Genomic DNA, 57671 nt, shown 5'->3' on the forward strand with positions numbered 1-57671 from the left:
GCGAAATTCTAGAAACCGGCAATGATTCGTTCCGCTTCAAACAGCGCAAGAAACAGATGAAAATCGCGTAGCCAACTGGAAAGTTTTGGACGCTGTTACCTGGAAACTATTGGACGCTGATTGACAGGGAAATCCAGGTACGGCTATCAGCAAAGCGCTCACAAACCTCCAACTCCAAATCTCGGGAGGGATTTCTGACGAGCTTGTTAACGAGGGCCATTGTTTCACCCCTATAGGGATCGCTTTTTTTCTCGCAAAGTCGGATCACCTTTTTGTTGTCTGCCCTCAGTACTTTCGTAACGGCCTCCAACAGTGTGGTTTTGCCGGTTCCCTTGGGCCCATCTAGAGAAACAAACAGCGGACGATTCATTCTTCAAATACCGATTGATGATTGTCAGCTCAGCACATGGGATCGCTGCCGCATTGGATGCAAAGTGAAGGTTGAAATGAGACTGAAATGGGTACGGACAAGCACCTGTCGCTTGCCCGCACCTCGGATCGGGTTACACCAGATCAGTACCTTCACGTTTTGCCTTGCGCATGTCTCGGTACAAGCTGACGCACAAGGTGATCATCACGGCCGCCGCAATGACGGGCCAGATCAATACATACAGGGTTAACGCAAAACCGGACATGGGGAAACTCCTTTGTCTTCAGTGGCGCCATTGGCGCCGTAGTGGAAGGCCACGACACGTTCGTTGATGCAATCAAAGTCGAAATCTTCGTTGGACATCAAGCTCACCACTACACAAACCACAGTGCTGACGCCGTAGGCAGTGAGTGAGCTGAGCAATACCGTGTAATCACGCAAAAAGCCGAACGCAAACGGCGCCAGAATCAAAAAAGCGAGCCCGCCAAACGTAAACCCGACCTTGCGGCCGAAGAAGCCGAAGGCCATCAAGCCAATCACCACCCCACCACCGATTGATGCAAACAACTCGAAGAACAGTGCCACTGCACCTTGCAACTCAAGCAGTTCGAAGCGCGCGACGATAAACATCAGAAAACCTGTGACGGCCGCACTGGTAAAGGCGGCATTGGTGATTCGCCCCCAGTACAGACTGGCTATTACCGGAAATACGATAGCGCCCCATAACGCGCCCACGAAGATAAGCATGGTCAGGATGTCCAGCTTGAGGCTGGCGAATACCACGGCGAGCATCGTCGCAACGACCATGGTCAAGCGCCCGACGAACAACATGATTTTGGGGTTTGGCTTACCTTTGGCCAGGTTCTTGCCATATACATCAGTCATCACCAGCGCGGACAGCGCCGATAAATCCGAATCGGCGGTCGACGACAGCGAACCGATTACCATGATGAAAAATAGCCCGATTGCAAACGGCGGCAAGTACGTCGAGGCCATTTGCGGGATCAGGTTATTCAAGTCGCCATCCACCGGTTGCACACCGGCCAGCAAGGCCAGGAAACCCAGCATGCCCAGGCCAATCACAATCGATGCATAACCAATGGTGGCCGTGATAAAGGTCGACTTCATCAAGTCTTCACGCACCGCAAACAATCGCTGGGCAATCGTTTGGTTACCAATGGCGTAAGCCAATACCGCAACAAAATACGGTGCGCCCTGCTCCAGAATGGCGGTTCTCGAATAGAAGCTGGCTTGCTCCGCGGAAATGTTCGGCATGCCTTGGGCGAAGAGTTCCGGACCGCCAAGCTGGAAGAAAATAATGGGGATAATCACCACGGCGGCGAAGATCATAGCGATCAGCTGGCCAAAGTCCGTCAGCACTGAAGAGCGAAAGCCTGACCAGAGGGTGTAACTCAAAATCCCGAAACCGGCGATCAACACCCCCTGAATAAAGCTCAGCGGGGACAACACGGCAACCAGCGCACCAGCAGCGGTAAAGTTGACCATCAAGCTAATCATGCTGCCGACGATATTCGAGCCCGCCAAAATCATCTGGCTGGAACGCCCGTGGCGGGCGTGCATGATCTCTGCCAGGGTGTGGGCCTTGGGCGCCAGTGCGCGAAAACGCCGGCCAAAGGGGTAGATAAACAAAATCATCAACGCGCCCCAGAAGCCGTAATGCAGCGCGCCAGAGATGCCGAACTTGTAGCCGGCGGTGGCAGCCGCGTAGAACGAAGCGGCCCAGATCCAGGTAGCGGTCATGCTGGCAGCCGCCATGCCAAAACCAATTGAGTTATTGGAAACCATATAGCCATCGACGTTTTCATCCTTGCGACCCACGCGCAACGACACTAAAAAGGTCAAGCCATAGAAGCAGAACAGAAGCAGCAAGACGGTGGGGGTGGAAAGTTGGAACATTCCTTTCTCCTTTATGCGCGCCACAGTCATCACAGACGTAATGAAAGACCGAAATCGGCAGGCGCAAAACAACCCGGGGTTCCTGACAGGCAGGTGGCATCGGACAGCGGTCCGCTGGGTTGTCATCGTGAAGGCTGGCAAGAGACGGAACGCAAAGGGCGTCCCAGGTCTAAGGCAAAGCGTGCGCTAGCACGTTGAGCCGGTACTTGCAGCAATGGCCGGCGGCAATGGCCGGAAGATAAGTCCTGCATCAGAGCCGCAGGGCCCTGACACGAACAGACGCGCATTATATAGACTTTGAGCGAGCGTTGCTGAAGGGCACATCCGACGCCCTACCCAGCGGTATGAACAGCTGCCCGTTATCCTGAAAACAGGGATCACAGGCAATGATCAATTCTTAGCAAGCTTGTAAGATAAATCCCTTTCATTGACGATCAAAAGGACGTGGCATGCAGATTACCCAAGGGCAACGATTGCCCCTGTCGAGCATCATCCAAGGTGACCAACTGACGCTGTCCGTCGCGATCAAGTCCCCCAATGTCATCGACTTCGTATGCTTCGGCCTTGATGTCAGCGGCAAATTGTCTGATGACCGTTACATGATCTTTTTTAATCAGCCTGCTACGCCCTGTAATAGCGTGACCCTGCTGAGCGGTGGCGATTTCAAATTGAACCTTGGGACGCTGCCCGCAACCATTGACCGTTTGGTTTTCACGGCATCAATCGATGGCAATGGCGCGATGAAGGACATCACGGCCAGCTTCTTCGCAATTCACCAGTTTGATGGTCATCAGCGCGCTACGTGCAACTTCTCGGGTGGAGACTTCGCTGGGGAAAAGGCAATCATGGTTGCCGACATCTATCGAAAGGACGGTGTGTGGCGGCTCCAGTCCAACTTGCAAGGCTTCAATGACGGTCTGGATGCCCTGGTTCGCCACTTTGGTGGCGAGGTGGCTGAGCAAACTACTGCGCCAGCACCGGTATCAGAAGCCCCGCCACCCTCACCCTCCAAGATTTCTTTTGAGAAAAAAATTGCTGCAGGTGCGCCCCTCTTGGTGAGCCTGGCCAAGAAAGCGCAGATCAGTCTGGAAAAGGTCAAACTCACTGAGCTGAAAGCGCGCGTGGCACTGGTGCTCGATGCCAGTGGCTCGATGAACGGCCAATACTCCCGCGGAAAAGTTCAAGAAGTCATCAATCGACTACTGCCTCTGGCGGTTGCATTCGACGACGATGGCGCGCTCGACTGCTGGGCGTTCGGGGCCAAGCCCTGCAAGTTGTCTGAAGTGAGCATGGCCAACTACTCGGACTACGTGAACAGCGAGGATGGCGGCTGGAAAAAATGGGGTGTCGGCCAGCGGATCAATGACGAACCCAAGGTTATTCGCCAGGTGATCGACTTCTACGCCAAATCTAGCGACAAGACTCCCGTCTACGTCCTATTCATCAGCGATGGTGGGATCCATGAAGACCGAGCCATAACGAAGTTGATTACTGAGGCAGCCGCACTTCCCTGCTTCTGGCAGTTCGTGGGTGTCGGAGGGCGGAACTACGGGATCCTTGAGCGGTTAGACGATATGTCCGGAAGGGCCATTGATAACTGTGGTTTCTTCGCACTGGATGACCTGAACGATATCTCTGAAGAGGAACTCTACGACAAGCTGATGGAAGAGTTCCCATCCTGGATCAAGGAAGCGACTGAGAAGGGCATTATCGCGTAGATGCGTTGAAGATCCCGTGGCGCGTGCAAGCTCGCCACTGCCGCCTTTTGTCGCCCTGCCCCTCTACCCGCTCCCATTCTGGTGCAAGTAGTTTCCCAGCCTGGGAAACTACATCCATGACCAGGGAAAGAACGGGGTCGAATGCCTTGCATGGTTTTTGTCGCTTGACGATTATCCAAACCGCTGAGACGAGTTTTAAGCTCAATACCAGTCTAGTCATAACGATAAAAATGGAGATTCCATAGCTCGTTTCACACTGTCCTCTCGTGTCCTGCTGGCTGCTCTGATCACTGCCTGCCTGGCCCAATCCGAGTTCTACAGCCAACCACTGCGTCAACTCGAACAGTGCCTGCGTGAGGGCATCCAACTTGAGCCCACTGTGGCGGCGCACATCGACACCCCTGCACTTGCAGCCCCTGGGCACTCCACACCTTCGTCTCCGATCCGCTGCGCGACTATCTCCCCGAAGGCGCGACAATGATCGCTACCGGCGTGACCTCCCCATTCCTCGCACCGCTCAAACTGACCTTGATGATTGCCTTGTTTATCAGCATGCCAGCGCTGCTGCATCAGGTCTGGGGCATGATCGCGCCGGTGGTTTATCGCCAGCAACGGCGGATCGGCGCATGGCTGCTGAGCGCCAGTATCATGTTGTTTTATGGCGGCATGGCCTTCGCGTTTTTCCTGGTCTTCCCGATGATGTTCAGCTTCTTCACCAGCGTCACGCCCGACGGCGTCGCAATGATGACCGACATCGGCCTGTACCTGGACTTCATCCTTGCGCTGCTATTGGCGTTCGGCCTGGCGTTCCAGATCCCGATCGCCACTTTCCTTTTGGTCTGGGCCAAGGTGACAGACGTGCAGACCCTGAGAAAGAGCCGTCCGTACGTGATCGTCGGCTGCTTTGTCGTCGGCATGCTACTGACTCCTCCTGACGTGTTCTCGCAGACCATGCTGGCGGTGCCAATGTGGGTGCTGTTCGAACTGGGATTGCTGGCCAGCGGTTCAGTTGCTGGACGTCAGGGGCGCTCGCTGGCGCAAAGTGCTGGATAAGCGGCACTTCATTGGAGGTGCAAGACCTGCAGGGTGCAACCGCACACCTTATCGACCAAATGCCTCTACACAAAAATCCAGGAAACTGCGCAGCTTTGGTGTGATGCGCCGATCAGGGGCGTACAACATGTTGATCGGTGGTGATGGTGTTCGATAGTCGGTGAGCACTCGTATGAGCGTGCCTTGAGTCAATGCCTCCTCGACCAGTTCCGAGGGCTGAAGTATCAATCCAAATCCCGCCAGCGCAGCACGCAGTAACGGTTCACTTTGATTGACCATGAGTCGGCTGGTAATAGGCACATCGACACGCCCCTCAGGCCCGTCGAAACTCCATTCGTTACGCCCATCTGAGTACGCAAAGCCCAAGCACTCATGTTGCTGTAAATCCCACGGGGAGGAAATGGGGCCACGAGCAGCCAGGTACTGAGGTGATGCACAAAGTATCAATTCGTACGGCCCCAGGTAGCGCGCCTTGAGTCCGCTGTCGCCCAGTTCGCCGATGCGAAACACTACGTCGTAACCTTCATCAACCAGATCAGCCAGTCGGTTGGAAAGCGTGAGGTTTACCGATACGCCAGGGTACTTGGCCATGTACTCCAGCAAGCGTGGCGCCAGCGTTCGCTCTCCAAAAGCAACTGAAGCATTTATGCGCAACCTGCCACTTGGGACCGCGCGAGTCTCAGCTGCCAGACCTTCAGCCTCTTCAACTTCGGCCAAAATGACCTTGGCACGTTCGTAAAATTGCTGGCCAAAGTCAGTCAGGCTTTGTTTGCGAGTCGTGCGGGTCAGCAGCCGTACACCCAGGTGCTGCTCAAGAGCCTTGACCTGCTTGCCCACTAACTGAGGGGACAGATTCAGGTCATCCGCCGCAGCACTGAACGAGCCCAGTTCCACAGCTTTGACGAACGTTGCCATCGTGGTGAAGCGATCCATTGGAAACTTTCTGTTTGGAGTGTGGAGCCATCCTAACCATTTATTTCGACGGCCCCAATCCCTAATTTAGAGCGCTTGCATATCCTCGCCTGTCACCAAGACAAGCGCTCTCAGCTCATCAACACTTAGGGCAAAATCATGGCCGCGCTTAAACCTGAAGACTGCGATCTGCTCATCTTCCAAGCTATCAGAGACAAGGATCTCGAAGCTGCTGTTGCTCTCTATGAAGACAACGCAACCTTCATCATCGACTCCGGCGAAGCCGTGGTAGGCCAGGCTGCGATTCGTGAAACCTTGCGAGGTTGGATGGACCTGGAAGAGCCCACGTTCACCTCTGAGCTCACGACCTTTCTCAATGCTGAACAGGATCTTGCTCTGTTGCGTGGTAGCTGGTCAGCGATTGCCAGGGACCCCCAAGGCAACCCGTTGAAGGTTGAGGGCAAGAACGTAGAGGTCGTTCGCCGGCAGCCAGATGGCACCTGGAAATTCGTGATTGATAACCCGCGTGGCGCTGACTGAGTCTAAATTGTTGAAGGCCTGGACTTGTAAAACCGTCAGCCAAATGCGTGGGCATTCGGCTTTGAACCTTTCATTGGGAGAAACCACATGGCTCGTACTGTCCGTATTCACACTTATGGCGACGCCAGCGTCCTGACGCTGGAGGAAGTACCCGTACCGGCACCTGCAGCCGACGAAGTTCAGATTGATGTCAAAGCTATTGGCTTAAATCGCGCAGAAGTGATGTTCCGCAATCATGCCTACCTTCAAGAGGCCAATTTTCCAAGTCGCTTGGGTTACGAAGCCTCTGGCATCGTGCGAGCCGTGGGCAGTGATGTTAAAAACTTCAAGGCCGGCGACGTAGTCAGCCTGATTCCCCCGCTCGATATTGCACGCTGGGGTACCTATGCAGAAGTGGCAAACATTCCAGCAAGGCTCACCGTCAAGCACCCGCCATCGCTGTCCTTCGAGCAGGCTGCTGCAGTCTGGATGCAATACGTAACGGCTTATGGCGCATTGATAGAACAGGCGAAGCTCACCAAGGGCGATTTCATTATCGTGACTGCCGCTTCAAGTAGCGTCGGCTTGGCAGCCATCCAACTCGCGCGCAAGGTGGGTGCTACCAGCATTGCAGTGACACGTACCAGCGCCAAGCGCCAAGCCTTGATCGAGGCCGGTGCGGATCATGTGATTGCCAGCGAGGAACAGGACTTGGCTGACGAAGTGCTGAAACTCACCGAAGGTCTTGGTGCTCGTGTGGTGTTTGATCCCATTGGAGGCCCCTCTTTCGAAGCGCTTACACAAAGTATGGCTCGTGGCGGAATTTTGCTTGAGTACGGTGCGCTCAGCGCTGAGCCGACACCCTTCCCGTTGTTCACCGTGCTGGGCAAAAGCCTCACCCTCAAGGGGTTTCTCTATACCGAAGTTGTTACTGATGACGCGGTATTGGAACGCGCCAAAGCCTTCATCCTTGAAGGGCTGAGTTCAGGAGAACTGTCGCCTTTGATCGCCAGGACGTTTCCTCTCGATCAAATTCAAGCAGCCCACCGTTTTCTAGAATCGAACGGACAGATCGGAAAGGTTGTGGTGACTGTCTGACTCAGAACCTGGCTCAGGGTCTGAGTCGAGCAACGCGGGCCGGTCGCAGGGAGCCTTGTGGAAACGGCCCCGAGGGCGTCATGTGATCCGAAGGTCGTCGTTGCGGGACTCGACCGTCATAGGCGCCCGAAAGCGCTTGAGCCGCAACGCATTGCCGAGCACGAAGATACTGGAGAGCGCCATCGCGGCCGCGGCGAAGATCGGCGAAAGCAACGTGCCGTTCACCGGGTAGAGCGCGCCCGCCGCGACCGGGATCAGCACGGCGTTGTAGGCGAAGGCCCAGAACAGGTTCTGCTTGATGTTGCGGATCGTCGCATGGCTGAGCGCGATGGCATTCGGCACGCCACGCAGGTCGCCCGACATCAGCACCACGTCAGCCGCCTCGATCGCCACATCGGTTCCCGTGCCGATGGCGAGCCCGACGTCGGCTTCGGCGAGCGCCGGGGCGTCGTTGATGCCGTCGCCCACGAAGGCGACCTTCGCGCCATTGATCCGGAACTTCTTCAGCGCCGTGACCTTGCCGTCGGGCAACACCTCGGCCGCGACTTCATCGATGCCCAGCTGCTTGGCGATCGCCGTGGCTGTAGCCGCATTGTCGCCGGTGATCATCACGACCTTGAGTCCGAGCGCGTGCAGCGCCCTGATCGCCTCGGGCGTCGTCTCCCTGATCGGATCGGCGACTGCGATCACCGCCGCCAACCGGCCATCGATCGCGGCATAGAGCGGGCTTTTACCTTGCTCGCCGAGGCGCTGGGCCGTCGACAGAAAGCTTGCCACATCAAGACCGAGCTGCGTCATAAAGCGGTCCGCGCCGACGGCGACGGTTCGGCCGGCGACCTTGGCCGACACACCGTAGCCCGGTGTTGCATCGAAGCTCTCGATGGGTGCGAGGGTGATGTCCCGCTGCTTTGCGGCCATGACGATGGCTTCGGCGATCGGGTGCTCGGAGCGGGTCTCGACCGCCGCAACGAGCGCCAGCACGTCGTTGTATTCAAAACCTTCGGCGGGAACCAGGTCGGTCAACTCGGGACGCCCTTTGGTCAGCGTGCCGGTCTTGTCGAGCGCGATAACGCTCACATCGCGCAGCGCCTGCAGGGCTTCGCCCTTGCGAAAGAGCACGCCCAGCTCGGCCGCGCGGCCCGTACCGACCATGATCGAGGTTGGCGTAGCCAGCCCCATGGCGCACGGGCAGGCAATAATAAGAACCGCGACCGCATTAACCAGCGCGAAGGTCAGCGCCGGGGCCGGACCGAAGATCAGCCAGACCAGGAAGGTCACCGTGGCCGCCGCCATCACCGCCGGCACAAACCACATGGTCACCTTGTCGACCAGCCCCTGGATAGGCAGCTTGGAACCCTGCGCTTGCTCGACCAGGCGGATGATCTGCGCGAGCACCGTATTCGCGCCGATCTTGGTGACGCGAAAGCTGAAAGCGCCCGTCTTGTTGATCGTGCCACCGATGACTTCGGCGCCTACCCCTTTCGACACGGGCACGGGCTCGCCGCTGATCATGCTCTCGTCAACATAAGAGGCGCCCTCGACGACCTCGCCGTCGACTGCAACTTTCTCGCCCGGACGAACCTGCACGATGTCACCGGTTGTCACCTGATCAAGCGCAACCTCGACAGCCTCGCCGTTGCGCTCAACGCGCGCGGTCTTGGCCTGAAGGCCAACGAGCCGCTTGATCGCCTGCGAGGTGCGCCCCTTGGCGCGCGCCTCCAGCGTGCGGCCGAGCAGGATCAAGGTAACAATGACCGCGGCGGCTTCAAAATAGACGTTGGCGGTGCCCTGCGGTAGCACTTCGGGGATAAAGGTTGCGACGATCGAGTAGCCATAAGCCGCCGCCGTGCCGACCGAGACCAGCGAGTTCATGTCGGGAGCACCGCGCAGCAATGCCGGCACGCCCTTGCGCAAGAAACGCAGACCCGGACCAAACAGGACAAGGGTGGTGAACGCAAACTGTACATACCAGTTCGTCTGCTGCCCCATAACCGCCATCACCCAATGATGCATGGCGGGAATAAGGTGCGAGCCCATCTCAAGGATGAAGACTGGCAAGGTGAGGATGGCTGCAATCAACATGGAGCGCTGCAGCGCCCGCGCCTCGCTGTCACGACGCTCGGCGTCCTGATCGCTCGCATTTGCCGTTTCGGCGGACAAGCGGCGGGCCTTGTAACCGGCCTGTTTGACCGCCGCTTCAAGGTCGGCCGTGGAGACAACTCCGGCAAGGTGGCGCACCCGCGCACGCTCGGTCGCCAGGTTGACATTGGCTTCAAGCACGCCCGGGACTTTGGCGAGCGCCTTCTCAACCCGACCCACACATGACGCGCAGGTCATGTCTTCGATCGCAAGCTCAGTGGTCTCTTCACGCACAGAGTAGCCGGCGCTCTCAATGGCGCGGACAGCCGCCTGCGGGTCGGCCATGCCGGTGAAGGTGATGTCGGCGCGCTCGGTGGCAAGGTTGACTGCGGCCGTTTGCACACCAGGGACTGCTTTGAGCGCGCGTTCGACACGGCCGACGCACGATGCGCATGTCATTCCTTCCACCGGCAGGCTCAGACGAGTGTCCAGGGACTTGGATGGATTGGAGCCTTGTGGGTGGGAAACGGAAGCCATTGAACTACCCCTTGAATGTTGCTGTTGAAGAAAGCCTAAAGCTTCCCGAGGTGGGAAGGTCAAGCCCTTTGGGTAATGTGGAGGGTGTAATTTGTTTCGTGGGCCCAGGTCCGCAACCTTTGGCTCCACCCCAGGGTCGCGGGCCCTTCGCCCAGCCTTGCCGTCAGTCCTGCGCTCGGTTGATACTCTGCCCCCTCGCTTTCTCCCACAGAGATCCCAATGGCAAACCACGACCTCAGCTTCACCCCCGACCCTGACGCCGATTCCATTTCCAGCGACGTGATCGGTTTCAACGGCATTCTGGTCTCCACGCAGATCCCCACCCGCGCCGACGGCAGCCTGGAACTGGGTGACATCACCCTGCAAAGCGAATGCACCCTGCAAGCCCTCAAGGTTGCTCTTGAGCGCGCCGGCAGCTCCATCGACCGGGTCATGCACCTGACCATCTACCTTACTGACATGGCCGACCGCGCCGCCTTCAATGAAGTCTACAAACGCTTCTTCGCCAAACCCTGGCCGGTCCGCGCCGCAATTGGCGTTGCAGCACTGGCAGTCAAAGGAATGCGTGTGGAAGTCACCGCGATGGCGGCCAAGGCCTGATGTGAGATGTCGGTCAGGCATTTCACGGCTACAATGCGTCCCTCGACCGTGACAAGCCTGACTAAAAAATATGTCCTTACCCAAGCATCACCTGGAGCTGCTCAGCCCTGCCCGCGACGTGGCCATTGCTCGCGAAGCCATCCTGCATGGCGCCGATGCCGTGTACATCGGTGGCCCAAGTTTCGGCGCTCGCCATAACGCCAGCAACGACGTAAGCGATATCGCCCAGTTGGTGGAGTTCGCCCGTCGTTACCACGCGCGGGTATTCACCACCCTCAATACGATCCTGCACGACAACGAGCTGGAGCCGGCACGCAAGCTGATCCACCAGTTGTACGATGCCGGCGTTGACGCGTTGATCGTCCAGGATCTGGGCGTGATGGAGCTCGACATCCCTCCCATCGAGCTGCACGCCAGCACCCAGACCGACATCCGCACCCTGGCGCGGGCGAAGTTTCTCGACCAGGCGGGGTTCTCCCAACTGGTACTGGCTCGCGAGCTGAATCTTCAAGAGATCCGCGCCATCGCCAGCGAGACTGATGCGGCGGTCGAATTTTTCATCCACGGCGCGCTGTGTGTGGCGTTCTCCGGTCAGTGCAATATCTCCCACGCGCAGAACGGGCGCAGTGCCAACCGTGGCGATTGCTCCCAGGCGTGCCGTCTGCCTTACACCCTCAAGGATGACCAGGGTCGTGTGGTTGCCTTTGAAAAACACCTGCTGTCGATGAAAGACAACAACCAGAGCGCCAACCTGCGCGACCTGGTAGATGCCGGCGTGCGCTCGTTCAAGATCGAGGGTCGCTACAAGGACATGGGTTATGTGAAGAACATCACCGCCTATTACCGCCAGCGCCTGGACGAAATCCTTGAAGACCGCCCGGACCTGGCCCGCGCGTCCAGTGGCCGTACCGCGCACTTCTTCGTGCCCGATCCGGAAAAGACCTTCCACCGTGGCAGCACCGACTACTTCGTCAGCGATCGCAAGATCGACATCGGCGCCTTCGACACCCCAACCTTCACGGGGCTGCCGGTGGGTGTGGTGGAAAAAGTCGGCAAGCGTGACCTGCAGGTAATTACCCACGAGCCACTGTCCAATGGCGATGGCCTCAATGTGCTGGTCAAGCGTGAAGTCGTCGGCTTTCGCGCCAACATCGCCGAGGCCAAGGGTGAGTTTGAAGAAGACGGCGCCAAGCGCTACCGCTATCGCGTCGAACCCAACGAGATGCCGGGCGGGCTGTACAACCTCAAACCCAACCACCCGTTGAACCGCAACCTGGACCATAACTGGCAGCAGGCCCTGCTCAAGACGTCTGCTGAGCGCCGGATCGGGCTTTGCTGGGTCGCTCGCTTGCGTGAAGACCGCCTGGAACTGATAGCCACCAGCGAAGAAGGCATCAGCGCCAGCGTCACCCTACCCGGCCCATTTGGTATTGCCAACAAACCGGAACAGGCGCTGGAGCAACTGCACGACCTGCTTGGCCAACTGGGTACCACCCAGTACCACGCCACCGCCATCGAGCTGGATGCACCGCAGGCCTGGTTCATTCCCAACTCGCAGCTCAAGGCCTTGCGCCGTGAAGTCATCGAAGCGCTGACGGCTGCCCGTATCAACGCTCACCCTCGGGGCGGGCGCAAAGCCGAGGCCACGCCACCACCGGTGTACCCGGAGGCGCACCTGTCGTTTCTCGCCAACGTCTACAACCAGAAGGCCCGCGATTTCTATCACCGTCACGGCGTCAAACTGATCGACGCAGCCTACGAGGCCCACGAGGAAACCGGTGAGGTGCCGGTGATGATCACCAAGCATTGCCTGCGCTTCTCGTTCAACCTCTGCCCCAAGCAGGCCAAAGGCGTTACCGGCGTGCGCACCAAAGTCGCGCCAATGCAGTTGGTGCATGGTGATGAGGTGCTGACACTGAAGTTCGACTGCAAGCCGTGCGAGATGCACGTGATGGGCAAGATCAAGGGGCATATCCTTGGCCTGCCGCTACCGGGCAGCAGCGTGCAACAGGTCGTCGGCCATATCAGCCCTGCCGACCTGCTCAAGACCATCCCTCGCGCTCCACACTGAGCAAGAAGGCGAGCACACCGCTACGGTGCCGTGCTCGCCCATTTTCACAGTTGCAGCGCAACGTTGGACCGCCACCACCAGCCCCGCTGCAACCCCGCCGCGGCCAACAGAATCGCGGCCACGCCAAGCCATTGCGTCCATCCCAAACGATGGCCAAAGGCGATCCAGTCGACAAAAATCGCGGCGATGGGGTAGATGAAGGACAGCGCACCGGTGAGTGCGGTGGGCAACTTCTGGATCGCGCCATAGAGCAACACGTACATCAAACCGGTATGCACCACGCCCAGTGTCAGCAATGCCGCCCAGGAGTCCAGTGAAGCGGACACGCTCTGCCACTGCATCAATGGCGCCAACAGCAAAGCCCCAGTGGTCACTTGAATCAAGGCCATCAGATGCGGCGGAACATCCTTCAGGCGTTTGATAATCAGCGCCGCAACTGCATACAGAAACGCAGCGCCTATCGCCAACGCCACGCCGACCAGGTAGTCCTCGCCATTGTTCTGCTGGTCCCCATGAGCGGTGACAATCGCCAACATCCCCAGGAATGCCACGCCCAGCCAGGCCAGCTTCGGCACGGTGATTTTTTCACCCAGGAACACCGCCGCAAGCATCACCAGCATAAAGGGCTGGACGTTATAGACCGCCGTACTGATGGCAATTGAAGCCTTGGCGTAGGAGGCAAACAGCAGCAACCAATTGCCGACGATGGCCACTCCGCTGAGCATGGCCAACGCGAGTGTCGAGTAGCTCAGCAGGTCAAGACGCAGATAACCCAGCAGCCCGCAGACCGCCACCAGGGTCAAGGCGCCGATCACACAGCGCCAGAACACCACCTCGATCACCGGCACGCCTGCCGCCAGTACGAACCAGCCGATAGTGCCGGAAATCAGCATAGCACCAACCATTTCCCACGACCCGCGACGTATGGATTTGTCCATGACTCTGCTCCTCAAGTGAGGCTCAATTATGGCAAGCTGAACGTCACCTGCTCCAGAACCTAAAAAAGGCGAAAAACCATTTCTACCTATTCTTATTAGGCAAACTCGACAAACCACTTCAGGAGAAAACCGTGATAGACCACATCGACCAACAACTGATCGCCGCCTTGATGGAAGACTCTCGGCGCTCCCTCAAGGCTCTGGCCGGGATCACTGGGCTGTCCTCCCCCAGCGTCGGCGAACGGCTGCGACGGCTGGAAGAACGCGGCGTACTCAAAGGCTACACGGTGGACATCGACCCCAAACACTTCGGCTATCTGCTACAAGCCATCGTGCGCATTCGCCCCTTGCCCGGACGTTTGCAGGAAGTGGAACGGCAAATCCAGGCAATCGCGCAGTTCACCGAGTGCGACAAGGTGACCGGTGAAGACTGCTTTATCGCCCGGCTGCATGTACGCACCATGGATCAACTGGACACACTCCTTGACCGGCTCAATGTCTATGCCGAGACAAACACCGCCATCGTCAAGAAAACCCCGGTGAAACGGCGGTTGCCGCCGTTGGGACAAGTAGATAGCTATACCTAGGGGTCCAACACCCCGCCACTCCAGCTCTCTGAAACCCTGCTGCCGGTAAACTTGGCCACCACCGAGCCCTGGGCCACCAACCGCTCCCGGTGCCGGGTCACCATGCGCCCGGTTTGTGCGGCTCGCAGCACCACTTCGGAATCGGGTTGCCCCGGTCGCCCGATAATCCTGGCAAAACGCTGGCCTTCCTCGACCTCATCGCCCAGGCCCTTTTCAAATACCAATACTCCGGGACACGGCGCTAGGATCGTTTCCATACAGCCCATATCCACCGCCTGGCCCTGCCAATCGCCGATTACCGCAGGCTCGTCGATCACGCCGCTTGCACAGAGCCAGGCCCAAATCCCGTCGCCATCCTGTTGGGCCAGTTGATCACTGACATCGCCCTGCCCTCGCAGCTCGATGGTCGCTGCCAGTCGTGGGCCTGCATGGGCAATAATGGTTTCTTCAAATGAACCATCGCCGCCGTCATCCCAGAGAATGGCCAGATCCACTTTCAGCGCAGCCGCCAATGCCTGGCCTTGAGGCCAGAAACTGCGGTGGATGTAGAGGTACGGCACGGCTTCATCATCGGTGTGCAGGTCTAGCACCAACTCAGCCTCGGCGGCCAGTTGCACCAGGCTTTTTTGCCATTGGGCCAGGTTGCTGGCGGGTCGATCCAGGGCCAGGGAGTGATCAAACCCACGGTTGAAATTCTGCCCGGTGGCCTCATGAAACCGCCCCAGCTGCCGCCCCTGGCGAAACTGGCCGATGCCGAACGGATTGGCCTGGGGCACCACGGTAACGCTGCCCTTGAGCCGGCCCTGATCCGCACACGCCTGCAACCTGGGCAGCAGTTGATGCAGCACCAGCATCCCGGCGATTTCATCGGCATGCACGCCGGCTTGCAGGTGCACCCTGGGGCCGCTGCCGTCGCCTTCAATGCGCCAGGCGCCGATGTGCAGCGTGTTTCCTGAGTCGCCGGGGACATGCCATGAAAGGTCTGTTGTCATCTCTGGGTTTCCTCGCCAACGGGTTGCACATCGGTCTCTGCCGGGTACAGGGGCTGGGTCACGGAGCATTCGGCGCCGACCACATCCTGTGACACCGGAGGCCGGGCGCTGAGCATGGCCAGCGTGCCGCTGACGGCGATCAGTGCGGCGCCGATGATCAGCGACACGTCCATCAACGTGCCCCAGATCAGGCTGGACAACAGGAACGCCCAGATCAGCCCGGTGTACTCGAACGGCGCCAGCAACGTCGCCGTAGCCCGGCGAAAGCTGGCAAACAGCAGGAACTGGCCGATGCCGCCCACCAGGCCCGACGCCAACATGCCCAGCCACGCTGGCGTCGGTGAGGGCGTATGGGTCCAGGGCAAAGTCACCGCCATGCACATCACAAACACCACGTTGGTGATCAGCATCTGCTCCAACACCGAGGTACTGTCGTCTACCTGCCGCAACTGGATGTAGGTAAAGGCCCAACACAACGCCGCCGCCAACGTCAGGGCAATCGGCACCGGGTCGACCATGCTACTGGGCCGACAGGCGATTACCACGCCGACAAACCCAATGATCAGTGCGATCCACTGGCCGCGACTGGCACGCTCCTTGAGGATCAACGCCGCCAGCAACGTAACCATGATTGGCGCAGAAAAATACAGCGTGGTCATTTCTGCCAGGGTCAGGTCACGGGCGGCGGTGTAGTACAGCAACCAGGCCAACAACGACAGCAACCCACGAATGATCAGCAGCTTGCGGCTGACCGAGTGCCAGGCCCGGCGCAACAGGCCCAGACGACCGGCGATCACGCACGCGGCGACCACCACCAGGCTGCGCCAGAACAGAATGGTGAACACCGAATAGTCGGCCACCAGCCATTTGATCACCGCGTCCTGCAAGGCCAGAAAAGCGTAAGCCAACGAGCACAGGGCGATGCCTTGCAGGGAGCGATCGTTTTTCATCCGACGGACCTGCGCAACGGCGTGCCACGCCGCTCGGCAATGGCATACACCCCTTCGATCAAAAAGGTCAGGCACAGGTAGACACCAGCCACCAACAGCAGCGGCTGGTAGATTTGCAAGGTCTGCGCACGCACCACGTTGGCCGCACCCAGCAGGTCGACCACGGCAATGGTCGAGGCCAGGGCGGTGGACTTGAGCAGCATCACCGTCTCCCCCGCCAGGGTCGGCAACAGCAGGCGCATCGCCCGTGGCAAACGCACCCGCAGCAGCGCTTGGCGTGGGGTCATGCCAAACGCCGAGGCCGCTTCCATTTCACCCTTGGGCACCGCCAGCAGGCCGCCGCGAATCACTTCGCCGACATAGGCACCCACCGACAGCACCAGGGCAAAGACGATGTACCAGTAACCATCGCGCAGGAACGGCCACAGAAAGCTGCCGCGCACCATCGGAAACTGGGCGAACAGGCTGCCCAGGCCATAGTAGAAAATGTAGATCTGAATCAGCAGCGGCGTGCCCCGCAGCACACTGGTGTAGGCCATGGCGCAACGGGCCAGCCACTTGCGCCGCGACAACCGCGCCAACGCCACCAGCACCGCCAGGGTAAAACCCAGCACGGCCGAGATCGCCAACAGCGACAGGGTCGTTTGCAAGCCTTTGCCGATCAGTCCTGCGTAATAAAATATCCACTCAGGCATAAGCTGTTCACTCGACCACAGGCATCCAGCGACGAATACGTCGCTCCAGGCGCCCGGACAGGTAGTTGGAGGCCAGAGTCACCAGGTAATACAAGGCAGCGGCCGTGAGGTAGAACAACAGGTAGTGCCGGGTCGAACCCGCCGCCTGCTTGGCGGTGTACAGCAACTCGTTGGTGCCGACCACGCTGATCAGCGCGCTGTCCTTGATCAGGTTGATCCACAGGTTAGACATGCCCGCCAAGGCGTAAGGCGCCATGATCGGCAACGTCACCCGGCGGAACAGGCCAAAGCCGCTCAAGCCAAAGGCTCGCGCCGCTTCAATCTGGCCGTGGGGAATGGCCAGGATCGCCGCCCGGAAGATCTCCGAGGCATACGCGCCCTGCACCAGCCCCAGCACCAGAATCGCCACCAGCGGCCCGCTGATATTGACCTGCTCAAATCCCATCCATAGCATCAGCGCGTTGAGGCCCATGGAGCCTGCGTAATACAGCAGCAGGATCAGCAGCAACTCAGGCACCGCGCGAAATACGGTGGTATAGCCGCGCATTACCAGGGCAATCGGCCGGGGCGCACTGAGCTTGGCGCAGGCCACCACCAGGCCGATCAGCAGCCCGACCACAAAGGACCCGGCCGAGATCTGCAGGGTCATCCATAACCCTTTCAGCAGCGCATGGCCCCAACCCTGTTCGCTGAAGCCGAGTAGATCGAACATCGCCGGCATTTCAGGCCTCCTTACTTGGCGTAGGGGCTGTCGCAGACTTTGCTCTCGAACGCCTCGGTGTCGGCCCTTTTGCACGGGCTGACGGACAAGCCGAAATACTGTTGAGACAGGTCGGCGTAGTCCTTGCTCACCAGCAATTCGCCTATGGCCTTGTCCAGCCTGGCTTTGAGTTCGGTGTCCTCCTTGCGCAGGCCGGCACCGACGCCACGGCCGATAATCGGGTCATAGGGCACGCTGGCAATATGGGCCAGGTCCTTGGCTTCAGGGGTTTTAACCATCATGGCGATGGCAGTGTCGTCGGCCATCATGTAGTCAATGCGCCCAGCAATCAGGTCGGCGTTGGCGGATTCCTGAGTGTCGTAGTACTTAAGCTCGGCGATGTTTTCGTAGTACTTCTTCAGGTAGTTGGCGCTGACCGTGGATATCTGCACACCGATCAGCTTGCCCTTGAGGCCCGCCGGGGAGATTTCCACTTCGCTGCCCTTGGGCCCGGCGACGCCCAGCAACGAGTCGTAATAGGCGCGACTGAAAGCGATCTGTTTTTCACGCTCATCGGTGATGGACATCGAGGAGAAAATCACGTCGATCTTCTTGGCCAGCAGCGACGGAATAATGCCGTCCCAGGCCACTTCTTTGATCTGGCATTGCGCGTTCATGCCTGTGCAGAGTTTATGGATCAGGTCCACCTCAAAGCCTGACCATTGCCCGTTGCCGCCCTTGACGGTGAACGGTGGATAGGGTTCCGCCGCCACTGCAAACACGATGGGTTTTTCCGCCGCCAGCAGCGTACCTGCCGCCAGCATCAACACCGCACTGCTCAACCACTTTGCCAGTCGATTGGATTGCATGATCTTGCCCCGTCTTATTATGGAGTTAGCGAGTTTGATGCGCATTGACGAACTGCCGGCAACGCTCACTGCGTGGGTCGATAAACACCGAGTCCGGCGTGCCGGTTTCCTCGATCAAGCCTTGGTGCAGAAAAGCAACTTTGCTGGAAACATCCCGGGCGAAGGCCATTTCATGGGTGACCAGGATCATGGTGCGGCCCTCCTCTGCGAGCGATCGAATCACCCGCAGCACTTCACCCACCAGTTCCGGGTCGAGGGCCGAGGTGGGTTCGTCGAACAGCATGACTTTGGGGCGCATGGCCAGGGCGCGGGCAATAGCTACCCGCTGTTGCTGGCCACCGGAGAGAAAGGCCGGGTACTCGTTGCGCTTGGCCGCCAGGCCCACGCGGTCGAGCAAGGCTTCGGCGCGTTCGATAGTCTCGGCGCGGCTTTCGCGCAGGACCTGGGTCGGTGCTTCGATGAGATTTTCCAGCACCGTGCGATGGGGCCACAGGTTGAAGTTCTGGAACACCATGCCCAGGGTCGAGCGAATCCGCACCAGTTGTTTGGCGTCGGCCACCAGCGGCGCGCCGGGACGCCCGTAATTGAGTTTGATGCTTTCGCCATCGACGTGGATGCTGCCCTGGTCCGGCACTTCAAGCATGTTGATGCAGCGCAGCAAGGTGCTTTTACCCGAACCGCTGGCGCCGATCAGCGAGATCACCTCGCCTTCGTGGGCGGTCAGGGAAATGCCCTTGAGCACCTCGATATTGCCGAAGCGTTTGTGCAGGTTGAGCACCTCGATCATCTTTTTGGCTTCGGCGGGCTGCACGGTAATGATCCTGGCAACCGGGACCACGCGCGGCTCTTGCGCCAACTTGGCAACAAAGCCAGAGATGCGCACGCAGGCCTCGGCCAAGCGCACTTCACCCAGGGTGAACGACAGCCGCACAAAGCCCTGGGCCGGTTCGCCGAACGCGGCGGCATCCAGCACCGATACCCCCGCTTCACGGAACAGCCGCCAGGCAAAATCCAGGGAGCTGAGGCCGGTGTCGCGCACATCTACCAGCACAAACATCCCGGCCTGTGGTGTCTGCACCTTGATGCCTGGGCAACCGCTGAGCCCGGCCACCACTAGGTCACGACGACGAAGGTAGATTTCGCGCATGCCACCGGTCACTTCGTCGTGGGCCAACACCGCCGCAGTGGCCGCTTCCATGACAAAGCCCGGCAAGCCGTAGAACATGCTCAGCACCAGGGTTTCGGCGTGGGCGACCATGGTCGGTTCGGCGATTATCCAGCCGATGCGCCAGCCGGTCATGGCGTGGGACTTGGACAGGCTGCCAATCACAATGCAACGCTCGGCCATGCCCTTTACGGCGGCGAGGCTGTGGTACTCGCCCTCGAACACCAGGCTTTCGTAAACCTCGTCCACCACCACCCACAGGTCATGTTTGATCGCCAGATCAGCAATGGATTGCAGTTCGTCGCGGTTGAGGACTACACCGGTGGGGTTATTGGGGTTGGAGAAAAAGATCGCCCGAGTACGCGGGGTTATTGCGGCGGCCAGCAATTGGGCATCGAGGCGAAAGCCTGTCTCGGCCGAGCATGGCACCCGCACCAGTGTCGCGCCGCTGGCCTTGAGGGTGGCCTCGTAGGTGACGTACATCGGGTCAAGGACGACCACTTCATCACCAGGCTGCAACAGGCACAGGGAGGTGACAAACAAGGCGTTTTGCGCCCCGGCGACGGTGATGACGTTTTCAGCGCTCACAGGCCGTGCGAGGGATTGGCTGTAGCGGGCGGCGATGGCGTCCCGCAGTGCCGGGCGGCCGGGAATTTCGGTGTAGTGGGTATCACCCTGGCGCAGGGCGTTAATGGCGGTGTCTGTGATAAAGGCCGGCGTGGAAAAATCCGGGTCGCCGACGCTGAGGATAATGATGTCTTCGCCTTTGCTGCTTGCCTGGAAGGCTGCATGGTGGATATCCCAGGCTGCCACGCCCTGCCCTGCAATTCGCTCAACAAAGGGTGAAAACCGCATGCCAGTGCCTCTCGTTCAATCAGAAAAAGCGCAAGCCCGGCTGTCGCCAGCCGGGGGGTGCAGCCAACATAATTGAAACTGAACACTCGTTCAACGGTAAATTTCACAGGTGTCGTTTACAGCTAAAACAGGTCGTTGTGGTGAGGCGACTCCATCGTCAGTCTTGACGCTCGGCATTACCTGCATCCGCCGCGTCAGCCGGGTCAATGAGGGGTACTTGAGCATCATCCATCAGGGAGCCTGGATCTTCGTTGCCAGGGTCGTTGATGGGTTCTTCGGTTTCACATGACATGGTTTTTTCCTCTAGCCGCCCGGGGTGTCAATATCAGCGTCGGTCTCGGGCTTGGGCTCCTGCTCGGACTTGAAGTCCGGGCTGAACTCATTGTCCTTGGCCACAGGATCACTGGCGGGTTGCGGGTCCTTGGGCGCTTTGGTCGTCGATTCAGAAGCCGGCGCTTCGTTCAAGCCACCGTCAATGGCAGGATCGTTTCTGCCACTCACTTGCGGGTCTTCACCGTAGAGCGGGGTTTCGGACTGATCGTTCATAGCTACCTCTTACAGATCACTTACAAACACATGTGCTTAACGTTAAGGGTCTGCCAGGGGCAATGAAGTTCATTCAAGTTGACCACGACTGATCAGTGGTCAGGAGCCGGGATTGTCCACCTGGATGTAGAACGCAAAAGCCCCCAGCAGCATCCAGAACACCATGAACAGCCAGGGCGTGCGCACCGAAAACAGCAAGGCCTTGCGATAGCCCTTGTGGGACGACTCCGTCTCGCAAAACAGCGGCGATTCGTCATAGGACAGCCCCATCACCGGTTCGCTGCGCAGCAGTTCGCTTTGCTTGAAGTGCCAGTGGTCAATGATGTCGTAGGCCGCACGAATGCCGGGCCAGGCATTCAATGAGCTGAGTACCCCCAGCAACGCCAGGAACGCCGGCACCACCAGAGTGAACAGCTTGCCCCACTCCGGGTTGAGGTTGCTCATGCAAGACACAAAGGCGATCACCAGGAACGACTGCGCCGTTAGATAAGCGTCAGTGCGGTTGGCGAGAATGGTGGTTTCGTACTGGATCTCTCGTCGGTAAAAATCCAGGCGGTCCTTGGGCGAGCCAAATATCTTGGCCGCCTGCTCGGTGAGGACTGATTCCGGGGTTTGCGGAAAAATTATTCTGGGCACAAGCAGCAGTCTCGTGGGGTTTAATCCATTTAGAAGAAGCGCTGTTGTACAAAGTTCAAGTGAGTTCAATGCACCGTCTTGGCGCATCGGCGATACAAAACCCGCACCTGCCTTGGGCAAGCCTGGCCCGATGCAGCCGGAATCGGGACAGCAAGTGGTTTTATTCAGCCAATATGGTCACACGCAGCGCTGTTTATTCAAGGCATATAACTGTCAATTTGGATCATTGATCCCGCCTCGGTGCTGCTCTTAAGGTTGGTCGGGTGCAACGCCCTTCCAATCATAAGAACAGGTGCAGAACATGTCCGACGATTTGAAATTGTCCGCCGAGGCCGCCCACACGCTGCAACGCTGGCACGCCATGCTGGCTGCCGCCGACTTGAAGGCCCTGCCCGAACTGCTGGCTCCGGACGCCGTGTTCCGCTCACCCATGGCCCACACGCCCTACCCCGGCGCGCCGGTGGTGTCGATGATTCTCAATACTGTGTTCAAGGTCTTTGAAGATTTTGTTTACCACCGCGAGCTGGCGACAGCGGATGGCAACAGCGTAGTCCTAGAGTTCAGCGCCCGGGTCGGTGACAAACAACTCAAGGGCATCGACCTGATTCGCTTCAACGAACAAGGGCAGATCATCGAGTTTGAAGTAATGATTCGCCCGCTGAGTGGCTTGCAGGCCTTGGGTGACGAGATGGGACGGCGCCTGGCGCCGTATCTGGCCAAGGCCAAGGGCTGATCAGCCGAGGGAGTTTGTTTGCCTTAGAAAGTCGAGCAGCAGTTCGTTGACCCTTTGTCCCTGCTCGTTCTGAATCCAGTGCCCGCAATTGGGCAGTACATGCTGCTGCAGGTTCGGTACCACATCGGGCATGCGCTTGAGGGTATGGGCTTCAAATACGCCCACCGGGTCGCGGTCGCCAATCAGGAATAACGTCGGTTGCCGCACCTGTTTGCCGGCGAGAAACTCGCTGCGTTGCCAATTGCGCTCAAAGTTGCGGTACCAGTTCAACGGGCCGCGAAAGCCGTCGACGAAGGTTTGCACGTAAATATCCAGGTCGTGCTGGCTGCACCAGTCCGGTAACGCGCCAGGCAGCGCGACACCTTCCAGCAATTTGGCTGTGGCCGGTTTTTTCTGCAAAAACACATCCTGGTCCTGCATGAACAGCCGCAAGGTGCGCTCGATATCGGCATCCAGCTCGCGCTCTGCCACGCCGGGTTCCTGGAAGTACAGGATGTAGTTAAAACGGTCGGCGTACAGCTCGCGCATGATCTCGATCACCGGCCGCCTCGCGCGCCCGGCGAACGGTACAGACATCGTCACCAGGGAGGTAACGCGCGCAGGCTCCAGCAACGCCAGGTGCCAGGCCACCACCGCCCCCCAGTCGTGGCCGACCATGCAGACCTGCTGGTGACCAAACAGGTCCATGGCGCCCTGTATGTCGGCGCACAACGTCAGCACGTCATAGTCAGCGATATCAGAGGGTGCACTGCTCTTTCCATACCCGCGCATCTGGGGCACAAACACTCGAAACCCCGCCGCCGCCAGCACCGGAATTTGCAGGCGCCAGGAGTGCCAGCACTCGGGAAAACCATGGAGCAACCACACTGGCGGACCGCTCTTGGGGCCTGCGATGTGCAGGCTCAAGTCAATGCCGTTGACCTTGACGGTCTGCTGCTCGATGGCGCTCATCACTGGGTTCCTTGTATGGACAGGGCTCAAGGAAGACTGCTGCAACGACCGGGTTTGCACCAGCATCATTGACGTCATCAATGCCCAGGGTGGTGGTCTTGCAACGCCGAGCCGGTCATATTGGCTGACAGTCATTGCCATTGAGCGAGCCTGAACCATGCAACTACGCGCCAAAAGTCTGGTCGCCCTGACCGCCTCCCTGTGTGCCGCCTTCGCCTGCGCCGACAGCCCGGACCCGGTGTTGACACAGCGAATGGACGCAGTAATCGACAGCGCCATCACCGATAAACGCCTGGTAGGCACGGTGGTGCTGGTGCTGCGCGACGGGCAGTTGGTGTACCACCGGGCAGCGGGGTTGGCAGATCGAGAAGCCGGTCGGCCAATGACCGAAGAGACCATTTTCCGCCTGGCCTCTGTCACCAAACCGCTGGTATCGGCCGCCGCGCTGCGCCTGGTAGAGCAAGGCAAGTTGCGTCTGGACGACCCGGTCACCCGCTGGCTTCCCACCTTTAGCCCAAGGCTTGCAGATGGCACCGTCCCGGTGATCACCGTCAACCAACTACTCAATCACACGGCTGGCCTTAGTTACGGTTTTCTGGAAAACCCTCGCGGCCCGTATCGCACCGCTGGCGTTTCAGATGGGCTGGATGAGCCGCAGATAAGCCTGGTGGAGAACCTTACGCGCATCGCCAGCGTGCCCTTAAGCTATACGCCAGGCACCGGCTGGCAGTATTCGATGGCCACTGACGTGCTGGGCGCCGTGCTGGAAAAAGCTTCCGGCAGCAGCCTGCAGGTACTGCTCAAGGAGTCGGTCACCGATCCGTTGGGCTTGCGTGATACCGGATTTGCCGTCACTGATCTGTCACGTCTGTCCGCCGCCTATCAGGACGGCTCGCCGCAGCCGCTGCGCATGGTTGATCAAGCCACCATCACCAGTGGCAACAGCACCGCGCTGTTTGATGTGCGGCGTATCCTCGATCCCCGCGCCTACCCGTCCGGTGGTGCCGGCATGGCCGGGACAGCGGGAGATATTGCGCGTTTTCTGGAAGTTATCCGCCAGGGCGGCGCGCCCATTCTGACAAGCCGCAGCGTGCAGTTGATGATGGCCGACTCGGTCGGCCCACACGCACAAACCCAAGGCCCTGGCTGGGGTTTTGGTTATGGCTGGGCGGTACTGGATGACTGCGCCTTGGCCGATACGCCCCAGTCCAAAGGCACGTTGCAATGGGGCGGCGCCTACGGCCACAGCTGGTTTGTCGACCCGCAGCAAAAACTCACTGTCGTAGCACTGACCAACACCGCCTATGAAGGCATGTCCGGCCTGTTTACCCGACAGTTGCGCGATGCGGTTTACCCGCCGCAGTGATGCTCAGGCCACCGACCACCAACGGGGCAACAACTGCCTGATACGCGATTCGGCAAAGCGATCATCTATCAACATCACCACGCCCTGGTCCTGCTGGCTGCGGATCACCCTGCCCGCCGCCTGCACTACCTTCTGGATACCGGGATACAGGTAGGTGTAGTCATAGCCGGAGCCAAAAATGGCCCCCATGCGCAGCTTCATTTGCTCGTTGACTGGGTTCAATTGCGCCAGGCCAAGGGTGGCGATAAAGGCCCCGATCAGGCGAGTGCCCGGCAGGTCGATACCTTCACCAAAGGCACCCCCCAATACGGCAAACCCTATGCCCTGGCTGTGCTGGGTGAACTGGTCGAGAAAAACCTGGCGCTCGGCCTCCGCCATGCCCCGCGATTGATGCCACAACGGGATATGCGGGTGCCGCTCGGCCAGCAATTGCGCCACCTGTTGCAGGTAATCAAAGCTGCTGAAAAACGCCAGGTAGTTGCCAGGCTGCAGCGCGAACTGTTCGGCGATCAACGCCACGATCGGCTCCAGCGACGCCTGGCGATGGACAAAGCGGGTGGAGATCCGATCAACAATGCGCACCTGCAACTGCTCGGCCTTGAACGGTGATTCGACGTCGATCCACGCCGTATCGGCCGGCAACCCGAGCAAGTCGGTGTAGTAATGCCGAGGGTTCAGGGTCGCGGAAAACAGCACGCTGCTACGGGCGGCGGTCAGCCGTGGGCGGATAAACTCGGCAGGCACCACGTTGCGCAGGCACAGTCTTGATGAACTGCGCTTGCCAGCCAGTTCGCGCTTGCTGATGTCGAAGATAAAATGCTCGTTGAATAGCTCCGCCACCCTGGAAAATTGCAGGGCGTCGAAGTAGAAGGTTTGCAGTTCACCACTGAGCGCTTGCGGGTGGTCGTTGAAATACTGCCCCATGGCGCTGGTGCACAGGGATAAGGCTTGCAGGAGTTTGTCCGGCTTTTGCCCATAGGCCTGGTACGGGGCGATCTGTTCCTTGTGCAGGGCGTTCCACTCGCGGTTCAGGCGCTGCAAGGGTTTCTTCAGCGGTTCGGGGGCCGTATGGCGCAGGGTCTTGAGGGCGTACTGATCAAGGTCAGCGCTGTACATCGAGCGGCCCCGCTCCACCAGGTTATGGGCTTCGTCCACCAGCACGGCAACACGCCACTGGTTGAGCTGGGCCAGGCCGAACAGCATCGCGCCAAAGTCAAAATAGTAGTTGTAGTCGGCGACCACGACATCGGTCCAGCGGGCCATTTCCTGGCTCAAGTAGTAGGGGCATACCTCATGGGCCAGGGCCACATCCCGCAGGTTGCGCTGGTCCAGCAAACGGACCTTGGCGGCGGCTTCGCGGGCGCCAGGCAGGCGATCATAAAAACCCTTGGCCAGTGGGCAGGAATCGCCGTGGCAGGCCTTGTCCGGGTGTTCACAGGCCTTGTCCCTGGCCACCAGCTCCAGCACTCGCAGCGCCAGGTTCGGGTTTGCGTCATACAGCACCTGCGCTGCATCCAGGGCCAGTTTGCGGCCGGGAGTTTTCGCCGTGAGGAAAAACACCTTGTCCAACTGCTGGGGCGCCAGGGCCTTGAGCATCGGGAAGATCGTGCCAACGGTCTTGCCGATGCCGGTCGGTGCCTGGGCCATCAGGCAGCGGCCGGTGCTGACAGCCTTGTATACCGATTCGGCCAGGGAGCGCTGGCCGGGACGAAAGTCGGCATGGGGAAAGGCCAGGGACTGGGCGGCAGTGTTACGGGCTTCGCGCTGGTGCATCTCCTGCTCGGCCCAGCCAAGAAACAGCGCGCACTGCTGATTGAAGAACTGTTCCAGGTCCGCCGCCTGGAAACTGTGGCTCAATACCGTTTCCTGTTCACCGACAATATCGAAATACACCAGGGCCAGGATAATCTCCGCAAGCCCCAGCTTCTGGCACAGAAGCCAGCCGTAAATCTTGACCTGCGCCCAGTGCAATTGCCGGTGGTTGGCCGGCTGGGCGTCGAGGTCGCCACGGTAGGTCTTCACTTCCTCCAAACGATTGTGGTCCGGGTCGTAGCCGTCCGCCCTGCCGCTGACTTTCAACTGTTGGTACTCACCCTCCAGCGTCACCTCGCTCTGGTAGTGGGCGCTGCGCCGCGAAGCGACGGTGCGGTGGCCGACGATACCTTCCTGGGCACTTGGGGACGGGGTAAAGCGCAGGTCGAGGTCACCGACCTTGGCGGTGAACTCGCACAGCGCCCGCACGGCAACCGTGTAGCTCAAGCGCCCTGCTCCGCCCAGCGCACGTAGCAAACCGTCACCGGCATCTGGTGCTCGCCGCAGAACTCCAACCAGCGCAATTGGTTGTCCTGCAAGCGGTCGCCGGGGCCTTTGACTTCGATCATGCGGTAGGTTTTCTGTGCGGGCCAAAACTGGATCAGGTCCGGCATGCCGGCGCGGTTGGCGCGGATGTCCAGCAGCAGGCGCTCGAACCAGTGACGCAGATGCTCGGCGGGTAGGCAGTCGAGGGCCTGTTCAAGCAACTCTTCGCTGAGCACGCTCCAGAACACGAATGGTGACTGTATGCCCCACTTTTCGGCGTAGCGTTGGCGCAGGGTGGTTTTGTAGCGCCCGTCGCTCAGCTCATCCAGGCACCCGGCAAACAACTCGACACGGCGCTGGTGGAAGTCCTCGCTGTGCAAATCCACCGGCCCACGCTGGAACGGGTGGAAAAACGACCCTGGCAGCGGCGCGAAAATCGCCGGCCAGCACAGCAGGCCAAACAGGGAATTGATCAGGCTGTTCTCGACGTAATGCACCGGTGCGGCGACATCGCTCAAATGCGCCTGAACGCAGTGCTCTACCGACATCATCGGGTCCGCAGGCAGTTCAAGGTCCAGGCGCAGGACTTCCCGTGGCCTTGGCTTGGGCAAGGCTGGCTCACCGAGCTTGCGCCGCAGCCGTGGCAACACTCGCAGCAGGTGCTGCTGTTCGGCGGCGCTTTCCGGTAACTGCTGTGCGAGCTGAGCCAGGCTCATGGCCTGGGCAAAATCTTCCTGGCGCTCCAGCACCCGGATCAACCGTGCCCGCGCACCGGGATAGGCACAACTGCGGTAGATCGTTTCGGCCAGCGCCAGTTCGGCGACTCGCTCACAGTGCTGGCCCACTTGAAACAACAGCTTGGCCCGACGTTTTTCCAGCCAGGGGTTGTCGGTGCTCAAGGTGACGATCTGTTCCAGCACAGTCCCCAAGGCCTCTCCTGCTTCAAAGGCCTGCTGGCATTGGTGCAGAAATAGAAACCCGTGAACATCGTCCCGGCTGCGCAGCCCACGGGATTCGGCGCAGAACGGGACTTTTTCGTAGGTGTAGATTCCCAGGTCCGCCAGCACAAACTCCGACCAGTCCTGGTACAGGTTGCCGAAGAACATCAGCCGCAGCCGGTCGCACAGGTCCATGACGGTGAGTCTGTAGAGCCGGTCGTCCACTTCCGGGCACCAGTGCTGGAAGCGGCGGGTTTCGGCAAACTGCGCCGACAACACCGGTAGCCAGTCAGATTTTTTTCCCTTGGGTTGATCGATCCAGGGTTTGAAGGCCCCCAGAATCTCGCCTTTTTGCAACAGCGCGAACACCTGTTCAAACGGCAGCAGGCTTTGCTCATCTACCCAACCCCGCTCTATCAGGGGCAAGACTGCTGCGTGCACCGGGCCGATCTCGGCATAGTTGAGCTTGCTCGCCCGAAAGTGCACACCTTTACGCATGATCATGCGCACCAGCAGCGCCTGGGAGGCTTGCGGCAAGCTGTCGAATTGCGCAATGAAATGCTGTTCGTCGTGGTCCAGCAAATCGGCATAACGCTGCCCAAGCCAGTCGAGGACTTGGCGCAAGTTATGCAGATAGTAGAACGGGTCTTCCAGGGGGTTGGACATTACGGGCACTTGAGAAAACACTGGTTATGCATACAGAGTGCCGTCCCCCGCCAGCCGTTGCAATCAGTAATAGATCAGTGGCGCACGCAACTTTTTGCACAAAAGTGATCAGATGGGGGTGGTTGCGCGTAACATTTGTTGCCCGCAGCCCCTTGGCACGGGACTTTTAAAGGATGAAGGTAAGGGTTATGAACATGAAAAACTTGGGTCTGCCGCTGGTTGTACTCACTTTTCTGGTATTGGCCGGTTGCTCGACGCAGACCGTCGTGACCTTGCAGAACGGCACCCAGTACTTGACCAAGGACATCCCAAAAACCAAGACCGCCGATGGCTTCTACGAGTTCGTCGACATTGCCGGCAAACATGTGCGGGTCAAGGCTGATGATGTAGCGACGGTGCGCAAGGAAGACTGATTCAGCTGTGGCGTGCCTACCCCCTTTCGTAGCAGCTGTCGAATAGAACGAGGCCGCTACAGGGGGCTGGTTCCTGCCTTTACTCAGGTGATGACGATTCCGTCCGCCGACAAGCTATTGAGCCCCACTCCCACCAACGTCACCGAATCCGCCCCAAAGCTGAGCACCGTATCGCTGCCCACTGCCTTGGCATGCTCACGATAATCTGACGCCCCCTCCACCCCGCTGAACACCAACGTGTCAGTCGCCTGATAACCGATAATTCGATCCTGGCCAAAGTGCCCGCTGAACGCAAAAGTGTTGTGGCCGCTGCTGTCGCGCAGGGTATCGTTGCCCGCGCCACCTTCCAGGAAATCTCTGCCGGCTGCGCCCCGAATCAGATCGTCGCCGTCGCTGCCGATGATAAAGGTATCGCCCTTATGGGGGTTGGCATTGCGGTTGAGGTCTTGCACCCAGGTATTGGCACGGGCCGGGTCCGACAGGTTGGCGACAATAATCGTCGAGTCGCGGGTCATCAGGTCATAGAACGTCGAGTCGAGGATACGGCTCATGCCATCGCCGTAGCCAGTTGGCAAATGAGAAACCCAGGTTGGCAGGTTGACGATGGAAAACGGCAAGACATTCCACAGCGTCGAGGCGTAATGATCGTTGAAGCTGACGATGTTGTCGGTGGTCGAGTCATGGGGTTTGTCGTGCACGCCCAGGGATGACAGGTTGGTCGATGAACCGTCGAGGGCACGGAACACCGGGTCGTTTTCATAGCCGATGTTCAGTACTTTATCGCCGCCACCCTGGGTCGGTGAAGCAAACGCCAGGTAGTTGGCCTCCTTGTAGAAACCCGCCCATTTATTAGTGCTCAAGTCGGCCATGCTGTTGACCGCCAGGCCGCCCAGGCTATGGCCGCTGACCAGCACGTCCTTGCCCGTCAGGCCTTGGGTGCTGGCGTAACTGGCGACGTCCTTGAGCAAAGTGCCGAACGCTTCGCCGACGTAGTTTTTTGCGTAGTCCTTCGGGCCCAGGGCCGCCAGCAAATCGCTGATCAGGTCGCCGAGAGAATCGCTGACCAGGCTTTCCCGCGGCCCCGACGTGCCGCGAAAAGCAATGCCGACTTCCAGCAATTTGCCGGTGTCATCGTACTTGCCCAGCACTTCCACTTGGGCAGTGGTGTAGCCGGCTTTTTCGCCAAAGAACGTGCCTCGGGCGTCGACCTTGCCACCATAGCCCAGGGTACTGGCGCTGATGGGCGTCCAGCCGGCTTTTTGTACGGCGTCCAGGGCGGCTTTTTCCGAATCAGGGTTCCAGGGAATGCCGGGGATTACACCTTGGGAATTGGTGCTGCCGAGCAAAGCGCCCACCAGGGTCGCCGGCAATCCCAGACCCAAGCCATTGTGCTGGTAGCCCACGGCAAAGCCGTTATCCAGGTTGTGGTAGGAATACAGCGTGATCGCCATGGCATCGGCGAACAGCGCCTTGGAGTCCACGGCTTCGAGGTTTTTATAGTCAAAGACACCCATGGTATTGCCTCTCTTTTGTTGGAATTGTCGAGCAAGCTGAAACACACGCAGATGATCGTTCCCACGCAGGGCATGAGAACGATCGGTCAACGATTCAGAACGCCCAATCCAGGCTCAACCCCACCCCGTGGACTTTCTCCTTGCTGGCCAGCAGGCCGTTGTAGTCAAGATTGACCCGCGCATCCTTGCTCAACGCCAGGCTGACCCGCGCGCCCACCAACGCCGCATCCCGCACCATCGGCGAGCTCTCCACCGAGAACGGTGTGCTGCCTGAAGCAAACACCAGGTGTTGCTCGGACTCGGTGCCGCTGAGGTTGTGCTGCCAGCCCAGGGTGCCGGACACGTCCAGTTGCTGGTGATCGGTCACGTTGAATGTCTTCAACGCCCGCACACCCAGGGTGCTCAGCACCAGGTCGCGATTGTCATCACCACTTTTCAGCGCCGCAGCGTCACCCTTCTCGGTAAAACCGTCGGTATCCAGATGCACGTAAGCCAGGTTCGCGAACGGCTCCAGAGCCAGTGGTTGCAGGTTCAAGCGGTAGGCTGATTCGGTAAATAGCTGGGTGCTGCGGGCATCGACCTTGGCTTTCTGTTTGCCGGCCACTTCACCGTATTGCAGCTCACGCTTCACATCGGCGCGATGCCAGCTGTAGGTCGCCCCGCCACTCAGGCGCCAGGCGCCGATTTCCTTACCGGCATAGGCACCGAGGTGGTAGCTGTCCACCGACGCCCGAGAGTGGGTGTCACTGCCCATGTTCAGCGACGTGTCGCTGTAACCGGCTACCAGGCCCAGGCGTGTATCCTCATCCAGCGCACCGTCGACACCTGCGAGCATGCCGCCGATGGAGGTGGTGTAGCCCGCCGTGTCGCTGCGGCTATCGGTCTTGCCCCAAGCACCGAGGGCCTTGACCCAGACGTTGCCACGGCTGTCGACGGTCTGGCTGGCAGCGCCCATTCCCCCTTGTTGCAAACGCTCGCCAACCGCTTCGCGCAGGTAACGGTTGTCATTGATCAGCGCGGTTTGCAGCGCCGGGTAGATTTCCCCGGACAACTGCTGGAACGCCCCTTGGGCCGACGCGGCATTGGGCGCCAACAGCAGGCTTTCATAGACACCATTACCGGCGCCCAATTGCTCGGCGGCAACGGCTACTGAGCGCTGGTTGTCGGTGGTGGCAACACTGGCAAAGCTGTTGGCGTTGCGCGCGACATCCAGTTGCACGCCATTGGCGGCGTAGTTCAAGCTACCGCCGACAAACAGGTAGTTCGGCAACACGGCGCCGAAGCTGCCGGTGATACCACCCGCTGCCTGGAGGATGTTGTACTGGCGACCGATCAGGCTTTGGGCCTCGGTCTGGCTGAGCAAGGTCGGACTGTTTTCCAGGGCCAGGGTCACCGTACCGCCGTTGAGGGTGGCCTTGCCGCCGGCCACGATCTGGTCGCTGCTGGTGTTCGACAGTTCCACCGCGTAGGTGGAACCGGCGTCGAAGCTGACATCACCCGCCACGTTTAAAGTGCCGATGGAGTTGCCCGGTGCCACAGTGCCGCCGCTTTTCGCCGTCAGTGAACCGACGCGCCCGGAACCACCCAGCACGCCGCTGTTGCTGACGGTGACATCGGAGGTGACTGAGCCATTGATCGCCAGCAGGCCTTGATTGACCAGGGTCGGACCGCTGTAGGTATTGCTGCCGGTGAGCAGCAGCGCGCCGATGCCTTGTTTGGTCAACCCGCCGTGACCCGAGATGTTGTTGCTCCATACATCCAGCCCGCAATGCACATCCGTGCACAGCCGTTGGGTCGGCTTGCCGGCGTCCACCACGGCGCCAATCCCTGGCAAGTCCGCGACAAACTGGCCGCTGCCATAAGCACCATCGATACGAAACTCAGCCGGGATATCCTCGGCGGTGATAAACATCCCTGGCCCGTTCACCGCCTTGCCCAGGTTGATCATGCCCCAGCCGTACAGCGAGTCGATGCCGGGGGCGCCAAGGTCGGTGGCGGTGGTTTTCAGCAGCGTGGAGATCTGATCGCCGCTCATGTATGGGAAACGCTCCATCAACACCGCCGCACTGCCCGCCACATGGGGCGCGGCCATGGACGTGCCGTTGAAGTTGGCGTAGTCGGTGGTCAGGTTTTCCAGGGTGGTGCCGTTGATCACCGAGCTGTAGATCTTGGTGCCGGGCGCCGAGACACAGAAGCTGGCGGCGTAACCGCACCGTGAGGAAAAGGTACTGATCACGTACGGATCAGGGCTGGCAGTGTTGGGGTTCTGCTGCAAGGCCGCCACCGACAGCCAATTGGGGGCGATCTCTGGCACGAAGTACGCCAGGCCCGAGATGGCATCCGGGTTATTGCGGTTGTAGTCGTTGCCGGCGGCGAAGATGGTCAGCACGCCGCTGCGGGCAGCGTCGATGGCGCCTTGATAGGCGCCGCCAGCGACAGTTCCGAGGATCGGCCGGATGTTATCGAACTGCGCCTGGGCCTCGTTGACGGTGAAATTGGGAAACGCTGGATCGCGACCGCCCTTGGCATACTGATCACCGATACCGATGCCCCAGCTGTTGTTGATAATCCGCGCGCCACCGGCCACCAGGGCGTCCCAGCCGGCCTTGTACACCGCGCCGTCGTTGCCGAGGATAATGCCGTCTTCGGGGCCGGGGTCGCCGTTTTCGGCGGTAATGATTTGCGCGTCAAACGCCACGCCGTGCATTGGCCCGCCATCACGGTTACCTGCTGCAATGCCGCCGACGTGGGTGCCGTGATTGCCCAGCTTACCGTTGGAGCCCAGGGACGGCGTGCCGTCGTAGCGAAAGGTATCGCCGGCCTTCACCGGAATATACGGGTCGGTGTATTGGCGAATGCCCTCGGTGACAATCGTCACCACCTTACCGGGGCTGGCGAACTCTGGATGCAGGGCGTAGACCGGCTGATCGAAGATCCCCAGCTTCACGCCCTTGCCGGTGTAGCCAGCGGCGTAGGCCGCATCGGCATGCACGGCGCCCAGGCCCCAGTCGGCCTTGAACTCATTGCTGCGCCAACTGGCAGCATCCCCCAGCTTGCCGGTTTCCACGTAGGGTGCGGCCTGGGCGGTACCCAGGCTGGCCAGGCAACACAGCAGCGCGCCGTATGGCACGCAGCTCAGGGCCTTGAGCGGGTAGCCCGGGCCTGTTGGGATGGCGGTGTGTAACCCACGGTTTTTTAGTTTCACGGTGACTTTCCTTAGTTTTTATTGCACGTGTTGAATCACTTCTGTTTCGATCCCCCAGTAGCGAGGCTGCGTACTCAAGTTCAGAACTGCCAGTTCAGGCTTAAACCAACGCCCTGACTTTTCTCCCGGCCACCCAATTGGCCGTTGTAGTCCAGGTTGACCCGCGTGGTTTTGCTCAACGCCAGGCTGGCCTGTACGCCCACCAGTGCGGCATCGCGCAGCAGCGGCGAACTCTGCACCGCAAACGACGGCCCACCGGCGACAAACGCCAGGTGCTCTTCGGATTCAATGGCGCTCAGGCTGTGCTGCCAGCCCAACGAGCCGGAAAGGTCCAGTTGCTGCTGGTCATTAAGGTTGATGGTTTTCAAGGCCCGCAGACCCAAGGTGCTCAGCACTGCATCACGACGATCACTGCCACGCTCCAGCGCGGCGGCATCGCCTTTTTCGTGGAAGCGGTCACTGTCCAGATGCACATAGGCCAGATTGGCGAAAGGCTCCAGGGCCAGGGCTTGCAGGTTCAAGCGGTAAGCGGCCTCGGTGAAGACCTGAACGCTGCGGGCATCGACCTTGGCTTTCTGCTTGCCGCTGACTTCGCCGTATTGCAAGTCACGCTTGACGTCGCCGCGATGCCAGCTGTAGGCCGCGCCGGCACTCAGGCGCCAGTCACCCAGTTCATGCCCGGCATAGGCACCAAAGTGGTAACTGTCGATGGATGCCGAAGAGTGAGTGCCGCTGCCCATGCTCAGCGAGCTGTCGCTGTAGCCGGCCACCAGCCCCAGGCGGGTTTCCTCATCCAGCGCACCGTCCACACCCGCCAACATCCCGCCGATGGAACGGGTGTAGCCGGCGGTTTCGCGGCGGCTGTCAGCCTTGCCCCACGCGCCGAGGGCCTTGACCCAGACGTTGCTTTCGCCGGTGACCGGCACCTGGCGCAGGCGCTCGCCGACAGCATCGCGCAGGTGACGGCTGTCATTGATCAGCGTCGCGCCAATCGCCGGGTAGATTTCCCCTGACAACTGCTGGAACGCCTGTTGCGCCGAGGCCAGGGAGTCCGAACGCAGTACGCTTTCATACACGCGATTGCCCGCGCCCAGTTGTTCGGCAGCGGCCGCGACAGAGCGCTGGTTACGGGTGGCGCCGACGCTGGCAAAGCTGGCGTCGCTGCGGGCGATATTCAGTTGCACGGCATTGGCGGCGTAGTCGAGGGTGCCGCCAAGGAACAGGTAATTGGGCAAGACCGCACCAAACTGCCCCTCAATCCCGCCAACAGCCTGGAGGATGTTGTATTGCCGGCCAATCAGGCTTTGGACCTCACTCTGGCTAAGCAGCGTCGGGCTGTTTTCCAGGGCCAGGGTGACGGTGCCGCCGCCCAACACGGCTTTGCCGCCCGCAACAATCTGGTCGCTGCGGGTGGGCGTCAGTTCCACCGCATAGGTGGAGCCGGCTTGCAGCGCAACATCACCCGCCACCTGCAAGGTGCCCACCGAATTGCCCGGTGCGACGGTACCGCCGTTTTTCACCAGTAACGCAGCAATACGGCCGGAACCTCCGAAGGTGCCTCGGTCATTGACCGTGACGGCGGACGTCAGCGAACCGTTGACCGCCAGCAAGCCGCCGTTGACGGTGGTCGCACCGCGATAGGTGTTATCCCCCGTCAAGACCAGGCTGTCAGCGCCGGACTTGACCAGGCTGCCTTCATACACGCGTTGGGCCGCCGCAGCATCACGGGCCGTGCCGACGGCGTAGTCGGTCTGGTCCTGCTGGCTGGCCGTGGCGCTTAGGCCGTTTTCCCAGCCCTTGTCCTGCAAGGTTTGCTGCCAGGCCGCGTGCTCGACGCTGTCTTCGGTTTGGCGCTGGATCAGCGCCTTGTCGGAGATGGCATTGCTCCACACATCGCCCTGCCCGGCGGCCAGGCTCACGCCCATCGGCCCGAGCAATTGCCCCGGCCCGTGCATCGCCCTGCCCAGGTCCGGCACGCCCCAGCCACCCTTGCTGGTGGGTGCATCGGTGATCGAGCCATCCAGTTGCGTGGCGGTGGTCAGCAGCACCTGCAAGGACTGCTCGTTGTTCATGTACGGGTAACGCTCCATCACCAACGCCAGAGCGCCGGTGGCATGGGGCGCCGACATCGACGTGCCGGACTTCACCCCGTAGCCGCCGTCGGGAATGGTGCTGTTGATCAGCGCGCCCGGCGTGGCAATACACCAGTATTTGGCGATGCCGCACTGGTTGTATTTCTGGTTATTGGCCTTGTCCAGGCCCGACACCGACAGCCAGTGACCTTCCAGTTCCGGCTGAAAGTACGGCAAGGCCGAACGCACGCTGGCGTTGGCATAGCCGCTGTTGCCGGCGCTGAACACGTTGATCACTCCAGCCCTGGCCACATCGGCGGCGGCATCCAGCCAGGTGTTCTGGTTGTAGTGCTGGGCGTAGGCCGCATGCAGGTCGCCAAGGCTCTTGTAACTGACGTCCTTGGGCTGGCTGCCCCAGCTGTTGTTGATCGCCCGCACGCCGGCATCCACCATCGCGCTGTAGACCGCCTTGAAGTATTTCGGGTCTGGGGTCGGGCCAAACAGGAAACTGTCGTTGGCGTTGGTATTGCCAACGTATATTTGCGCGTTGTATGCCACGCCGTGCATGCCCACGCCATCACGGGCAGCGCCCATGGTGCCGGTGACGTGGGTGCCATGGGAGTCGTTGTTGGGGTTGAGCGCGCCAGTGACGCCACTGGCAGTGACCGGGTGAAAGCGATCCTTCGACGCTTCGGGGTGGTTGGGATCAAAGCCCGAGTCCAGCGCGCCGATTTTTACGCCGCTGCCGCTGATGCCGGCGGCGTAGGCCTCATTGGCTTTCATGCGGTCCAGGCCCCAGTCGCTCTGGTATTCGCCAGAGCGCCAGCTGGCGGGGTCGTCACGTTGGCCGGTTTCGCTGTACAGCGCGTGGGCCGTGGCCGGCAGTGCCGCGGTCAACAGCAGCAAGGAGCCGGTGGTGAATCGTGGATTAGTGCTCATGCAAAACTTCCTTTTATTGTTATCCGCCCCTACAAAAAAACTAACGGCCAAATGCCTCATCCACCTTGGCCAGGTCGGTATCGCGCAGGTTGCCGGCGTAGTAATGCAATTTGGTCCAGGCCATCAGGTAGTCGTAACGGGCCTGGGCCAGGTCGCGGCGGGTGCTGTAGAGCTGTTGCTCGGCATTGAGGGCATCGAGATTGACCCGCTCGCCGCCGAGGATGCTTTGCTTGGTCGAGACCACCAAAGCCTCGGCCGATACCAGCGCCTTCTGGTAGGCGCGCAGCTTGCTCACCCCCGACAGGCAGGCGCTGAACTGGCGGCGCAGTTCGATCAGGGTTTCCCGGGTCTTGCCTTCCAGTTCGTACTCGGCCTGCTCCATGGCACGGCTGGCCTGGCGGGTGGACGCTGAAACACCGCCACCGGCATACAGCGCCATGCTGATTTCGACGCCAATGGTGTTGGTGTCATAGCGCTGGTTGTAGGTGTTGCCGCTGTCGGATTCCTGCTGCCGGGAACTGGCATAGGCGGTGACGCGAGGTAAGTGCCCGGCGCGGTTGCGCTCCACTTCATAACGGGCCACTTCCAGGGATTGGCGCTGGGAGGCCAGGGTCGGGTTGTTGGTGATCGCCAGCTCATGCCAGGTGTCGTAATTGGCCGGGGCCAGGGTAAACGCGGCAAAGCCTTCGCTCAGCGGTGCAAGGTCGGTGATGTTGACGCTCTGCACGCCGATCAGCGCGCCAAGCTCGCGCAGCGAAGCGTCTTGCTCATCGAGGGCCTCGATCTCTTCGGCGGTGGCCAGCTCGTAGCGCGATTCGGCCTCCAGAATGTCGGTGCGAGTGCCCTCGCCCTGCTTGAACAGGTGCTGGTTTTGCTCGAACTGTTGCTCAAACGCTTTCTTCTTCGCCCGGGCGATGTCGATCTGGTCCTGGGCAAACAGTGCCTGGGTGTAATAGCTGAGCACCCGCACCAGCAACGCCTGGCTCTTGTCGCGAAAGCTCTCATCGGCAAACAGCGCCTGGGCCACGCCCTTGCGGTAGTTGGCATAGGCTTCGTAGTCGAACAACGGTTGTTGCAGGGTGAAGGTGGAGCCGAAGCTGTTGTAGTTGCGGTCGTCGTGATAATTGCCGCCACGCCCATCGGGCAAGGTGGCCTGGGAATTATTGCGGCCCTTGTTGTAGTTATAGGACAGCTTGGGCAACAGCCCAGCGCGGCCGATGGTGCGGTTTTCCAGGCCAGCGTCGCGCTCCTTGAGGGCGCCGAGGAATATTGGATCGTTGCGCAGCGCCTGTTCGTAAATATCAAACGGCCCCATCGCCGCCTGGGCGCTGCTGCACGCGAGTAAAAGGGCGAGGCACACCGGCTTCATGCTCATTGCTCGGTCAACGCTGAGCCGGCGCGATCCAGCAGCGGCTTGAACAGGTAGTTGAGCAACGAGCGCTCACCAGTACGCACAAACATCTCGGCCGGCATGCCCGGCTTGATCACCAGGCCGTGGAGTTTTTCCAGGGCATCGTCGCTGACCGTGGTGCGCAGCACGTAATACGGCGCGCCGGTTTTTTCATCGAGCATTTGATCGGCGGAAATCAGGCTCACCTCCCCCGGCACTCGGGGCGTGCGACTCTGGTTGAAGGCGGTGAAGAGAATGTCCACCGGCAGGTGCGTGCCGACCTTGTCCACCAGATTGACCGGCAGGTGCCCTTCCACTTCCAGACGCGTGCCCTGGGGCACGATTTCCAGCAGGGTTTCACCGGCGCGCACCACCGCGCCTTCGGTGTGCACGCCAAGGTTGACCGCGATGCCATCGGCCGGGGCGTTGATTTCGCTGTGCTGCAAGTCGAAACCGGCGGAGGTCAGCTGTTGCTCCAGGGTCAGGCTGCGCAGCTGTGCGTCGGCCAGTTGGCTGCGGACTTCCTTTTGGTATTCCTCGCTGTGCTGCTGCAATTTCAGGCGCGATTCAAGAATGCCTTGTTCAACGCGACCGCTTTCCCCGGTGTTCTGCGCCAGGTCCTGTTGCACCTGGGACAGTTGGCGCTGGTACTCCATCAGCCGGTTGCGCGGGATGTAGCCGTTGTCGGCCAAGGGTTGCAGGTTGCTCAGTTGGTCGCGCAGGGATTGCGCCTGGGCGCTCAGGTCGCTGCGCGCACGGCGCATGCCATTCAATTGCGCAGTGGCGCCTTCGATGTTGGCGCGAATGCCGGCCTGCTCACGGGCTAAGGCTTCGCGGCGGCTGCTGAACAGTTGGCGCTGACCTTCAAGCACCAGGGCCAGGGCCGGATCGGGACTGGCGCTCAGCTCGGCCGGGAAGGTGATGCCAGGCAGGCTGTCGCGCTCGCTCTGCCAACGGGCGACGCTGGCCCAGGCCATGCGGTACTGGGCTTGCAAGGAATGGACGTCGGCCTGGTTTTGCGTCTGGTCGAGGCGAAACAGCGGTTGGCCTTGTTTCACCACTTCGCCCTCGCGCACCAGTATCCGGCTGACCACACCGGGGCTGAGGGTTTGTACGGCCTTGCGTTTACCCGAGACCACCACCGTGCCCTGCACCGGAATGCCCTGATCCAGGGGCGCAAGGCTGGCCCAGAGAAAAAATCCGCCGGCGCCGACCACTGTCAACACCCAACCCATGCGGGAGAAGAACCCTGCGCCGCGTTCGGGGTGGGTCTGTTCGTAGTCGTGGTTGATTTGGGTGCTGTTGTCGATGCTCATGCGCCTGGATTCCCTGGCTTGATAAAAAACTACTGTAGGAGCGAACCTGCTCGCGAAAAACCTGTGGGCGCCGCGTTGAACCAGACTCCTCGCGTCATCGTTAACGACTATCGCGAGCAAGCTCGCTCCTACAGGTGACTTCGGCCTTTTCACGGGGTGGCTGGCCTGACAATGCCCTGAGCACTTCCTGGCTGGGGCCGAACGCTTGCAAACGACCTTCGTTAAGCACCAGCAGCTTGTCGGCCTGGGCCAGGGCCGAGGAGCGATGGGTCACCAGGATCACGCTGCTGCCCTGGGCTTTCATTTGCATGATGGCGCTGGCCAGCGCCGCTTCACCGACGGTGTCGAGGTTGGAGTTGGGCTCGTCGAGAACGATCAATCGCGGCCCGCCGTACAGCGCGCGAGCCAGGGCCACCCGTTGTTTCTGGCCACCGGACAGGCCGCTACCGTCGTCGCCCAATACGGTGTCGTAGCCTTGGGGTAAACGCAGGATCAGTTCGTGTACGCCGGCTTGTTGAGCGGCCCGCACCACCAGATCGGGGTCGGCTTCACGAAAGCGCGCGATGTTGTCGGCGATGCTGCCGCTGAACAGCTCGATGTCCTGGGGCAGATAACCGATGTGCGGGCCGAGGTCGTCGCGGTCCCAGCGATGGATATCGGCACCGTCCAGGCGCACGGTACCGGCCAGGGTTGGCCACACCCCGACCAGCACTCGCGCCAGAGTGGATTTGCCGGAGCCGGAGGCGCCCAGCACGCCGAGCACTTCGCCGGCCGCCAGGCTGAAGTTGACTTGCTGCAAGGTCGCCACCCGCCGCCCCGGCGGCCCAGCGCTGACCTGTTCGAAACTCACCTGGCCCTTGGGCGCCGGCAGCGCCATGTGTTCAGCCTGCGGGGGGAACTCTCGCAGCAGGCCGTCCAGGCGCTGATAGGCCAGCTTGGCCGAGCTCCACTGCTTCCACACCGCAATCAACTGGTCGATGGGGCTCAGCACCCGGCCCATCAGGATGGTGCCGGCAATCATCATCCCCGGCGTCATATCGCCCTTGATCACCAGCAGCGCGCCCAAACCCAGCACCAACGATTGCAGGCACAGGCGCAAGGACTTGCTCAGGGAACTGATCACCGAACCGGTGTCGCTGGCCTTGTTCTGCAAGCCAAGAAACCGCGAATGCACCTGGAACCAACGCTTGCGCAGCGCGCTGAGCATGCCCATGGCCTGGATGGTTTCGGCGTTGTGCAGGTGACTGGTGGCCAGTTGGGTGGACTGCTGGGAGTAGCCGCTGGCCTCCCTCAGTGGTTTTTTGGTCAGGTATTCGTTAAGGCACGCCAGGGCGATCAGTAACACCGCGCCGGCACTGGCCAGCACGCCGAGCCAGACGTTGAACAGGAAGATCACCAGCAGGTAGATCGGAAACCACGGCGCATCAAAAAAAGCGAACAGCGCCGGCCCCGTAATGAACTGGCGAATGTGGGTCAAATCCCCCAGGGATTGCCCGGCATGACCCTCGCCCCGCTGCAGGTTGCGCTCGAAGGCGGCCTTGTACACCTGCAAGTTGAAGCGCCGCTCCAACTGGCTGCCGATGCGGATCACGATAAAGCTGCGCACCACTTCCAGCACACCGATAAAGGCGAAGAAGCCCACCACCATCAGCGTCAACATCACCAGAGTGGTTTCGTTCTGCGACGACAGGACACGGTCGTAGACTTGCAGCATGTAGATGGACGGCACCAACATCAGCACATTGATCAGTGCAGTGAAGCAGCCGACGCTGATCAGGATGCTTTTATAATCGCCAAGCGCTTTGAACAGTGGTGCAACGGGAGTGGTCTTCGCCATGTTGCTTGATCTTCCCTGAGCTGAAATACGCACAATAGTTTGCCGGGCGCCCAACTAACGGACGGGCAAAACTTCAAAAATATGGACATCGTTAAAAGTGACAGGCGAGCGAATGCACTTGCGTTAAATCACAACGCCTTATCAACCCAGGCTATGGACTGATAGTTATAAGGATATAACCGACAACTTGCGCTATTAAGGTGCCCGCTTCAATACGAGTACGGTTCCTGACTTGGAACGGCCTTGATATTCGCCCTCTTTCTGGCGATTCAAATGGGTAATACCTGTGCCCTCGGCATTCATCAGCCAAATGCCATCGGGTGTCGGCGACCAACTCCGCAGGTTATCCCCCAGCCATTGTTCGGCGCAGGCTACGTCGCCGCCCAGGGCGCTGGCGTTTTCAATCAAGTCCAGCGCGCAAACCTGCTCCTGCTGGTGTAACTCCCAGTGGCCAGCCAACTGCGCGGTGGTGGGTAAAACAAGACTGCTTGCCATTGCGTTGGCTCCTGCCGACACGAGCACCGCCTGTATGAACCAGGCGACTGCATTGCGATATATGTTCATCACCATTACCCGTTTGCGGGGCTGTTGCAAGGAAAGAGCAGCGCCTGAGCGCCACTCCCCTTTACACATGCATCCTTACGCCTGAATCAGGCCACGACGTCGCTGAACGCTGCCTGGCCTACGGTGGTGACGATGAAATCCGCTACACCGTGCCCGGAAAAGTCCACAGCCAGCGTGCCCAGGTTGGTACCCGAGGTATAGCTGAGCACCGCGTCGCCGGCTGCACCAGTGAACGCGTTAACAAAGTGCAGGCCCGCGCCGTTGGTGATGCCGGTCAAGTCGATCTTGTCCGACCCCGAGGTGAAGTCGAGGATCTGATCGGCTGCGCCCGGCCTGGAATCAGAGCTGGCACCGAACACAAAGGTGTCCGAACCTGCGCCGCCCCACAGCTTGTCGGCACCTGCGCCGCCGTAGATCAGGTCGTTGCCGGCCCCACCCTTGAGGGTGTTGGCTGCTGCGTTGCCGATCAGCAGGTCATTGCCGGAACCGCCCAGGGCGTTTTCCACGGTCACGCCCTTGGCAATGGACACGTTACCCACCAGGCCGCCAACGTCGGAGAACGAGGTCTCATTGAGGTTGATTTTCTGGTTCTGGGTAAAGCCGGAGAAGTCCAACGTGTCGTTGCCGCCACCGTCCCACACCGAGAACAGCAGCTTGTCGGCATTCGAGGAAGCGCTGAGAAAATCACGCCCAGTGTTGGAGTTGAAGCCGTAGGTGGTGTCGCTGGCGCGGGTATTGAAGTTGGCGCCGTAGAGCTTCTGGATCGCAGCGATGTCGTCGATCAGCGGGCCGGACGCGTAGGCTTCCACACCGCCTTTGCTGAAGTTCTGATTGGTGTTGCTCTCGCTCCAGTAACTCATGAGGCTGTAGCCGCGAGTGTCCTGGCCGTAGGTGGCATCGTTGTAGGTTGGGTTGCCACTCCCCGCGTTGTAGTCGCCAGGGTGGGCCAGGCCCAGAGTGTGGCCGATCTCGTGGGTCAGCGTCTGGCGGCCATAGTTGCTCAGGCCCGGAGTCTTGTTTGGCGTGTAGCTGTTGTTGATCAGGTACCACGACGTACCGTCATAACCGGTGCCGGTACCTGGCAGATAGGCAAAGGCTGCCGCGCCGTCCTGGCCGCCGCTGTAATTGCCGAAGGTCATATGCCCGTCGCCGCCGCTGGCCTTCTCGGTGAAATTGACGTTGGCCACGTCCGCCCAGGACTGCATGGCCCATACTGCCTGACCTTTTTGCAGGGTGCTGAACTGGCTGAACCCGGAGATACCATGCTTGTTCATGGTGCTCGAAGAGGCCGAGGTGAGGAAGGTGTAGGTCAGGTCAATCTTGCTGTTACCGTCAAAATCCCGGTACGCAGCGCCATCTCGAAGCAGCTGGGTGGCTGCCTGGTCGACGGTGTAGGACGGTTTGCCATTGACCGTGAGATTGCCGCCGCGGTCATACAAATGGCTGAAGCTATCGATTTGCGTATAAGCAGTACTTGCTTGGGCCGCCGATACAATAGCCTTGTCTTTAACTTTCGACATAAACGTACTTCCTTGTTTGCAACTGGAACAGTTTTTGTCCGACAGGACCCTCTCTGGCGAGATTGTCCTATCACTCGCCTCTTATGAAGGCGAAAGAAAACTGACACAATTGGAAATCAGTCGTCCAGCACTTTTTTTGTGATAAAAGTGCAATGGGCGAATAACGCCTGCAAACAATGGGCAATATGTCTTAATATTTATTTTGATTGGCCTTGAGAGGCCAAGCCCGATATTTAAATATTAAATACTACTAAATCGTTATTTGTTGAGCAGCTCACACTTTTGAGTATTTCGACCGGATCAAATATATTGCCATGGGTGCACTAAGAAAGTGTCACCGTGTCATTGGCAACATTAAAGAGCCACTACCTTTAATAATATTGACAGTGCGTCCCCAATGACAGGGACGGCACAGAACCCTTTTTACCGAGCATGCCAGCCGGTAGTGCGCAACGCCTCAAGCAGCGTTTGCGCATCCAGCCCCGGCACCCGCACGCCATCCTCGGTGGTCATGTCTTCCCCGGCCAGCAGCGCATTGATGATCGCCTCTTCTACTGCCTCTGCCGCCGCGCTGAACAAGGGCGAAATATGATCGTTATTGACCATGGCCAACGGCGTACTCAACGGCAAATCCTTGCGCCCATAATCCGCCGACGGTAAATCCTGGTTGCCGGTAGCAAAGGCCAGGAACAGATCGCCACTGGAATCCTCGGTGCCACCCCCGGTGCGGGCGATGCCGATAGACGCTCGCTGTGCCAGGCGCTGGCACTGGTGCGGCAGCAACGGCGCATCGGTGGCCAGGATGACCACGATCGACCCCATTCCCGGTGTTCCACGGTCGGCAAACGGCGACGGGATCTCCAGCAAATACCGGCCAACCGGGTAGCCGTCGACGCGTAACTCCTGGCGTTTGCCATGGTTGGCCTGCACCAGCGCGCCAACAGTCCAGCCGCCCTGCTCCGTCGACAACTTGCGCGATGCCGTGCCGATCCCGCCCTTGAACTCATGACAAATCATCCCGGTGCCGCCACCTACCGCGCCCTCTTGCACCGGGCCCGGCTCGGCGTCGGCCAGGGCCTCGCGCACGTGCTGCGGGCCGATGTACTGGCCCCAGATATCGTTGAGCAGGCCGTCGTAGGTTTCCATCACCACCGGCATACACCAGTACACCGCAGGGTCCGCAAGTGTCTCTCGCTCCAGGGCAATCAGCGTGTCCCGCACAATGCCAATGCTATGGGTATTGGTGATCGCCAACGGCGTGGTCAGCAATCCTGACTCGCCAATCCACTCCAGCCCGGTGGCGTCACCATTGCCGTTGAGCACGTGGTAGCCGGCAAAGCATGGCTGTTGCCGGGCCGCCCCGGCTCGGGGCTGGATCACCGTGACGCCAGTGCGGACCTGTTTGCCGTTGACCTGGGTCTTGACAGTGCTGTGGCCAACCCGGACACCGGGAACGTCGGTAATGGCATTCAACTCGCCGGGCGTGCCCAACCCCAGCTTGATGCCCAATTGACGTGCGCGCATAACCACTCCTTACAGTTTCTGAAAAGCCGGACTCGACCGGCCACTGACACAATACAAAATCACCGACACCGCCAGCAGGCCGATGATGACCATGATGTCCCGACCCGATGCCTCAAGGATCAGGTTGAACAATAGATAACCGGCACCCAATAGCACCAGGATCGCCGGCACCGGCCACAGCGGCATGCGCTAAGGATGCTCGCGGATGACGAACACCGAACTGGCCGGGGTTACTGCGCAGACGGTAATGGCCACGACATCGAACACACTCAAGGTTGGTTTCAGTACGCCATCGGGCGCAGGGGAAGCACTCATATCGTTATCCTCGTGTTTATTCTTGTTATTGGAGAGCTGGTTTGAGGCAGAAACGAAAACGGGATGCCGACGCGGGATATATTTCCCACTGACTGCCTGGGAATGTAAAGGCTGTGCAGCAGACGGCCAATTCCCCTATTGGAGTACTCCCCCTTGACGGGGCCTGGCAAAAAGCCGAACCCTTGCGCGGTATTTCTATATAGAGCAGCGCACATGAGCCTATTCAGGGAAGTCGGCATGCACGCCGGCCTGGGCCGCACCCTTTCACGGATCGGCAGCGACAATTTCTGGAAACAGTTGGTGTTGTTGCTGCACCAGTGCGTGCCGTTCGATAACGCCCTGGCGATCTTCTACCCGCTGGAGGGCCCGCCCGAGGCGCTGGAGGAATACGACGCACAGCCCAGCAGCAAACCGGCGTCGATGCTGGTTTACCTCAATGGCCTGTACTTGCTCGACCCGTTTTTCCAGGCCTGCCGTGAGGGCTATGCCAGCGGTGTGTACCGTCTTGAGAAAGTAGCGCCCGATCATTTTCGCCAGAGCGAATACTTCCTCAATTACTTCCACGACAACGTGCTGGAGGATGAGGTGCAGTTCATTCTGCAGCTGCCGGGTACGGGAACATTGTCCCTGTCATTGGGGATGCAGCGGCTGTTTACTGGCGAAGAAACGGGCCTGATGACCACTCTGGCAGCCTGGGTTTTGCCGTTGATGCAGCAGCATTGGCAACAAAGCACCCAGCGGGCGCCAGCCTCCACAGCCATGGCCAGCCAGATTCGCGATGCGTTGAGCCATTTTGGCAGCGGCGTGCTCTCGGAGCGCGAACTGGAAATCGCCCGCCTGGTATTGCGCGGGTTCTCCTCCAAGGCCATGGCCGAACGCCTGAGCATCTCACCGGACACGGTCAAGGTTCATCGCCGGCACTTGTATGCCAAGCTCGATATCTCATCGCAGCCGGAGTTGTTTTCGTTGTTTATCCAGTCGTTGGGGCATGACCTGGAGAATCCGTAGGCGGCGCCCTGATCGTTCCCACTGCGTGGGAACGATCAACTGCCAATCAACTCCCGGTACGAATCTTGTTCCAGGTGCGCGTGCGTATCCGGTCGATGTTCAGCGGCATCGCTTGCAGCGCAAACAATTTGCCCGTCATCTCCTCGCTCGGATACACCTTGGTGTCACTCTTGATCGCCGGGTCCACCAGGCTGTCGGACGCCGCGTTGCCGTTGGCGTAATGCACGAAGTTGGTGATGTCGGCCATCACTTGCGAGCGCAGCAGGTAGTTCATGAACGCGTAGCCGGCCTTCTCGTCCGGGGCGTCGGCAGGCATGGCGACCATGTCGAACCAGATGGCGGCGCCTTCCTTGGGAATGTTGTAGCCAATGTTCACGCCGTTCTTGGCTTCCTTGGCACGGCTTTCGGCCTGCAGGACGTCGCCGGAGAAGCCGACCGCCACGCAGATGTCACCGTTGGCCAGGTCGCCTGGTGTATTTCGAGGAGTGGAAGTAGGCGATGTAGGGCCGCACTTTCATCAGCAGCGCTTCGGCTTTCTTATAGTCCTCGGGGTTCTTGCTGTGATGGGGCAAGCCCAGGTAGTTGAGGGCAATGGGCAGCAGTTCCGGACCGTTGTCCAGGATTGCCACCCCGCACTTGCTGAGTTTTTCCATGTACTCAGGCTTGAAAATCAGATCCCAGGAATTCACTGGTGCGTCGCCCCCCAGGATCGCCTTGACCTTGTCGATGCTGTAGCCAATGCCGGTGCTGCCCCACAGGTACGGGAAGCCGTACTCGTTGCCCGGATCGTTGGTTTGCAGGGCCTTGAGCAGCACCGGGTTGAGGTTCTTCCAGTTGGGCAACTGGCTCTTGTCGAGCTTCTTCAACGCCTTGCCCTGAATCTGACGGGCCATGAAGTGGTTGGACGGGAACACCACGTCGTAGCCGGAGTTACCGGTCATCAACTTGCCATCGAGGGTCTCTGGGTCTCATGGTTCGATTTCCTGGCAGTTATAGGGATGTTTTTATGGCAGGCGATCAAAGATCAAAGGGTTACAGAATCAGCACGTAGGTTTTGCTCATGGTCATACCTGTGGTGATTAAAACGGCTTAGTGCATAAACCCTTCCATGAACCCGGCGACGCTGCTGGCCAGCTTGCGCCGCCAGGGCGCGGTATTGGGGTTGGCCAAGGTCTGGTCTTCGTGGACAAAGCTGCGAATGATCGCGTTATAGCCCAGCCAGCGGCAGGGTTCGGGCACCCAGGCCTTGAGAGCATTGAGGCCGCCTTGTTTGAGAACCCAGGGCTGATGGACCAGCGGCGTGTCGTGGCCCAGGATCAGGTCCGCCAGGGTGCGGCCGCCGAGATTGCTGGCCCCTACCCCTTCACCGCCGTAACCGCCGGACAAGGCGATGCCGGTCTGCTGATCGCAGAGCATGTGCGGCTTGAAACGCCGCGACATGCCCAGGTTGCCGCCCCAGGCGTGGCTGATGCGCACCTTCTTGAGTTGGGGAAAGAGTTCGCCGAACAAGTAGCGGCGCAGTTCCACTTCATTGTCGGTAAGGTCGAAGTTGTGCCGCAACTTGCCGGCAAACTGATAACCGCCGCGGGCGCCGAATACCAGGCGGTTGTCGGCGGTGCGCTGGCCGTAGGTCACCTGGCGGCTGCTTTCGCCAAAGGCCTGGCCACGGTTCAGGCCAATTTCATCCCAGGTGCTGGCCGGTAGCGGTTCGGTCGCGACGATCAGGCTTTGCACGGGCAGTTGATAGCGGCCCAATGGCGCCAGCGTGGTGGCATAACCCTCAACCGCCGGCACTATCCAGGAGCCGCGAACCTGAGCCTTGTCGGTACGTAAGCTACCGGACTGCCAATGGGTCACCGGGCTGTTTTCGTAGATCTGGACTCCCATGTGCTCGACGACCCGCGCCAACCCCCGCACCAGTTTGGCCGGTTGAATGGTCGCGACATGGGGTGCATAGATGCCGCCGTAGGGCTTGGCGATGCGAATCTGCTCGGCCAGTTGCTCAGGGCTCAGCCAGCGATAGTCGTCGTCGGTGAGGCCTTGCGCATGGAGCTTGAGGTAATAGGCGGTCCACAGTCCGGTATAACCAGCGCCGATGATGGCCACGTCGACGTCCAGATCCTGTTCCAGGAACGGGCGTGCCACCAGCGGTTCTGCCAACTGGTCCATCCATAAACTGATATTGCGCCATGCCGGCATGCCGAACTCCACCACCAAACGTCGATGGCGTGATCCTAGTGCCTGATATCAGGGAGCGTCTTGCGCGCGTGCACGCAAAGAAATTTGCTTGACGTAGGCCTTGGGCGACAAGCCGGTGTGTTGGCGGAAACAGCTGTAGAAAGCCGACAGGGAATTGAAGCCGGCGGCAAAGGCCAACTCGTCGATACGAATCGGCGGTGTGGCTTTATCCAGGGTTGCCAGCAAATGCTGCAAACGCGTCTGGTTGACGTAGCGGTAAAAGCTCTGGCCCAGCACCTGGTTCAACAGATAGGAAATCTGGTTGCGGCTGTAGCCGCACTCCTTGGCCACCCGCTGCAGGTCCAGCTCGGGGTCGAGATAAGGTTGCTGGTGCTGGAAGTACTGCTGCAAATCGTTGGCCAGGTAGCTCAACTGTTGGGGCGATAAACCCAGCCGGCTGACTGTCGGGCGCATGGCCTGGTCGCGGGGCATGCTCGCGCGCAAGTACTCACGCAGCTCAGCAAACCCAACCACGCGGTTCTGGAAGAAGTCGTTGTATTGGATATCCGGGTGATAGTGCGCCATCACGCCATCCAGGTCCCGCCGTTTCCAGCACAGGTGATGACGCAGGACGATCTCGCCGGTGGCTTGCGTCTGTTGGTGGGTATCGTCCGGGACGGTGTCGGGCATACAACGCTCTAATGCAGGTAAAGCCTGGAGCTTGCCCAACGTTACAGGCGCCTTCAATGGCAAACGGGTGGTTCCGACTAATGGCCTTTTGCCTAAATTTTTGTGAAACATGACCTACGTCAAAATAATGGAAAACAACTGCCGAACGGGCACAAAAAACTGCCTCGGTGTTGCGAGTGAGTGCTATTTTTAACTCTCAATGGTCAGGACCATAGAAGGACCTGGCGCCCCTGTCGCGAGCTAAAGGAAGCGCTCAATGAACAAGGTGGGCAACATGAATAAAGTGACGTTCCCCAACGCCTGCCAGCTGATGCGCTGGCATTTTCACCCACTGGGCTTTGAAGGGAGTATGGACGCCCCGGCAAGCATGATCGCCCGTCTGTTCAACCGGGAAAGCGGCGAAACCCTGATCGCCATCGCCGGCCTGCCCTGCGCCACGGTAATGAATGCGGCGGATGTCGAGCGCATCATCGAAGCGATCGAGGACGAGTTGGAGTCGTTTGTGCCGTCGGCGTCTCTGCGGGCCTGAACTCCACCGATATTTCAGGGGCGAGCAAGCTCGCTCCTATGCTTTTTATCCGCGCTGATCATCAAAAAACGGCTTGTCTCCAGCAACCCGATCCGATGCCTTGGGCACATTCGCCCCTTGGCTGTCCTGCCCCTCGATGTACCAATAGCAATGGCTCACCGCCCGGGTAATCCCGACATAGGCAAGGCGCAGCACCTCATCCTTTTGCGCGGTGTCATAGGCCTCCATATCGCCATCCTTGCCCAAACCCGCCATGCGATAGACCTGGTTCTTGTAAGGCGAACGGGTCAAATGCTGGCAATCCCCCAACAGGAAAACCGCATCTGCCTGCAATCCCTTGGCGCTGTGATAGGTCAGTTGCTTAAGCCGCCGCGCCGCTGGCGGCAAGCTAGAATCAAGATTAACTACAGACTGAATGTGCTCTTGAATCAATAACTTATCGCTACTTTTTCGATACAGCATTAATACAGAATCGCCCTTCTGATAGTGCGCCGATAGCTGCCTTGCCAGGCTGGCATCATCCCGCTCACGCACCGTTACTGGCACCAGTGGCTTGGGCGTGCCGCTGGCCTTGGCCTTCTTGCCACTGATGGCTGGCGCAGCTTTAACGATGTACTCGGCGGCATCGATGATGTGCTGATGGCTGCGGTAGTTTTCCCCCAGCATCACCCGCGTCGTACTGGGCGACGGAAATTCCTTGCTGAACTCCATGAAATACTTGGGCGAACTGCCGCGCCAGCCATAGATCGACTGCCAGTCGTCCCCCACACACAGCAACGAGGAGTGCTGGGCACCGCGGCCGACATGCATCGCAGGGCCGCGACTGCGAATTTCTCGCAGGCTGGCACGGACCCACGAGACGATCTGCGGCGAGACGTCCTGGAACTCGTCGATCATCAGGTGCGACATCGGCCGCAGCAGCCCGTCGCTGAGCAACTTGAGGTTTTCCGGGGTGTTTTCGCCAAACAGCGAGAACATCCGGTTATAGGTCATGACCGGCGGCGACTGGTCCAGCAGGTGGTCTTCCAGGGCTTTCCAGAAAACACTCAGGGCTTCGAAGAAGAAGCGATCCGGGTCGTCCTTGGCAAAACTCATCTGGCCTACGGCGGTGGGCACATCCAGGCCCAGGTTCTCGATAAACCCGGCGGCGGTGACAAAACTGTCCAGCAGCGGTGCCGATGCCAGTTCGCCCTTGACCTTGTAATCGAAGCCCGGGCCGGCAGTAGCATCCCCGGCAAGGCTGCTTAAAAGACGCTTTGATGATTCATAACTTTCAAGCCATATCAATGGCTTACGACAGAAAGCTTGAAACAGAGTGCGCTTCACCGCCCACTCCGCTCGTACCGACAACTTGGCGCCTGGACGGCTGACCTGGGCATTCTCCCGAGGATCGAAGCCCAGCACCACCCAGGCGTCCAACTCGGCAACGTAGCCATGGCAATGGAACTGCGCGCCGTTGATTTCAACCACTTGGCGATTCGGTTCAATACCCTTGATCGGCCAGGCGCCAGCCCGGAACCACAGGTCTTCAATCACATCGCACAGTTCTTCGTCGCGCTTGGCCGCCAGTTCCGTCACCGCCACGCGCTTTTGCACGTCGGGGTGGTCTCGCTCCAGTTCCTTGAGTTGCAGGGCATGGCGAGCCAGTGGTGCGATCAGCTCGCGAAAGCGCTCGTGTCTCCCGTAAAGCCCGTGATAGCAGGCGTTCAGCTGTTGACGCTGGGTGTCGTTGATGCGCAGTTCAAAGGGGTTGCTGTCTACCTCATCAAAACCCGCCTCTATGCGCGCATTGAGATTTTCAAACGCTTGCAGTCGCTCAAAGCCCGGCAGACTGCGAACCATCGGCAGGATGCGCGAGTGAAAGGTGCGCACCACCGCTTGGGCCTCTTTGATTCCAATGGCTTGGCCCCAAAGGCTGAGAACGTCCATGAGTTTGCTGATGAAGTCCTTGCGTGACTCACGGGTGAAGGTCACCACCGTCATTGAACTGAGCTCAAAGCCCAGGTAATGGGTCAACAGCAAGATACGCAACACCAGCGAGGTTGATTTACCCGCGCCCGCTCCGGCAATCACCGACGTGGACGGCGTATCGCTGAAAATCATCTTCCACTGGGCGAGGCTCGGCTGGGCGTGAGGCGGCAGTAATCGTGCAACGTCAGCCTTGATGCGTTTTTTCAGTTCCGCCGTCAGAGGCAGCCGCCAATCGTCGAACAGGCTGTCGTCGACGCCTGGAGCACGATGCTCGTCGGGGCGAAAGTCACGTATCAGCAAGACCTGCCGGCCTTCCTCGATGCCGTCGAGCTTGCCTTCCTGATAGCCGTACTCCACGCCCGCCGTGTGACCGCTGCGAAAGCCGTCTGCCTGACCGTGCAACCAGGAGAAGCGGTGCTGGGCGCGCAGGCGTGTCAGGCCGTGACCGAACAAGCGTGCGGCAAGGCGTTTCAACAGGGGCATTTCGGCCAGGGGCCGCAGTTCGGGAGGAAGATCGGGGGTGTGTTGCGGCACGCGGACTCCTGCGACGGCTTGATACGGACGGGAAGCCTATGGTCGCCGGAATCCGCTATCAGTTCTAGTCAATTGCTTTGTGCTCATGCAGTTAGGCGATGAAGTGAAGCTTCAGCCATAAGTCATAACCCGGTACAAACATCGAAATAATCGATCGAATTCAGGCACTTTTTACGCTTTTTATCGATTGTGAGTAGGTGGATGATTGCCGGTATCAACAGGAGACGATCATGCTTGAACTTCGACCTTTCAGCTCCCTGGGCGGCGCCAACCACGGTTGGCTCGATGCCCATCACCACTTTTCGTTCGCTGAGTACCATGACCCCGAGCGTATGCACTGGGGCAATCTGCGGGTGTGGAACGACGACATCATTGCCCCTGGCACCGGCTTCCCGAAACACCCTCACCGGGACATGGAAATCATCACCTATGTGCGTGAAGGCGCCATCAGCCACGAAGACAACCTGGGTAACCGCGGCCGCACCGAAGCCGGCGACGTGCAGGTAATGAGTGCAGGCACCGGCATCGCCCACAGCGAATACAACCAGGAAGCCACGCCCACCAAGATATTCCAGATATGGATCATCCCCAATGAGGCTGGCTCCCCGCCTTCCTGGGGTGCCAAGCCGTTTCCAAAGGGAAATCGCGAAGGATTTGTGACCTTGGCCAGCGGCAAGGCCGGCGACAGTGAAAGCCTGCGTATTCGTGCCGACGCTCGTCTGGTGGCGGCCAACCTGAAAGCCGGGGAAAGTGCCGAGTACCGGCTGGACAGCGGGCGCCGGGCGTATTTGGTGCCGGCTACCGGGATAATTGAAGTCAATGGCTTGCGTGCACACGCTCGGGACGGTGTCGCGGTTGAGGACGAGCAGGTGCTGCGGGTTACGGCGCTGGAGGACAGCGAGATTGTGTTGGTGGATCTGGCCTGATCGCCCCCTAGAGCGTTATCAGCAACCTTAAGAACTGTGTAGATACCCATGCATATCACGGGCAAGCCTGGAACAGTCGCCGCAGGAATAGGTTATAGGTAAGATATCGGCCTTTCGCGCAGCCCTTTTCTGCGCCTTGCCGAAAATAAGTCGCCTCCATGCCTTTCGAACTCAGCGTTGACCTCACCACCCTGGCCATTTTGGTCGTTGTTGCTTTTGTCGCCGGTTTTATCGATGCCATTGCCGGGGGTGGCGGTCTGTTAACCACCCCCGCACTGCTCACTGCAGGCATGCCACCTCATATGGTGCTGGGCACCAACAAGTTGAGTTCGACCTTCGGCTCGGCCACCGCCAGCTTCACCTTCTACCGCCGCAAGCTGTTTCATCCACGCCAGTGGGTACACGCCATCGTCGGCACCTTGATCGGCGCCTTGGTTGGGGCCGTCGTTGCCCACTACCTGCCGGCCGAATGGCTGAACAAGATGTTGCCGGTGATTGTCTTCGGCTGCGGCGTGTACCTGTTGTTCGGCGGCACACCCAAGGCGCCGCTGGACGCTGATGCGCCGATCAAGAAGAAATGGCAGTCGACCCAGGGCTTCGGCCTGGGGTTCTACGATGGTGTGGCCGGGCCGGGTACGGGCGCGTTCTGGACCGTCAGCACCCTGCTGATGTATCCCGTTGACCTGGTGAAGGCCAGCGGCGTGGCCCGCAGCATGAACTTCGTCAGTAACGCGGCGGCCTTGTCGGTGTTTATCTTCAACGGCTCGGTGGACTGGGTTGTCGGCCTGAGCATGGGCTTCTCGGTGATGGTGGGCGCGTTCTTTGGCGCCCGCAGTGCCATCAGCGGCGGCGCCAAATTCATTCGCCCGGTGTTTATCACCGTGGTCCTGGGCCTTACCGTGCGCCTAGCCTGGCAGCACTGGTTCAGCGTGGCCTAAACGCTGGGCCAGGTAGAGGTCAATCAGGTAGCGGGCAATCGAGCGGGATGCTGGCAACGGCGGCAGCTCGCGGATGTTGAACCACTGCGCGTCCTCGATCTCATCGGCCTGGGGCACGATATCGCCACCCGCGTATTCGGCGTGAAACCCCAGCATCATCGAGTGCGGGAACGGCCAGCACTGACTGCCCACGTACTGGATATTCTTTACCTCTACCTGCACTTCTTCGCGCACTTCGCGGATCAGGCAGTCTTCGGCCGATTCCCCAGGCTCGGCGAACCCGGCCAGGGTGCTGTAGACGCCCGTGACGAAGCGCGGCGAACGGGCCAGCAGGATCTCGTCACCACGGGTCACCAATACGATCATGCTCGGCGAAATACGCGGGTAACTGCGCAGGTCGCAAGCCTGGCAATACATCGCCCGCTCATGTGGAACCTGGGCCATAGCCTGGCCGCAACTGCCGCAGAAGCGGTGTTCACGGGCCCATGTGCCGATTTGCGCGGCATAACCCAGGACTTTGTACAGGGTGTGGTCGCCTTGCAGCATAAAGGCGCGCAAGCCCTGCCAACTGCAGCCTTGCACGTCGCTGGGGCTGTTGAGTTCCAGCAGGTACACAGGCTCGCCATTCAGATGACCGATGCCGTGTTCGGCAAACACTGACAAATCCTGGCGCGTGAGCCATTCCCTGGGGAACAGCGGCCCGTTGTCATCGCGCAGGAAACCCTCGCGACTACGGGCTACGGCCCAGCCGCCAGGCGTGTCATTGTCCAGCAACGTTGTGGTAATCCAGCCTGGGGTCATGTTCAGTCAATCCACGAATTCGGGTTTCTGCTTGCTCATATGGGCCGCGATGGCCACGCGCAGGTCGTTCGATTGCAGCATAGCTGCGTTCCAGGTGGCAACGTATTCCAGGCCGTCATTGATGGTGTGATCACGCATATAGCTGATCATCGCCTTGGTGCCGGTCACGGCAATCGGCGATTTGGCGGCGATTTCCCGAGCAATGTCCATCACCCCGGCCAGCAGGCTCTGTTGATCGTTGTAGGTGCGATTGACCAGGCCAATACTGCGCGCTTCCTCGGCGCCGAAGGTGCGGCCGGTGTAGGCCAGTTCACGAAGCATGCCGTCGCCGATGATCCGTGGCAGACGTTGCAGGGTGCCGACGTCGGCAGCCATGCCGATGTCGATTTCCTTGATGGAAAATTGCACATCGTCGGCGGCGTAGCGCATATCGCAGGCGCTGATCAGATCGATGGCACCGCCAATGCAGTAGCCCTGAATCGCTGCCAGTACCGGCTTGCGGCAGTTGTCGACGGCGTTGAACGAGGCTTGCAGTTGCAGGATCTTGCGCCGCAGCAGGCGCGCGTTGCGGCCGACGTCCTTGCCAAACTCATTGGCCACCGAGGCCAGCATCATCAGGTCGATGCCGGAGGAAAAATGCTTGCCGGCACCGCTGAGCACCACCACGCGCACGGCGTCGGTGTCTTCGACCCATTGAAAAATGTCAATGATTTCGGTCCAGAACGCCGCGTTCATGGCGTTGATCTTCTCCGGACGGTTGATCTGCACATGGGCAATGTTGTCGTTGAGTTCGACAACAAAGGCTTGGTATTCGGACATGGCAGTGATCCTTGACTGGCGGCTGAGATAAGGGCCGAACTATAACAAGGCTGTGTGATGGGGGGTAAGGCTGTGCATCGGCCAAAAGCGGGACTACACAGTGGGTAACCACAACCTGAACCGCGCTCCGCCCAACGGCGATGCCTGGGCCCGCAACGTCCCACCCTGCGCTTCCAGCGCCCGCCTGCTGATTGCCAGCCCCAGCCCAAAACCACCGGTTGCACGGTCACGGCTGCGATCCAACCGGTAAAATGGCTCGAAGATTCGTTCGCGTTGATCTTCGGGAATACCTATGCCGTCGTCATCCACCCAGATTTCACAGCCCTTGGGACACACCTTGACCCCCACCTGAATTCGCTGCTCGCAATAGCGCATGGCATTACGCAGCAGGTTTTGCAGGGCGCGGGCGGTGAGGCGCGGGTCGAGGGTGAAGCGTTCTACGGCGCAATCGAGCGCCACATCAATGACGATCTCGGGGTTTTCCAGTTCATCGTCGACGCTGCCCAGGATGCTGTCGATAAACTCGTCGAGCACCACCTCCACCTGCTCCGGCAGGTGTGCCGGGTTTTGCAGTCGGCTGTAGGAAAGCAATTCCAGCACCAGTTCATCCAGTTCACGGATGTGTGCCACCAGGCCCTGCAAGCGCTCGCGGTTGGGGGCCGGCAAGTCATCGGAGAGCGCCAGCGCCAGGCCGAAGTCCAGGCGGGTGAGCGGTGTGCGCAGTTCGTGGGAGACCGCGTTGAGCAAGTCACGCTGCTGGTTGAGCAGGTGTTCGATGTCGCTGGCCATGGTGTCGAACACGGCGGCCAGGCTGCCGATGTTGGAACTGGGGGGGATCTGCGTGCGTTCACCGAGGTTGCCCTTGCCCAGTTGCGCCGCCGTCGTTTTCAGCCGCTCCAGGTCTCGCCAGTGCGGGCGCAGCCAGAACAGCAGGCAGGCCAGCAATGCTGCACCGATCAATACGTTCATGGTCCAGTACAACAGGTTCATGTCCAGCGGGTCTGGCGGGATGGTCAGTTTGACTGCCAACTGCTGGTTGAGCGGCGAGCTGATCTGCTCCATCCAGCCCCACTCCCCCAGGCGGATGACCGGTTTACCTTGCTCCAGCAACTGTTCTTCGGCCGGGGTATAGCTGGCGTCCTGGCGGTGCAGCAACTGCACTTTCAACGGCGCGAAGTCGCGCCCCAGCTGTTCGGTGACATGGGACCAGTGTTCTACCGGCACGGCGTGGTACTGCCTGACGATGAGGCTTTGCAAGCCCCGGGACTGCTCGATGTTGTAGCTCATGTAGCGGGTGTGGAAGACCTCGATGATGCCTTTTGGAATCAAGTAGATCGCCGCGCTATAGGTGACGATGGTCAGCAGGTAGAGGCGGATCAGAACCCGGAGCATGGTGTCAGCATTCCCACTCGGAGCGACTGAACAGATAGCCCTTGCCCCATACGGTCTTGATCTTGCGCGCTTCGCCGGCATGGTCGTCGAACTTGCGCCGCAGCTTGGAGATCGCCACGTCCACCGAGCGGTCGGTACCGTTGAACTCGATACCCCGCAGGCGTTGCAGGATCTGGTCGCGACTGAGCACTTCACCGGCGTGACGGGCCAGGACTACCAGCAGGTTGTATTCGCCGCTAGACAACTCCACGGCCTGATCGCGCCAGGTGACCGAACGCTCGGACAGGTCGATGCACAGGTTGCCCATCAGGATCTGGTCATTGGCAACTTGGGGCTCGGTGAGGCTGCTGCGGCGCAGCAGGGTGCGCACGCGGGCCAGCAACACCCGTGGCTCGCAGGGTTTGGTCACGTAGTCGTCGGCGCCCATTTCCAGGCCCAGGACCTGGTCGTGGCTGTCGTCGCGGGCGGTGAGCATCAGAATCGGCAAGCTCGCCGAGTCGGCCCGCAACAGGCGGCA

47 protein-coding genes and 4 pseudogenes (1 of these 51 running past the window's edge) are annotated in these 57671 nt (G+C 59.9%); 14 read left to right on the top strand and 37 right to left on the bottom strand.

The annotated features are described in order from the left end of the window. Positions 1 to 127: 127 nt before the first annotated feature. The 3 genes and pseudogenes from FQ182_RS24535 to FQ182_RS24540 form a co-directional block, all read right to left on the bottom strand. Positions 128 to 370: pseudogene (locus tag FQ182_RS24535) on the bottom strand (AAA family ATPase); the annotation flags it as partial. Positions 371 to 503: 133 nt separating this feature from the next. Continuing rightward, the gene (locus tag FQ182_RS30055; RefSeq protein ID WP_218575104.1) at positions 504 to 635 is read right to left on the bottom strand and encodes a putative transporter small subunit; all 132 of its coding nucleotides are present in this window, start codon (positions 633 to 635) and stop codon (positions 504 to 506) included. After that, the gene (locus FQ182_RS24540) at positions 617 to 2287 is read right to left on the bottom strand and encodes a sodium:solute symporter family protein (protein WP_149414175.1); all 1671 of its coding nucleotides are present in this window, start codon (positions 2285 to 2287) and stop codon (positions 617 to 619) included. Before FQ182_RS24540 ends, FQ182_RS30055 begins: the two co-directional genes overlap by 19 nt. 449 nt (positions 2288 to 2736) lie before the next feature. Between FQ182_RS24540 and FQ182_RS24545 the strand changes: the two genes are divergently transcribed. After that, on the top strand, positions 2737 to 4005 hold the full coding sequence (locus tag FQ182_RS24545; RefSeq protein ID WP_149414176.1) for a VWA domain-containing protein: 1269 nt from the start codon (positions 2737 to 2739) through the stop codon (positions 4003 to 4005). A gap of 423 nt (positions 4006 to 4428) precedes the next feature. Further along, a pseudogene (gene tatC, locus FQ182_RS24550) lies at positions 4429 to 5058 on the top strand (twin-arginine translocase subunit TatC); the annotation flags it as partial. A 48-nt stretch (positions 5059 to 5106) separates the two neighbouring features. On the opposite strand, the gene FQ182_RS24555 reads toward tatC, so the two are convergent. Then, on the bottom strand, positions 5107 to 5991 hold the full coding sequence (locus FQ182_RS24555; protein ID WP_149414178.1) for a LysR family transcriptional regulator: 885 nt from the start codon (positions 5989 to 5991) through the stop codon (positions 5107 to 5109). Positions 5992 to 6129: 138 nt separating this feature from the next. Here FQ182_RS24555 and FQ182_RS24560 point away from each other — a divergent pair, with 138 nt between their 5' ends. Together FQ182_RS24560 and FQ182_RS24565 are read left to right on the top strand one after the other, a co-directional pair. Next, complete coding sequence (locus FQ182_RS24560) at positions 6130 to 6510, top strand: DUF4440 domain-containing protein (RefSeq protein WP_149414179.1); 381 nt, start codon at positions 6130 to 6132, stop codon at positions 6508 to 6510. An 87-nt stretch (positions 6511 to 6597) separates the two neighbouring features. Next, positions 6598 to 7587, top strand: a complete 990-nt coding sequence (locus tag FQ182_RS24565; RefSeq protein WP_149414180.1) for a zinc-dependent alcohol dehydrogenase family protein — start codon at positions 6598 to 6600, stop codon at positions 7585 to 7587. Between the two features lie 78 nt (positions 7588 to 7665). On the opposite strand, the gene FQ182_RS24570 is transcribed toward FQ182_RS24565, so the two are convergent. Further along, on the bottom strand, positions 7666 to 10203 hold the full coding sequence (locus FQ182_RS24570; protein ID WP_149414181.1) for a heavy metal translocating P-type ATPase: 2538 nt from the start codon (positions 10201 to 10203) through the stop codon (positions 7666 to 7668). A 219-nt stretch (positions 10204 to 10422) separates the two neighbouring features. On the opposite strand from FQ182_RS24570, the gene FQ182_RS24575 reads away from it, so the two are divergent. Both FQ182_RS24575 and FQ182_RS24580 read left to right on the top strand, forming a co-directional pair. Beyond that, a complete protein-coding gene (locus tag FQ182_RS24575; protein WP_149414182.1) occupies positions 10423 to 10803 on the top strand; it encodes a RidA family protein in 381 nt (126 codons plus the stop codon). Between the two features lie 70 nt (positions 10804 to 10873). Beyond that, positions 10874 to 12874 (top strand): U32 family peptidase, encoded by a 2001-nt coding sequence (locus FQ182_RS24580; protein WP_149414183.1) that lies wholly within the window; start codon positions 10874 to 10876, stop codon positions 12872 to 12874. A gap of 44 nt (positions 12875 to 12918) precedes the next feature. Here FQ182_RS24580 and FQ182_RS24585 read toward each other — a convergent pair whose 3' ends face one another. Continuing rightward, positions 12919 to 13812, bottom strand: coding sequence for a DMT family transporter (locus FQ182_RS24585; protein WP_149414184.1), 894 nt, complete (start codon positions 13810 to 13812; stop codon positions 12919 to 12921). A 131-nt stretch (positions 13813 to 13943) separates the two neighbouring features. Between FQ182_RS24585 and FQ182_RS24590 the strand changes: the two genes are divergently transcribed. Next, entirely contained in the window at positions 13944 to 14399 is a 456-nt protein-coding gene (locus FQ182_RS24590) for an Lrp/AsnC family transcriptional regulator (protein ID WP_149414185.1), read from the top strand. Here FQ182_RS24590 and FQ182_RS24595 read toward each other — a convergent pair. The 9 genes from FQ182_RS24595 to FQ182_RS24630 all read right to left on the bottom strand — a co-directional run bounded on the left by FQ182_RS24595 (position 14396) and on the right by FQ182_RS24630 (position 21807). Continuing rightward, positions 14396 to 15391 carry a succinylglutamate desuccinylase/aspartoacylase family protein gene (locus tag FQ182_RS24595; protein ID WP_149414186.1) on the bottom strand — a complete coding sequence of 332 codons (996 nt, stop codon included), beginning with the start codon at positions 15389 to 15391 and terminating at the stop codon, positions 14396 to 14398. The two genes, FQ182_RS24590 and FQ182_RS24595, sit on opposite strands and share 4 nt — an antisense overlap. After that, positions 15388 to 16341 (bottom strand): DMT family transporter, encoded by a 954-nt coding sequence (locus FQ182_RS24600; RefSeq protein WP_149414187.1) that lies wholly within the window; start codon positions 16339 to 16341, stop codon positions 15388 to 15390. Before FQ182_RS24600 ends, FQ182_RS24595 begins: the two co-directional genes overlap by 4 nt. Continuing rightward, entirely contained in the window at positions 16338 to 17036 is a 699-nt protein-coding gene (locus FQ182_RS24605) for an ABC transporter permease (RefSeq protein ID WP_149414188.1), read from the bottom strand. Before FQ182_RS24605 ends, FQ182_RS24600 begins: the two co-directional genes overlap by 4 nt. Positions 17037 to 17043: 7 nt before the next feature. Then, positions 17044 to 17757, bottom strand: coding sequence for an ABC transporter permease (locus tag FQ182_RS24610; RefSeq protein ID WP_149414189.1), 714 nt, complete (start codon positions 17755 to 17757; stop codon positions 17044 to 17046). Between the two features lie 11 nt (positions 17758 to 17768). Beyond that, the gene (locus FQ182_RS24615; protein ID WP_149414190.1) at positions 17769 to 18605 is read right to left on the bottom strand and encodes a transporter substrate-binding domain-containing protein; all 837 of its coding nucleotides are present in this window, start codon (positions 18603 to 18605) and stop codon (positions 17769 to 17771) included. Between the two features lie 25 nt (positions 18606 to 18630). Then, complete coding sequence (locus tag FQ182_RS30760) at positions 18631 to 20625, bottom strand: aminotransferase class I/II-fold pyridoxal phosphate-dependent enzyme (RefSeq protein WP_149414191.1); 1995 nt, start codon at positions 20623 to 20625, stop codon at positions 18631 to 18633. 157 nt (positions 20626 to 20782) lie between these two features. Further along, positions 20783 to 20917, bottom strand: coding sequence for a hypothetical protein (locus tag FQ182_RS30530; protein ID WP_256666332.1), 135 nt, complete (start codon positions 20915 to 20917; stop codon positions 20783 to 20785). Positions 20918 to 20928: 11 nt separating this feature from the next. Continuing rightward, positions 20929 to 21171, bottom strand: coding sequence for a hypothetical protein (locus FQ182_RS24625; RefSeq protein ID WP_149414192.1), 243 nt, complete (start codon positions 21169 to 21171; stop codon positions 20929 to 20931). A gap of 99 nt (positions 21172 to 21270) precedes the next feature. After that, positions 21271 to 21807: a hypothetical protein gene (locus FQ182_RS24630; protein WP_149414193.1), complete on the bottom strand. Its 537-nt coding sequence runs from the start codon at positions 21805 to 21807 to the stop codon at positions 21271 to 21273. Positions 21808 to 22108: 301 nt separating this feature from the next. Between FQ182_RS24630 and FQ182_RS24635 the strand changes: the two genes are divergently transcribed. Then, on the top strand, positions 22109 to 22540 hold the full coding sequence (locus FQ182_RS24635; RefSeq protein WP_149414194.1) for a nuclear transport factor 2 family protein: 432 nt from the start codon (positions 22109 to 22111) through the stop codon (positions 22538 to 22540). Here FQ182_RS24635 and FQ182_RS24640 read toward each other — a convergent pair whose 3' ends face one another. Further along, positions 22541 to 23491, bottom strand: a complete 951-nt coding sequence (locus FQ182_RS24640) for an alpha/beta fold hydrolase (protein ID WP_149414195.1) — start codon at positions 23489 to 23491, stop codon at positions 22541 to 22543. Positions 23492 to 23648: 157 nt separating this feature from the next. On the opposite strand from FQ182_RS24640, the gene FQ182_RS24645 reads away from it, so the two are divergent. Further along, the gene (locus FQ182_RS24645) at positions 23649 to 24857 is read left to right on the top strand and encodes a serine hydrolase (protein ID WP_149414196.1); all 1209 of its coding nucleotides are present in this window, start codon (positions 23649 to 23651) and stop codon (positions 24855 to 24857) included. A 3-nt stretch (positions 24858 to 24860) separates the two neighbouring features. On the opposite strand, the gene FQ182_RS24650 is transcribed toward FQ182_RS24645, so the two are convergent. Both FQ182_RS24650 and FQ182_RS24655 read right to left on the bottom strand, forming a co-directional pair. After that, positions 24861 to 27116 (bottom strand): ATP-dependent DNA helicase, encoded by a 2256-nt coding sequence (locus FQ182_RS24650; RefSeq protein WP_149414197.1) that lies wholly within the window; start codon positions 27114 to 27116, stop codon positions 24861 to 24863. After that, entirely contained in the window at positions 27113 to 28759 is a 1647-nt protein-coding gene (locus FQ182_RS24655) for a VRR-NUC domain-containing protein (protein ID WP_149414198.1), read from the bottom strand. The genes FQ182_RS24650 and FQ182_RS24655 overlap by 4 nt, the downstream gene beginning before the upstream one ends. Positions 28760 to 28947: 188 nt before the next feature. On the opposite strand from FQ182_RS24655, the gene FQ182_RS24660 reads away from it, so the two are divergent. Beyond that, a complete protein-coding gene (locus FQ182_RS24660) occupies positions 28948 to 29172 on the top strand; it encodes a YgdI/YgdR family lipoprotein (RefSeq protein WP_149414199.1) in 225 nt (74 codons plus the stop codon). 83 nt (positions 29173 to 29255) lie between these two features. Here FQ182_RS24660 and FQ182_RS24665 read toward each other — a convergent pair whose 3' ends face one another. The 11 genes and pseudogenes from FQ182_RS24665 to FQ182_RS30535 all read right to left on the bottom strand — a co-directional run bounded on the left by FQ182_RS24665 (position 29256) and on the right by FQ182_RS30535 (position 45368). After that, positions 29256 to 30686: a lipase gene (locus tag FQ182_RS24665; protein ID WP_149414200.1), complete on the bottom strand. Its 1431-nt coding sequence runs from the start codon at positions 30684 to 30686 to the stop codon at positions 29256 to 29258. A 94-nt stretch (positions 30687 to 30780) separates the two neighbouring features. Beyond that, complete coding sequence (locus tag FQ182_RS24670) at positions 30781 to 33825, bottom strand: autotransporter domain-containing protein (protein WP_371923914.1); 3045 nt, start codon at positions 33823 to 33825, stop codon at positions 30781 to 30783. A 146-nt stretch (positions 33826 to 33971) separates the two neighbouring features. Then, entirely contained in the window at positions 33972 to 36902 is a 2931-nt protein-coding gene (locus FQ182_RS24675) for an autotransporter domain-containing protein (RefSeq protein ID WP_149414201.1), read from the bottom strand. Positions 36903 to 36942: 40 nt separating this feature from the next. Continuing rightward, on the bottom strand, positions 36943 to 38271 hold the full coding sequence (locus tag FQ182_RS24680) for a TolC family outer membrane protein (protein WP_149414222.1): 1329 nt from the start codon (positions 38269 to 38271) through the stop codon (positions 36943 to 36945). A gap of 2 nt (positions 38272 to 38273) precedes the next feature. Then, positions 38274 to 39608 carry an HlyD family type I secretion periplasmic adaptor subunit gene (locus FQ182_RS24685; protein WP_149414202.1) on the bottom strand — a complete coding sequence of 445 codons (1335 nt, stop codon included), beginning with the start codon at positions 39606 to 39608 and terminating at the stop codon, positions 38274 to 38276. Positions 39609 to 39708: 100 nt separating this feature from the next. After that, positions 39709 to 41445: a type I secretion system permease/ATPase gene (locus FQ182_RS24690; RefSeq protein WP_149414203.1), complete on the bottom strand. Its 1737-nt coding sequence runs from the start codon at positions 41443 to 41445 to the stop codon at positions 39709 to 39711. Between the two features lie 195 nt (positions 41446 to 41640). After that, positions 41641 to 42009, bottom strand: a complete 369-nt coding sequence (locus tag FQ182_RS24695; protein ID WP_178114523.1) for an AprI/Inh family metalloprotease inhibitor — start codon at positions 42007 to 42009, stop codon at positions 41641 to 41643. 86 nt (positions 42010 to 42095) lie between these two features. Next, the gene (locus FQ182_RS24700; RefSeq protein ID WP_149414205.1) at positions 42096 to 43529 is read right to left on the bottom strand and encodes a serralysin family metalloprotease; all 1434 of its coding nucleotides are present in this window, start codon (positions 43527 to 43529) and stop codon (positions 42096 to 42098) included. Between the two features lie 423 nt (positions 43530 to 43952). Beyond that, positions 43953 to 45053 (bottom strand): P1 family peptidase, encoded by a 1101-nt coding sequence (locus tag FQ182_RS24705; RefSeq protein ID WP_149414206.1) that lies wholly within the window; start codon positions 45051 to 45053, stop codon positions 43953 to 43955. A 9-nt stretch (positions 45054 to 45062) separates the two neighbouring features. Next, a pseudogene (locus FQ182_RS24710) lies at positions 45063 to 45257 on the bottom strand (APC family permease); the annotation flags it as partial. After that, entirely contained in the window at positions 45243 to 45368 is a 126-nt protein-coding gene (locus FQ182_RS30535) for a hypothetical protein (protein WP_256666336.1), read from the bottom strand. The gene FQ182_RS30535 and the pseudogene FQ182_RS24710, both read right to left, overlap by 15 nt. A 213-nt stretch (positions 45369 to 45581) precedes the next feature. Between FQ182_RS30535 and FQ182_RS24715 the strand changes: the two genes are divergently transcribed. Then, positions 45582 to 46376: a helix-turn-helix transcriptional regulator gene (locus FQ182_RS24715; RefSeq protein ID WP_149414207.1), complete on the top strand. Its 795-nt coding sequence runs from the start codon at positions 45582 to 45584 to the stop codon at positions 46374 to 46376. A gap of 46 nt (positions 46377 to 46422) precedes the next feature. Here FQ182_RS24715 and FQ182_RS24720 read toward each other — a convergent pair. The 3 genes and pseudogenes from FQ182_RS24720 to FQ182_RS24730 all read right to left on the bottom strand — a co-directional run. Beyond that, a pseudogene (locus FQ182_RS24720) lies at positions 46423 to 47338 on the bottom strand (polyamine ABC transporter substrate-binding protein); the annotation flags it as partial. 127 nt (positions 47339 to 47465) lie between these two features. Next, entirely contained in the window at positions 47466 to 48575 is a 1110-nt protein-coding gene (locus tag FQ182_RS24725) for an FAD-binding oxidoreductase (protein ID WP_149414208.1), read from the bottom strand. 48 nt (positions 48576 to 48623) lie between these two features. Beyond that, positions 48624 to 49244, bottom strand: a complete 621-nt coding sequence (locus tag FQ182_RS24730) for an AraC family transcriptional regulator (RefSeq protein ID WP_149414209.1) — start codon at positions 49242 to 49244, stop codon at positions 48624 to 48626. Positions 49245 to 49500: 256 nt separating this feature from the next. Here FQ182_RS24730 and FQ182_RS24735 point away from each other — a divergent pair, with 256 nt between their 5' ends. Further along, a complete protein-coding gene (locus tag FQ182_RS24735; protein WP_149414210.1) occupies positions 49501 to 49773 on the top strand; it encodes a DUF1652 domain-containing protein in 273 nt (90 codons plus the stop codon). A gap of 45 nt (positions 49774 to 49818) precedes the next feature. Here FQ182_RS24735 and FQ182_RS24740 read toward each other — a convergent pair whose 3' ends face one another. Further along, positions 49819 to 52278 carry a UvrD-helicase domain-containing protein gene (locus tag FQ182_RS24740; RefSeq protein WP_149414211.1) on the bottom strand — a complete coding sequence of 820 codons (2460 nt, stop codon included), beginning with the start codon at positions 52276 to 52278 and terminating at the stop codon, positions 49819 to 49821. Between the two features lie 230 nt (positions 52279 to 52508). Here FQ182_RS24740 and FQ182_RS24745 point away from each other — a divergent pair, with 230 nt between their 5' ends. Both FQ182_RS24745 and FQ182_RS24750 read left to right on the top strand, forming a co-directional pair. Continuing rightward, a complete protein-coding gene (locus FQ182_RS24745) occupies positions 52509 to 53204 on the top strand; it encodes a pirin family protein (protein WP_149414212.1) in 696 nt (231 codons plus the stop codon). A gap of 158 nt (positions 53205 to 53362) precedes the next feature. Continuing rightward, positions 53363 to 54142, top strand: coding sequence for a TSUP family transporter (locus tag FQ182_RS24750; protein ID WP_149414213.1), 780 nt, complete (start codon positions 53363 to 53365; stop codon positions 54140 to 54142). Here the strand turns inward: FQ182_RS24750 and nudC are convergent. From nudC to FQ182_RS24770, 4 genes are all read right to left on the bottom strand, one after another. Next, positions 54110 to 54943: an NAD(+) diphosphatase gene (gene nudC, locus FQ182_RS24755; protein ID WP_149414214.1), complete on the bottom strand. Its 834-nt coding sequence runs from the start codon at positions 54941 to 54943 to the stop codon at positions 54110 to 54112. The two genes, FQ182_RS24750 and nudC, sit on opposite strands and share 33 nt — an antisense overlap. Before the next feature lie 6 nt (positions 54944 to 54949). Then, positions 54950 to 55762, bottom strand: coding sequence for a crotonase/enoyl-CoA hydratase family protein (locus FQ182_RS24760; RefSeq protein ID WP_149414215.1), 813 nt, complete (start codon positions 55760 to 55762; stop codon positions 54950 to 54952). 93 nt (positions 55763 to 55855) lie between these two features. Further along, entirely contained in the window at positions 55856 to 57154 is a 1299-nt protein-coding gene (locus tag FQ182_RS24765; protein WP_149414216.1) for an ATP-binding protein, read from the bottom strand. A gap of 4 nt (positions 57155 to 57158) precedes the next feature. Continuing rightward, a protein-coding gene (locus tag FQ182_RS24770; RefSeq protein ID WP_133103285.1) for a response regulator transcription factor crosses the window boundary here: on the bottom strand, positions 57159 to 57671 show its 3' portion. The gene runs 189 nt beyond the window's last position; 513 of the gene's 702 nt are visible here — the last part of the coding sequence; its start codon lies off the right edge, out of view; it ends in the stop codon at positions 57159 to 57161.

Source organism: Pseudomonas sp. ANT_H4 (assembly GCF_008369295.1).
Classification (GTDB): Bacteria; Pseudomonadota; Gammaproteobacteria; order Pseudomonadales; family Pseudomonadaceae; genus Aquipseudomonas.

Excerpts from the sequence above, each read along its gene's own strand:
- FQ182_RS30055 (WP_218575104.1), bottom strand. The coding sequence starts at position 635 with ATGTCCGGTTTTGCGTTAACCCTGTATGTATTGATCTGGCCCGTCATT.
- FQ182_RS24540 (WP_149414175.1), bottom strand. The coding sequence starts at position 2,287 with ATGTTCCAACTTTCCACCCCCACCGTCTTGCTGCTTCTGTTCTGCTTC.
- FQ182_RS24545 (WP_149414176.1), top strand. The coding sequence starts at position 2,737 with ATGCAGATTACCCAAGGGCAACGATTGCCCCTGTCGAGCATCATCCAA.
- FQ182_RS24555 (WP_149414178.1), bottom strand. The coding sequence starts at position 5,991 with ATGGATCGCTTCACCACGATGGCAACGTTCGTCAAAGCTGTGGAACTG.
- FQ182_RS24560 (WP_149414179.1), top strand. The coding sequence starts at position 6,130 with ATGGCCGCGCTTAAACCTGAAGACTGCGATCTGCTCATCTTCCAAGCT.
- FQ182_RS24565 (WP_149414180.1), top strand. The coding sequence starts at position 6,598 with ATGGCTCGTACTGTCCGTATTCACACTTATGGCGACGCCAGCGTCCTG.
- FQ182_RS24570 (WP_149414181.1), bottom strand. The coding sequence starts at position 10,203 with ATGGCTTCCGTTTCCCACCCACAAGGCTCCAATCCATCCAAGTCCCTG.
- FQ182_RS24575 (WP_149414182.1), top strand. The coding sequence starts at position 10,423 with ATGGCAAACCACGACCTCAGCTTCACCCCCGACCCTGACGCCGATTCC.
- FQ182_RS24580 (WP_149414183.1), top strand. The coding sequence starts at position 10,874 with ATGTCCTTACCCAAGCATCACCTGGAGCTGCTCAGCCCTGCCCGCGAC.
- FQ182_RS24585 (WP_149414184.1), bottom strand. The coding sequence starts at position 13,812 with ATGGACAAATCCATACGTCGCGGGTCGTGGGAAATGGTTGGTGCTATG.
- FQ182_RS24595 (WP_149414186.1), bottom strand. The coding sequence starts at position 15,391 with ATGACAACAGACCTTTCATGGCATGTCCCCGGCGACTCAGGAAACACG.
- FQ182_RS24600 (WP_149414187.1), bottom strand. The coding sequence starts at position 16,341 with ATGAAAAACGATCGCTCCCTGCAAGGCATCGCCCTGTGCTCGTTGGCT.
- FQ182_RS24605 (WP_149414188.1), bottom strand. The coding sequence starts at position 17,036 with ATGCCTGAGTGGATATTTTATTACGCAGGACTGATCGGCAAAGGCTTG.
- FQ182_RS24610 (WP_149414189.1), bottom strand. The coding sequence starts at position 17,757 with ATGCCGGCGATGTTCGATCTACTCGGCTTCAGCGAACAGGGTTGGGGC.
- FQ182_RS24615 (WP_149414190.1), bottom strand. The coding sequence starts at position 18,605 with ATGCAATCCAATCGACTGGCAAAGTGGTTGAGCAGTGCGGTGTTGATG.
- FQ182_RS30760 (WP_149414191.1), bottom strand. The coding sequence starts at position 20,625 with ATGCGGTTTTCACCCTTTGTTGAGCGAATTGCAGGGCAGGGCGTGGCA.
- FQ182_RS30530 (WP_256666332.1), bottom strand. The coding sequence starts at position 20,917 with ATGTCATGTGAAACCGAAGAACCCATCAACGACCCTGGCAACGAAGAT.
- FQ182_RS24625 (WP_149414192.1), bottom strand. The coding sequence starts at position 21,171 with ATGAACGATCAGTCCGAAACCCCGCTCTACGGTGAAGACCCGCAAGTG.
- FQ182_RS24635 (WP_149414194.1), top strand. The coding sequence starts at position 22,109 with ATGTCCGACGATTTGAAATTGTCCGCCGAGGCCGCCCACACGCTGCAA.
- FQ182_RS24640 (WP_149414195.1), bottom strand. The coding sequence starts at position 23,491 with ATGAGCGCCATCGAGCAGCAGACCGTCAAGGTCAACGGCATTGACTTG.
- FQ182_RS24645 (WP_149414196.1), top strand. The coding sequence starts at position 23,649 with ATGCAACTACGCGCCAAAAGTCTGGTCGCCCTGACCGCCTCCCTGTGT.
- FQ182_RS24655 (WP_149414198.1), bottom strand. The coding sequence starts at position 28,759 with ATGTCCAACCCCCTGGAAGACCCGTTCTACTATCTGCATAACTTGCGC.
- FQ182_RS24660 (WP_149414199.1), top strand. The coding sequence starts at position 28,948 with ATGAACATGAAAAACTTGGGTCTGCCGCTGGTTGTACTCACTTTTCTG.
- FQ182_RS24665 (WP_149414200.1), bottom strand. The coding sequence starts at position 30,686 with ATGGGTGTCTTTGACTATAAAAACCTCGAAGCCGTGGACTCCAAGGCG.
- FQ182_RS24675 (WP_149414201.1), bottom strand. The coding sequence starts at position 36,902 with ATGAGCACTAATCCACGATTCACCACCGGCTCCTTGCTGCTGTTGACC.
- FQ182_RS24680 (WP_149414222.1), bottom strand. The coding sequence starts at position 38,271 with ATGAAGCCGGTGTGCCTCGCCCTTTTACTCGCGTGCAGCAGCGCCCAG.
- FQ182_RS24685 (WP_149414202.1), bottom strand. The coding sequence starts at position 39,608 with ATGAGCATCGACAACAGCACCCAAATCAACCACGACTACGAACAGACC.
- FQ182_RS24690 (WP_149414203.1), bottom strand. The coding sequence starts at position 41,445 with ATGGCGAAGACCACTCCCGTTGCACCACTGTTCAAAGCGCTTGGCGAT.
- FQ182_RS24695 (WP_178114523.1), bottom strand. The coding sequence starts at position 42,009 with ATGAACATATATCGCAATGCAGTCGCCTGGTTCATACAGGCGGTGCTC.
- FQ182_RS24700 (WP_149414205.1), bottom strand. The coding sequence starts at position 43,529 with ATGTCGAAAGTTAAAGACAAGGCTATTGTATCGGCGGCCCAAGCAAGT.
- FQ182_RS24705 (WP_149414206.1), bottom strand. The coding sequence starts at position 45,053 with ATGCGCGCACGTCAATTGGGCATCAAGCTGGGGTTGGGCACGCCCGGC.
- FQ182_RS30535 (WP_256666336.1), bottom strand. The coding sequence starts at position 45,368 with ATGAGTGCTTCCCCTGCGCCCGATGGCGTACTGAAACCAACCTTGAGT.
- FQ182_RS24715 (WP_149414207.1), top strand. The coding sequence starts at position 45,582 with ATGAGCCTATTCAGGGAAGTCGGCATGCACGCCGGCCTGGGCCGCACC.
- FQ182_RS24725 (WP_149414208.1), bottom strand. The coding sequence starts at position 48,575 with ATGCCGGCATGGCGCAATATCAGTTTATGGATGGACCAGTTGGCAGAA.
- FQ182_RS24730 (WP_149414209.1), bottom strand. The coding sequence starts at position 49,244 with ATGCCCGACACCGTCCCGGACGATACCCACCAACAGACGCAAGCCACC.
- FQ182_RS24735 (WP_149414210.1), top strand. The coding sequence starts at position 49,501 with ATGAACAAGGTGGGCAACATGAATAAAGTGACGTTCCCCAACGCCTGC.
- FQ182_RS24745 (WP_149414212.1), top strand. The coding sequence starts at position 52,509 with ATGCTTGAACTTCGACCTTTCAGCTCCCTGGGCGGCGCCAACCACGGT.
- FQ182_RS24750 (WP_149414213.1), top strand. The coding sequence starts at position 53,363 with ATGCCTTTCGAACTCAGCGTTGACCTCACCACCCTGGCCATTTTGGTC.
- nudC (WP_149414214.1), bottom strand. The coding sequence starts at position 54,943 with ATGACCCCAGGCTGGATTACCACAACGTTGCTGGACAATGACACGCCT.
- FQ182_RS24760 (WP_149414215.1), bottom strand. The coding sequence starts at position 55,762 with ATGTCCGAATACCAAGCCTTTGTTGTCGAACTCAACGACAACATTGCC.
- FQ182_RS24765 (WP_149414216.1), bottom strand. The coding sequence starts at position 57,154 with ATGCTCCGGGTTCTGATCCGCCTCTACCTGCTGACCATCGTCACCTAT.